The sequence below is a fragment of the Catellatospora chokoriensis genome (assembly GCF_011297315.1).
In the GTDB taxonomy this organism is placed as follows: domain Bacteria; phylum Actinomycetota; class Actinomycetes; order Mycobacteriales; family Micromonosporaceae; genus Catellatospora; species Catellatospora citrea.
This window is the reverse complement of record NZ_JAAOTI010000018.1, coordinates 115,344-172,219: the sequence shown is the minus strand read 5'-3', so window position 1 is coordinate 172,219 and position 56,876 is coordinate 115,344. Positions and strand designations below refer to the sequence as shown.

Sequence of the window (56,876 nt, the reverse complement as noted above, 5' to 3'; positions counted from 1 at the left end):
CGGTCACCTTCGTGCTGCCGGGCAGCCCGCTGGCCGAGCTGGCCACCGAGGGCGAGGCGGAGTTCCGCATGCTCGCCGTGTCGCCGCAGGCGCAGGGCCGGGGCGTGGGGGAGGCGCTGGCCGGCGCCTGCCTGGGCCGGGCCGCCGAGCTGGGCTGCCGCAGCGTCGTCATCTGCGTACGCGACTTCGCCGCCGACGCGCGCCGCCTGTACGCCCGGATGGGTTTCACCCGCGCACCCGAGCTGGACTGGTCGCCGCTGCCCGGCGTCACCCTGCTCGGCCTGCGCTACCCGCTGTCCTAACGGAGCAGGTCGAAGGCGACCTCCATGGCCGCCTCACGCAGGTCCTCGTCGCTGATGTCGGCGTCGCGGAGCAGGAACCAGCTGGTGTTGATGGCGAGCACGGCCATGCCCGCGCGCAGTTTCGCGGTCGGCGTCGACTCGGGCTCGACCAGCAGGCCGATGAGGTCCATCATCGCCTGGCGCATCTTCGCGCCGGCCGGCGCGTTCTTGAAGGCCGGCTGGTTCTGGTGGAAGAACTGCATCACCTTCTTGTACCGGCCGGTGTACAGCTCGTCGGCGTAGCGCTGCAGCAACTCGCGCCGGAACTCCGGCGAGCGGGTGTCCGGCTGCGTGCGGGCCCACTCCACGATCCGGTTGAGCTTGGCGAGCTGATCGGCGCTGAAGCTGTCGACGATCTCCTCTTTGCTCTTGAAGTGGTAGTAGAGCGCGGCCTTGGTGACGCCCAGGCTCTCGGCGATCTCGCGCAGCGAGGTGGCGTCGTAGCCCTGCTCGGTGAACAGGTCGAGGGCGACGGTCTGGATGCGGGCACGGGTGTCGGGCCGGGGCTCGGCACTGCTGGCTGCGGGCTCGTTCATCACTGCTCCGTGTTACGTCGACCACACCGTCATCCGGACGCGCGAACTAACTTGACGGCCGGCAAGTAGGGAACTTACCGTACGGCTAGTAAATATTCTAGCCGGGCGGCAGGTAAGCGTACCGGTGAACGAGTGGAGCCCCCGTGACCACAGTCCAGGACCGGACGTCCTCCCCTGAAATCCCCAAGCCGAATCTCCGGGTAGTGCTGCCCGGTCTGATGCTGGCCATCCTGCTCGCGATGCTCGACAACATGATCGTGGGCACGGCCATGCCCCGCATCGTCGGCGAGCTGGGCGGCCTCGACAAGCTTTCGTGGGTGGTCACAGCCTATGTGCTGGGCACCACGATCTCGACCCCCATCTGGGGCAAGCTGGGCGACCTCTACGGCCGCAAGACCATCTTCCTGGTCTCGATCGTCATCTTCCTCCTCGGCTCGGCGCTGTCCGGCGCGGCCGGCGAGATCATGCCCGAGTCGGGCATGAACCAGCTCATCGCCTTCCGCGCCCTGCAGGGACTGGGCGGCGGCGGTCTGATGGTGGGCGCGATGGCGATCATCGGTGACCTGGTCTCCCCGCGCGAGCGCGGCAAGTACCAGGGCATGATGGCCGCGATCATGGGTGTCGCGATGATCGGCGGCCCGCTCATCGGCGGCGTCATCACCGACCACTTCGACTGGCGCTGGGCCTTCTACGTGAACCTGCCGATCGGCGGCATCGCGCTGTTCGTCCTGGCCACCACGCTGCACCTGCCGAAGTACCGCACCGAGCACCGCATCGACTGGCTGGGCGCGGCGCTGCTGAGCGTCGGCGTCACCGCGCTCGTGCTGATCACGACCTGGGGCGGCAACAAGTACGCCTGGGGCTCGAAGGAGATCATCGGCATGGCCGTCCTGGGCGTGGTCATGGTCGGCCTCTTCCTGTGGACGCAGACCCGGGTCGCCGAGCCGATCCTGCCGCTGGGCATCTTCCGCAACCGCAACTTCAGCCTGGTCTCGGTCATCGGCTTCATGGTCGGCTTCGCGATGTTCGGCGCGATCTCCTTCCTGCCGCTCTACATCCAGACCGTGCAGGGCGCGTCGGCCACCAACAGCGGCCTGCTGCTGCTGCCGATGATGCTGGGCATGATGGTCACCTCGATCGTGGCCGGCCGCACCATCACCAAGACCGGCAAGTACCGGATGTTCCCGATCCTGGGCGGCATCACGCTGGCGGTGTCGATGCTGCTGCTGACCCGCCTCGACGTCGACACCTCCATCACGGAGTCCTCGATCTACATGGTCGTGCTCGGCGTCGGCATGGGCTTCCTGATGCAGACCACCATGCTGATCGCGCAGAACAGCGTGGACCAGAAGGACCTGGGCGTCTCCAGCTCGACCGCGACGTTCGTGCGCTCCATCGGCGGTTCGTTCGGTGTCTCGATCTTCGGTGCCGTCTTCGTCAACCGGCTCAAGGACGACCTGGCCGGCGCGATGCCCGCCGGTGCGCCGGCCGGCGGCATGAAGCTCGACGTGGGCGGGCTGCAGCCGGACAAGCTGGAGCTGCTGCCCCCGCCGATCAAGGAGGCGGTGCTGCACGGCATCGCCTACGCCACCTCGGGCCTGTTCTGGTGGGCGCTCGGCTTCGCGATCCTGGTCCCGGTCGCGGCCTGGTTCATCAAGGAGGTGCCGCTGCGCGGCTCCGAGGCGATGACCGACGCCGAGGGCAACGAGGTGCCCCGCCCGCTGGTGGCCGTCGACTGATCGGCGCACACGTTCGTGGCGAGGCCCCGTCCCGGCTGTATCCGCAGCCGGGACGGGGCCTCCCGCGTTCAGCCGCGGCCGAGCAGGCGGTCCAGCCAGGAGCGCCGGGGACGGGGCAGGGGCGCCGCCGGGCCGGGCGCGTACGTCGCGGACGCCGGCCACTGGCCCTGGGCAAGTTCCCGGGCGAGCGTGCGCACCGCGGCGGGCATGCCCGGAGTGAGGAAGGCGAGCTGGGCCACCGACGCCCCGATGGTGATCGCGCGGGTGCGCCCGGCGTCGAGCAGCGCCCGTAGCCTGGCCGCGACCAGCTCGGCCACGTCGGTCCGGCAGGACGGGTCCACCCAGGCGGCGGTGACCAGCGCGTAGAGGGCGGCCTCGGTGGTCCAGTCCTCGGCGCCGAAGGCGATCTCCACCAGCAGCCGCCGCCGGGTCGAGGTCGCCCACGGTTCGCCGGTGCGGTGGTGCAGCAGGCCGAGGCAGGCCCACACCTGCAGCTGCCGCTCCGGCACGGACACCCGGTCCGGATCCGTCTCGACCGCCGGGGTCGGCGGATGCACCAGCGCCGCCAGCAGCTCGTCGACCGGCACGCCGGACAGCCGCACCGCCATGTCGTACGCCATCGGCGGTGGCGCCCAGCCCAGCGGCAGCATGGCGGCGATCTCCCGGGCGGCGGGCGGGGTCGGCGGCTCCAGTGCGGGCGAGGGCCGGGTGCCGTCGAAGTCCCACAGCCGTATCCCCGGTCGCAGCGCCACCCGCGGGTCCGGCAGGCCGGGATCGCCCGCCGCGACGGCCACGCCCGGCCAGGCCCGCCGCAGCAGGGCGAGCGCGCTGGGCGACTCCATCCTGGACAGGCCCATCTCGCCGGGGTGTGCCCGCTGCTCGTCGGTGGTCGTGCGGAGCACCTTGACGCACGCCTCGACGGCCGCGGGCACGTAGCCCAGCCAGGGCAGCCCGTCGCAGCAGTGCTGCAGGTCGTGGTGCTCGTGGCTGGCGTCGGTGGTGGCGCGCATGAAGTCGGCCAGCGCGACCAGGTGGTCCGGGTCGCCGTCGGACTGGAAGCGCAGCCGGTGCGCGGTGTGCACGGCGCAGTCGTACGACGGGTCCTTGACCAGTGCCTGCTCGATCAGGTCGAGCGCCTCCGCGGTGTGGCCGAGCTCGGTGAGCCACAGCGCGAGATCCGAGGTGACCGACAGGTCGTCGGGGTCGTGCCGCTGCGCCGCGCGCATCGCCCGCACCGCGGCGGCCAGCTGGCCGTCGGCGCGCAGCGCGTTGCCCCACCACATCTCGGTCAGCTTGGTCGACTCCAGTTCGACCCCGCGCTGTGCCCAGCGCAGCGCCAGCGGCACCTCGCGCAGCCGCCGCGCCACCCCGGAGGCCGCCCCGTGCAGCAGCGCGTCCTGCGGATACGCGGCCAGCGCCCGCTCGGCCAGGGCCAGGTACGGCCGGGTGGCGGCGGCGATGGGCGCGGGGGCCGGATCGGGCAGCGCGCCCAGCACCGCGAGCAGCACCCGCACCAGGCGGTCGGCGGGGACGAGCCGCGGGTCCAGGGCCTGCACCCAGCTGACGTCGGCCCACGGCCGTCCCGGGTTGTGCACGGTCGCCTGCGCCAGCAGGCTGAGCGCGTCGGCATACCCGCCGTGCCGGGCCAGCACGTGCGCGAACGCGACGACCCGGCCCACCGGCGCGCGCTCGCCGGGGCGGAACAGGGTCAGCCCGCCGTCGTCGGAGCGCGCCGCCAGCTTCGCCAGCAGTTCGTGCGCCTCGGGCAGGCCGGGCTCGTGGGCCAGCGCCACGGACAGGTGGCTCACCGCGTGGTCCAGGTCGTGCTCGTCGAGCGCGAGGCCGGCCAGGGCGAGCTCGCCCAGCGCCTCCTGATGCGGGTCGTTGACGCCGTCGGCCACGTGATCTCCTCGGTCCGCGGAACACGTGGGGGTCCCCCAGGCGCCACCGTGGGCGGCGCCGATACGGGCCGTGTTCCCGGACAGGCTAGAGCCGGTCGGGCGAGTTGTGTGCCCCTGCTCATTAGTGCGCACTGTGTTGCCGCAGTGGGCATGAACGTGCAAGACTGCGCACCGAACGCGCGATTTCGCGCAGCACTCCAGGGCGAAGTGGTAGGAGAAAGAGATGGCCCAGCGTGGCACCGGAATGGCAGCCGACATCGCCGAGCAGCCGGAGGTGTACGCGACGCTGCTGGAGCCCGCGCACGCCGGCGCCATCGCGCAGGTGGCGAAGGTGATCGCGGAGCGCCGCCCGCAGCACGTCGTGTTCACCGCGCGCGGCACCTCCGACCACGCCGCCCTCTACGCGGCCTACCTCACCGAGATCCGCCTCGGCCTGCCCGCCGGGCTGGCGTCGCCGAGCGCCATCACCGTCTTCGGCGCCCGCCCCGACCTGTCGCACGCCCTGGTCATCGGCGTCTCGCAGAGCGGCGGCTCGCCCGACCTGGCCGAGGTGCTGCGGGTCGCCCGGGAGTCCGGCGCGCTCACCCTCGCCGTCACCAACAACCCCGAGTCGGTGCTGGCGCAGACCGCGGAGCTGTCCGTGGACGTCGCCGCCGGGCACGAGCGCGCGGTCGCGGCCACCAAGACCTACACCGCGGAGCTGATGGCGCTGCTGATGCTGATCGAGGGCGTACGCGCCGGCGACGGCGTGCTGCCCGCCGACGAGCACGCGGCGCTGGCCAAGCTGCCCGAGCTGGCCACCCGCACGCTGGCCGACACCACCGCGTCCGAGCTGGCCGCGCGCTACCGGTTCGCGGCGCGCATGGTCACCACCGGCCGGGGCTACGCCTACCCGTCGGCCCGCGAGGCCGCGCTCAAGCTGATGGAGACCTCGTACCTGCCCGCGCTGGCGTTCTCCGGCGCGGACCTGCTGCACGGCCCGCTCGCGATGACCGACCCGGACGTGCCGGTGCTGGCCATGGTGGGCGCCGGTCTCGGCGGGCAGGCCATGCGCGAGGTGCTGGCGCGCCTCGACGAGCGCCGCGCCGACGTCGTCGCGGTCGGCCCGGAGGCGGTGCCCGGCGCGAAGGCGCTGCTGAACGTGCCCGCCGTGGACGAGCGCTACGCCCCGCTCCTGGAGATCCTCCCGCTGCAGCAGCTCGCGCTGTCGCTGGCGCTGGCCCGCGGCGAGGACCCCGACGCCCCCCGCGGCCTGAAGAAGGTCACCGCCACGCTGTAGCACGCGCCGTGACAAGAAGGTCACCGCCACGTCGCAGTGCACGTCGTGAGAGGCTGACTGCGTGTCAACGCTGCGTGAACTCGTCGAGGAGCACACCTCGCTCGGCCCGGCCGACATCGACCACCTGCACCGGCTCGCCGGCGACTGGCAGATGATCTCCGATCTCTCCTTCGCCGACCTGCTGCTGTGGGTGCCGGTCGAGGGCGACCCGAGCGCCGGCCTGTCCTTCCTCTGCGTCGCGCAGGTGCGGCCGACCACCGCGCCGACGGCATACCAGGACGACCAGGTGGGGCGCATCTCCAGCGGTGCTGAGGTGGCCCACCTGGGCGTGGCGCGCGAGCAGGGCCGCATCTGGCGCGAGGGCGACCCCGTCTGGTACGGCGACACCCCCGCCCGGCACGAGGCCATCCCGGTGCGCCTGCGCGGCGAGGACGGCGAGGCCGGCGCGGTGATAGCCGTCGTCGGCCGCGACACCAACCTGTCCACCGCGCGCACCCCCAGCCAGCTGGAGCTGAACTACCTCACCACGGCCGACGACCTGGCCCAGATGATCGCCGACGGCACCTTCCCGTCGGTGCGCCACCCGGGCGAGACCACGTCCGCGCCGCGGGTCGGCGACGGCCTGATCCGGCTGGACGGCAGCGGCAAGGTCACCTACGCCTCGCCCAACGCGCAGTCCGCCATCCGGCGGCTCGGCTTCTCCGCGCACCTGGTGGGCGAGGACCTCGCCGCGCTGTTCAACCGGCTGGCGGAGGATCCGCTGGAGGGCTCCGAGGCCAGCAACCGCATCCTGGGCGCGCTGCGCGGGGACGCGCCGCCGCGCAAGGAGATCGAGGCGCGCACCGCCACCGTGCTCAGCCGGGCACTGCCGCTGATGCCGGCCGGGGTGCCCATCGGCGCGCTGGTGCTGGTCCGCGACATCACCGAGGTCAAGCGCCGGGACCGCGCGCTGATCACCAAGGACGCCACCATCCGGGAGATCCACCACCGGGTGAAGAACAACCTGCAGACCGTCGCGGCCCTGCTGCGCCTGCAGGCCCGCCGGGTCAACCACCCCGAGGCGCGGGCCGCGCTGGAGGAGTCGGTGCGCCGGGTCGCCTCCATCGCGCTGGTGCACGAGACCCTCGCGATGTCCGCCGACGAGGCGGTCGAGTTCGACGGCATCGTGGACCGGGTCGCCAACGCGGCCGCCGAGGTCGCCTCGCCGGAGTCGCCGGTGCGCACCCGCCGCGAGGGCACCTTCGGCGTGCTGCCCGCCGAGATCGCCACGCCGCTGGTCATGGTGCTCAACGAGCTGCTGCTCAACGCCGTCGAGCACGGCTTCGACTCGCTGGAGGGCAAGGTCGCCGACGGCGCCGAGGTGGTCGTGCACGTCAACCGCGCCAAGCGGGAGCTGCACGTGACCGTCGCCGACAACGGCCGGGGCCTGCCCGAGGACTTCGACCCCACCACGAACAAGCGGCTCGGTCTCCAGATCATCCGCACGCTGACCACCGGTGAGCTGCGCGGCACCATCGAACTGCGCAACCGGGCCGAGGGCGGCACGGAGGCCCTGCTGTTCGTGCCGCTGGCGAAGCGCGACAGGTAGTCCCGTTTTAACAAAGAGCGATCTGCGTCACCCTCCGGTCAGAATGTGGGACGTAGCGCGAACGGTGATTGGCACGGGACTGTCCGCCGTGAGAAAGTGACTGCATGACCGCCGCTGCGAACCGCCGCCTGATGGGGCCCGGGCTCACCGCCCGCCGCCACATCGATTTCGGCCGCGTGCGCAGCGCCATCTGTCCGGCTGGCTGACTGCGCCCGTCCGTTTTTTCGAAACCCGGGCGCGCATACGCGCCGGGAGCATTCATTCTCATGAATCCCCACCGCTGACCACGGTGCTGGCGCATAGGCGCGTCCTCGCTCACTGGACTACAGGAGGACGCTGCGATGGCAGCATCGGCGGCAAGCACGCCAGCCACCACCCCGGGCCGGGCCACGCGCAAACCGCGCGGTGAGGGTCAGTGGGCGCTCGGGCACCGCGAGCCCCTCAACCCGAACGAGCGCACGAAGAAGGACGACAACGGCCTGAACGTGCGCGCCCGGATCGAGAACATCTACGCCCACCGCGGCTTCGCCTCGATCGACCCCGCCGACCTGCGCGGCCGGATGCGCTGGTGGGGCCTCTACACCCAGCGCAAGCCCGGGATCGACGGCGGCCGCACCGCGGTGCTGGAGCCGCACGAGCTCGACGACGAGTACTTCATGCTTCGCATCCGCATCGACGGCGGCCAGCTCGACCTGGCCCAGCTGCGCGCGATCGCGAACGTGTCGGCCAAGTACGGCCGGGACACCGCGGACATCACCGACCGGCAGAACATCCAGCTGCACTGGGTGCGGGTCGAGGACGTGCCGGCGATCTGGCGCGAGATCGAGGCGGTCGGCCTGTCCACCACGGAGGCCTGCGGCGACACCCCGCGCGTGGTGCTCGGCAGCCCGGTCGCCGGGATCAGCGAGCACGAGGTCCTCGACGCGACCCCGGCCATCGACGAGATCGTCGAGAAGTACATCGGCGACCCGGCGCTGTCCAATCTGCCCCGCAAGTTCAAGTCGGTGGTGTCCTGGCTGGCCGACGTGCCGTACGAGGCCAACGACATCGCGTTCCTCGGGGTCGAGCACCCGGAGCACGGGCCCGGCTTCGACCTGTGGGTCGGCGGCGGCCTGTCCACCAACCCGATGCTGGCCCAGCGCCTGGGCGCGTGGGTGCCGCTGGCCGAGGTCGCCGAGGTGTACGCCGCCGTCGCGCGCCTGTTCCGCGACTACGGCTACCGCCGCCTGCGCAACCGGGCGCGCATCAAGTTCCTCGTCGCCGACTGGGGCGTGGCGAAGTTCCGGCAGATCCTGGAGGACGAGTTCCTCGGCCGCAAGCTGGTCGACGGTCCCGCGCCGGAGCTGCCCGAGCACCCCATCGACCACATCGGCGTGCACCGCCAGCGCGACGGGAAGTTCTACGTCGGCGCGGCGGCCGTCGCGGGCCGGGTCAGCGGCACGGTGCTGGCGCAGGTCGCCGACATCGCGCAGGCACACGGCTCGGGCCGGGTGCGGCTCACGCCGTACCAGAAGCTGCTGGTGCTCGACGTGGCCGAGGACCGGGTGGAGTCGCTGATCACCGCGCTGGACGGGATCGGGCTGCAGGCCCGGCCGTCGTCCTGGCGGCGCGACACGATGGCCTGCACCGGCATCGAGTACTGCAAGCTCGCCATCGTCGAGACCAAGGCGACCGCGGCGCGCACCATCGAGCACCTGGAGCGCACCATCGGCCGGATCGACGGCTCGATCTCGATCAACGTCAACGGCTGCCCGAACGCGTGCGCGCGGACCCAGGTCGCCGACATCGGGCTCAAGGGCCAGCTGGTCCCCGGCCCGGACGGCGAGATGGTCGAGGGCTTCCAGGTGCACCTGGGCGGCGGCCTGAGCATGGCGCAGGGCCAGAACCCGAACTTCGGCCGCAAGCTGCGCGGCCTCAAGACCACCGCCGCGGAGCTGCCGGAGTACGCCGAGCGCCTCGCCCGCCGCTACCTGGACGGCCGCAAGGACGCGACCGAGCCCTTCGCGGAATGGGTGCTCCGCGTGGACGAGGAGGAACTCCGGTGAGTTCTGACGGAAGTCAACGTGCGGTGCCGTACTACTGCCCGTTCTGCGGTGAGGAGGCCTTCCTCCGGCCGCACGCGGGTCCCGAGACCGAGGACGGAGAGCCCGCCAGCACACACGGGCAGTGGGAGTGCCGAGCATGCCGCAGGGTTTTCGCGCTGAAGATGATCGGACTGCTGGGGAGGGTGACGCAATGACCGTCGACGTGCGACGTTCCACCGCCGAGCTGATGGAGCTGGCGAGCCGGGCCGGAGCCGAGCTGGAGGGCGCACCGGCCGAGGAGATCATCGGCTGGGCCGCCGAGACGTTCGGCCCCCGCTTCTGTGTCACCAGCTCCATGGCCGACGCGGTGCTGGCCCACGTGGCCGCGCGGGTGGTGCCCGGGGTGGAGGTCGTCTTCCTCGACACCGGCCTGCACTTCCCGGAGACGCTGCGGGTGCGCGACCAGGTCGCCCGCACCATCCCGGTGACCGTGGTGACGGTGCAGCCCGAGATCAGCGTCGCCGAGCAGGACGAGCGCTTCGGCCCGCGGCTCTACTCCCGCGACCCGGACTCGTGCTGCTACCTGCGCAAGGTGAAGCCGCTGGAGGACGCGCTGGCCGGGTACGACGCGTGGGCCGCCGGCCTGCGCCGCGACGAGTCGCCGACCCGCGCCAACACCCCCGTGGTCCACTTCGAGCAGGCCCGCGGCAAGGTGAAGGTCAACCCGCTGGCGGCCTGGACCCAGGCCGAGGTCGACCAGTACATCGCCCGCTACGACATCCCGGTCAACCAGCTGCTGAACCAGGGCTACGGATCGGTCGGCTGCTGGCCGTGCACCCGGCGCATCCAGCCCGGCGAGGACGCCCGCGCCGGCCGCTGGGCCATGTTCGACAAGACCGAGTGCGGTCTGCATGCGGCCTGATCCGTCGGCCCCCGGCAGCACGGCGGCGCCCGTGGTGCTGGTGGCGCACGGCTCTCGCGACCCGCGGGCACAGGCGGCGACCCGGGCCCTGGCCCGCGCGGTCGCCGCCGCCCGCCCCGGGCTGGACGTCCGGGTGGCGTTCCTGGAGCTGGCCGACCCGCGCCCGGCCGACGTGCTGGGCAGGCTGCGGGCGGCGGGCGAGCCCGCGCCCGTGGTGGTGCCGCTGCTGCTGACCCGGGCCTACCACGGTCGGGTGGACCTGCCGGCCCAGGTCGCCGGGTTCGACTGCGTCATCTCCGACACCCTGGGCGAGGTGTCCGAGCCGCTGCTGGCGGGTCTGATCCGCCGGCTGCACGAGTCGGTGACCGGCTACGACGCGGTGGTGCTCGCCGCGGCCGGCACCAGCGTGGCGTCGGGCCGGGCCATGGTCGACGAGGTCGCCGGGGCGCTCACGCTGCGGCTGGGCGTGCCGTGCGGGACGGCGTACGCCAGCGCGGCCGCACCCACCGGCGGCGAGGCCGTCGCGGCGCTCCGGGCCCGCGGGGCGCGCCGGGTGGCGGTGGCGTCGTACTTCCTCGCGCCCGGCCGGCTCTACGAAGCCGTGCTCGCCGACGCCCGTGCCGCGGGCGCGATCGGGGCGGCCGCCCCGCTGGGAGCGTCGAGGGAGCTCGTTCGGCTCGTGCTGCAACGCGTGGACGCCGTCGCGACGCAGCGCGCCCTGCTGGCCGTCTGAGCGGGTTTCCGCAGCTCTTCACGGCGCGTACACCTCGGCTCACAGACCGTTCAGAGCGCTGTCCGCGTCGGGTTCCGGACAACGTAAAAGCCCCGGAGCAGCGGCGCTCGGGGCTTTCTACGTTTTTCGGTGAGGCGTTGCGGTTTCGCGGGTGCTCAGAGCGAGTGTGCGCGGACCCGAAGGCCGCCGCGGCGCTTGACGGCGCGCCGCTCCTCTTCGCTCATCCCACCCCAGACACCCGCGTCCTGCCCGGTCTCCAGCGCCCACTTGAGGCACTCGGTGGAGACGGGGCACCGCCCGCACACCTTCTTGGCCTGCTCGACCTGAAGCAGTGCGGGGCCGGACGTCCCGATCGGGAAGAACAGCTCCGGGTCTTCGTCGCGGCAGACCGAATGGTGGCGCCAGTCCATGGCGGAAACACTCCTTGTGATGGCAGTGGAAATTGCTAACGCTTGGTTTGGTACGTTCGGGCTTCTCTGTATGCGAACGCGCGTGAAGCGATTTGGATGCGATCCACTTGGTTACGGACCGCTACCGAAATCAGCAGCGCGTGTAGGAGCAACAGGTTCAGCGCTCGGTACGCTTGTGAATGCTTTCACGAACTCCCGCGATGTCAAGGGGGGTGCCGGAAATTAGGACAGACGGGTGAGCAAGCTCACGACCGTTTTGTCCGGATCACCGGGCGTTACCCTGACCCCTGCCAACCGACAGTCAGTGATCAATGTAGTACGGGGCGTAATAGGCCGCCAGTATTTCCAGCGTGTGTCACGTGTGCCCATTGACACAGATCTGCGTCGCACTGCCTTTCGACAGCGACTCTTAGCAGATTACGCGCAGTGCCCCGGGCACAGCGGTGAATTTCACCTTTTCGCGTTCACCTAGGTAGTCGCCGTCGAGTTGGAACGCCTGCGGGGTGGCGCAACGGACGACGAACTCCGCCAGATCGTGGCGCACCATGATCTTCTTTCCGGTGACATCGCCCCGTTCGTCGGGGTCGTCCGGCTGGTGGGCCAACATCTGCGTGACCGTATGGAGGGTGCTCGGCAGGTGGAGGGCTTGCAGCGCAAGCACATCGAGCCCGCTGTCGAACGATGCGCGGGGGCTGGCGTGGATCGGCCGGTCCCCGAGATAGGTCCAGGGCGCGGTGTTCTGCACGATCACGTTCGCCAGGCCCTCGGCGGGCTCCGTGCCGCCCTCCTCCAGGGTGATGCCAGGCGCGCGCCGGCCCTCGACGAAGTACTGCCCGAGGGTGGAGCGCAGGTAGAGCCCGGGGGTGGACCGGCGGCCCTTGCGGCGTGCCTGCTCCACCCGGCGCACCACCGCGGCGTCGAGCCCGAGGCCGGCGCAGAAGGTGAAGTAGCGGTCGTCGGCCAGCCCCAGGCTGACCCGGCGGCTGGTGCCGCGGCGGAGCGCCTTGAGGATCACCGAGGTCGCGTCGACGGCGTACCGGGGCAGGCCCAGGGCACGCACGAAGACGTTGGTCGAGCCGCCGGGCACCACGGCCAGCGCCGGCGTCTGCGGACCCCGCTGCGCCGCCATCAGGCCGTTGACGACCTCGTTGACGGTCCCGTCGCCGCCCAGCGCGACGACCACGTCGACGCCCCCCGCGGCCGCGTCGCGGGCGAGGTCGAAGCCGTGGCCGCGGCGGCGGGTGAAGCCGATGGTCAGCTCCATCTCGCTGCGCAGGGCACCGGCCAGCACGTCCCGGGTCCGGGCGGACGTCGTGGTCGCCTTGGGGTTGACGACGAGCAGACCTCGCATGACCGGGAATGTACCGGGTGCGGTGACCTCGTGTTACGTCGCCCGTACGCGGCGAGACGGTGGCCACCGGCGGTTCGCTAGGGTGTCATTCATGTCCGCCGCCGAAACGAGCACCGCCGCCCGCCCGCCCGCCACCCTTTACGGCGCGGTGGCGCTGATGGGGCTGCAGGCGCTGGCGGTCGCCGTGCTGGGCGTGGTGCTGATCTACGCCGACCTGACCGCCGACGCCGCCGACGTCCGGCTGGCGCTCGGGGTGACGGTGTTCGCCCTGGCCATCGCGGGTGGCCTGGGTGGCCTCGCCCGCGCGCTGAGCCGTCGCCGGCCCGGCGCCCGCGGGCCGTCGCTCGCGCTGGAGCTGATGCTCTGCGCCCCCGCCTACTTCATGATCAACGGCGGCATGCCGCAGCTCGGCTGGACCGTCCTGCTCGGCGCGCTGGCCGTGATGGCCCTGATCCTGGCCCCCGCCACCACCCGCTGGCTCGGCTGGAACCCCCGCTGACCGACGCTCGAACCTCGAACCTCGCAAGATCACCCGACTTGCCTGGCAGTCGGGCGAATGCGTGTTCAAGATACGCACATGCGCCCGGCAAATCCGACGATCATGGAGCGGATGCGGCGGGAACGCGGGCGCGGACCGCGACGCGGCGCGCGGGTTCGGCGCGGGCGGGGGTGGGTCAGGCGGTGGGGAGTTCGGTGACCAGGCGGATGGTGGCGCGGCCGTCGGCCTGCTCGGCGTCGACGCGCGAGGTCAGGCCGCTGAGGACCTTCCAGGCGAACGCGGAGTTGTCCGGGAGTTTTCGCGTGCCGTTGACCGGCGCGGAGATCGCCACCGTCAGCTCGGTGTCGCCGATCTCGAAGCGGCAGTGCAGCTGCCCGCCGGGCGGGGCGATGACCAGCAGCATCGCGCAGGCCTCGTCCACGGCGATGCGCAGGTCCTCGATCTTGTCGCCGGCGAAGCGCAGCCGGGCGGCCAGCCCCGCGGTCGCCGTGCGCAGCACACCCAGCCAGCCGCCGTCGGCAGGCACGGTGACAGCGACGACGTTGTCGGTAAGCGCCGTCGCCGCCGGTTGCAGAATCTGACTCACCTGGCCCAACCCCCCGCGCGGAGCCTAGCTCATAGCCGGGCGGTTGTGCGCGCTCGTCGTCCCGGTGATGCCGGGTGGCCGTCCGGGCCACCCGGCATACGTCGGCGCTGACGTCCAGGCTCAGGCCTGCTTGGTCTCCCAGAAGATCTTGGAGATCTCCTCGATCTTGCCCAGCAGCTGCTCGGCCACCGCGGGGTCGGCCTGACCCTTGGTGCCGGCCGCGCCGGACAGCTTGGTGGCCTCGTTGAACAGCTGGTTCAGGTTCGGGTACTTCTCGAAGTGCGGCGCCTTGAAGTAGTCGGTCCACAGCACCCACAGGTGGTGCTTGACCAGCTCGGACCGCTGCTCCTTGATGATCAGAGCCCGGGTGCGGAACTCCGGGTCCGTGTTGGCCTGGTACTTCTCGCAGATGGCCTTGATCGACTCGGCCTCGATCCGGGCCTGGGCCGGGTCGTAGACGCCACACGGCAGGTCGCAGTGAGCACTGACCACCATGCGCGGCTTCAGGCTGCGTCCTTTCAAGAACTGCATCGGGATCCTCCATGAGGTACGTGGTCTGAACGGGACAATGATCCCCTTGCGACCCTACTCCGCCGGGGAGGCTCTGTTGCGCTGGCCGCTGTTTCCCGTACTCGTGCGCGGCCCGTCCATGGCGCCGACCCTGCGCCACGGCGACATGCTGCTGGTGCGCCGCGGCGGCCGGCCGGTGCGGCCGGGCGACGTGGTCGTCGCGCGCTTCCGGTCCCGACCCGACCTGCTGGTGGTCAAGCGGGTCCGGCGGGCGCAGGACGGCGGTTGGTGGCTGATCGGGGACAACGGCCTGGTGGTCGACGACTCCCGGGCGTACGGCGTGGCCGACGTGCTCGGCCGGGTGGTGTGCCGGTACTGGCCGCACCCGGGTCGGCTGAGCCGCCCCGCCGACGCGGGTGATGAATGACCGAAGATGAACCCGACACGGTCCCCACCAGGTGTGAAATGGTCCACGACCGGCAGCCCCGATCGTTGATCAAGTGCGGGCCCGGGTCTAGACTCCTGACCTCGGGAGAACCCCGTGACCTCGCCGCGCCGTGTCAACGCTGACCCGTCGTTGAACCGACCGGCTCGTGTGCGTTGTCATCGTGGGAGTCCAAAGTGGATCATCCAGCTTTCGAGCGGCACCGGGGCGGCAAGATGGCCGTCGTCAGTACGGTGCCCCTCAGTACCCGAGAAGACCTCTCCCTCGCCTACACACCCGGCGTCGCGCTGGTGTGCGAGGCGATCGCGGAGAACCCGGCCCTGATGGACGACTACACCTGGGTCGGGCACACCGTCGCGGTGGTGACCGACGGCTCGGCCGTGCTCGGCCTGGGCAACATCGGGCCGCGCGCGGCGATGCCGGTGATGGAGGGCAAGGCCGTCCTGTTCAAGCAGTTCGGCGGGGTGGACGCGGTGCCGGTGTGCCTGGACACCCAGGACACCGACGAGATCGTGTCGATCGTCAAGGCGCTCGCGCCCAGCTTCGGCGGGATCAACCTGGAGGACATCGCCGCGCCGCGCTGCTTCGAGATCGAGCGGCGGCTGGTCGAGGCGCTGGACATCCCGGTGTTCCACGACGACCAGCACGGCACGGCCGTGGTCGTGTTCGCGGCCCTGCGCAACGCGGCGACGCTGCTCGACCGCAAGCTGTGCGACCTGCGCGTGGTGGTCTCGGGGGCCGGTGCGGCCGGCGTCGCGGTCACGAAGATGCTGATCGCGGGCGGGGTCGAGGCGTCCGCGGTGATCGTGTGCGACTCGCGTGGCGCGATCCACGCGGGACGGGCCGACCTGGTGCCCGGTTCGGCGAAGGCCGAGCTGGCCGAGCGCACCAACGCGGGCGGCGTCAGCGGCGGCATCGAGGCGGCGCTGGACGGCGCGGACGTGCTGATCGGCGTCTCGGGCGGGCAGATTCCGGAGCGAGCGGTGGCCGGCATGGCGCCCGGGGCGATGATCTTCGCGCTGGCCAACCCGACGCCCGAGGTGCACCCGGACGTGGCCGGCCGCTACGCGGCGGTGGTGGCCACCGGGCGCAGCGACTTCCCGAACCAGATCAACAACGTGCTGGCCTTCCCGGGCATCTTCCGTGGCGCGCTCGAGGCCCGCGCGACCCGGATCACCGAGGGTATGAAGCTGGCCGCCGCGACCGCCATCGCCGACGTGGTCGCCGCGGAACTCTCCGCCGACGCCATCGTGCCCAGCGCGCTCGACCCGCGGGTGGCCCCCGCGGTGGCCGCCGCCGTGGCCGACGCCGCGCGCCGCGAGGGCGTGGTACGCGCCTGACCGGCCCTGCGGGGCCGTCGGGCCCCGCTCAGGCCGCCATCGCGGCCAGGCCGGGGCCCGACTCCCGCCCCGCCTGCCCGCGCTGCCTGCGGCCCGCTCGAACCGCTCCTGAACGGACCTTCAGGGCGGTCCGGCGCGGGGGCGGGTCGGCTGTTAGCGTCGGACCATGCGTGCCGTCTATGCCGACTCGATCAATCCGGACAATCCCCTGGCGGGACTCGTGGTGGGCGAGCGGCCCGAGCCGCAGGCCGCCGAGGGCTGGACCACCGTGCGGGTGATGGCCAGCGCGCTCAACCACCACGACCTGTGGTCGCTGCGCGGCGTGGGCCTGTCCGCCGAGCAGCTGCCGATGATCCTGGGCTGCGACGCCGCCGGGGTCGACGAGGACGGCAACGAGGTCGTCGTGCACGCGGTGGTCGGCGACCCGGCGGCCGGGGGCGGCGACGAGACGCTGGATCCGAAGCGCTCGCTGCTCTCCGAGCGCCACCAGGGCACCCTGGCCGACGTGGTGACCGTGCCGCGGCGCAACCTGGTGCCCAAGCCCGAGGGCATGACCTGGACGGACGCGGCGTGCCTGCCGACGGCCTGGCTGACGGCGTACCGCATGCTCACCACCCGCGGGCGGTTGCGCGACGGCGACAGCGTGCTGGTGCAGGGCGCGGGCGGCGGCGTGGCCACCGCGGCCGTGGTGCTGGCCCGGGCGCTCGGCGCGCGGGTCTACGCGACCAGCCGGGACGCCGCCAAGCGGGAGAGCGCCGCCGGGCTGGGCGCGACCGTGCTGGCTCCGGGCGAGCGGCTGCCCGAACGCGTCGACGTGGTCGTGGAGACCGTCGGCGAGGCCACCTTCGACCACTCCGTGAAGAGCACGAAGCCGGGCGGGCGCATCGTGGTGTCCGGTTCGACCTCCGGGCACCTCGCCACGGTCGACCTGCGCCGGATCTTCTTCCTGCAGCAGGAGGTCGTCGGCTCGACCATGGGCACCCGCGACGAGCTGGCGGCGCTGCTGGAGCTGATGGCGGCGCGGAAGATCGCGCCGGTGGTGGACACCGTCTTCGACTTCGCCGACGCGCGCGGGGCCTTCGAACGGCTGGCCGCGGGCGCGGGGTTCGGCAAGATCGTGCTCGACCACCAGGCCTGAGCAGGCTCACACCCGCGGGGTCGGCGCCGGCTCCGCGGTGGTCGCCGTCAGCCCGCCCCACGGGTCGCGGCAGACGTAGCTGAGATCCGCGTGGATCCAGCGAGCGTCGTTGTCGCGCAGGACCGGGCGGGCGCAGTGCAGGCAGGGCGAGACCCGGGGGTACGCCGTCCGGCCGCCTCCGCCCGCACCGTGCTCGGTTCGCTCGCCGCGCTGCCCGGCAGCGCCTGCCCGCGTGGTCGGCTCGTGCACGCATCCTCCTCGGACTCGCTCGTCGACGGCATCATTCATCGACATTGTCGATGATGCTCTGTCCGATCAGGATGTGCAAGCCTTGCTGCTCAGGCGGGTGGCCACTCGTGCGCCAGCACCGACCAGAACTCGCTGTCATACCGCTTGCCGCGGTACGGGTAGGACTCGCGCAGCACGCCCTCCCGGGTCATGCCCAGCCGGGCCGCGACGGCCAGGCTCCGTGCGTTGTCCGGCCGGGTCACCCACTGCACCCGGCTCAGGCCGCGCTCGCGGAACGCCCAGTCGAGCAGCGCCCGGCAGGCCCGGGTGATCAGCCCGCGGCCCTGGGCGGCCGGTTCCAGCCATACCCCGATCTCGCCGTTGCCCGCCTTGGCGTCGACGTCGAACAGCATCGTGCCGCCGACCAGCGTCCCGTCCAGCCAGATGCCGAGGATGCGGCCGGTGCCCGCGGCCTGCAGGTCGGCGTAGCGCTGCAGGGTGGCGCGGGCGGAGTCCAGATCGGTGGAGCGGCTCGCCCACGGGATCCACGGGTCGACGTCGGCCCGCGCGCGGTCCATGTGCGCCAGGAACTCCTCGGCCTGCCACGGCTCCAGCGGCCGCAGCTCTGCGCCGTCGCCGAGGGGGAGTGCGAACATGCTGGCCCTCTCTCACTTCCGAATGATCACGACGCTGGCCATTGTGCCCCATCCGCGGTTCCGGCGAACCAGGCCGAAACGGTTTCAAACGGCGCTAGTCTGGCGTCGGGCATCGTGATCAATCACAGACACGGGGGGACTGATGAGCGAGCCGCAGGACAAAGAGGGGCGCCTGGAGGACCTGGAGCATGAGGCCGCGGGCTTCATGAACCCGTTCAAGTGGGGCAAGAAGAAGAAGGAGGAGGAGGAGGCGAAGAAGGCGCAGGAAGCCCAGGCGCAGGCCCAGGCTCAAGCGCAGGCCGCCCCTGCTCCGGCCGCGCCCCCGCCGGCCGCGCCGTCGATCACCGAACCGGCGGCCGCGCCCAAGCCCGCGGCTCCGGCAGCGGCGGCGCCCAAGCCCGCGGCCCCGACGCCGAAGGCGCCCGCCGAGCGCACCTACAAGGTGAAGTCCGGCGACACGCTGTGGGACATCGCGGCGCAGTACTACGGCGACGGCCGGCAGTACATGAAGATCGCGAAGGCCAACAACATCGCCAACCCGAACCTGATCAACGTCGGCGTGGTCCTGAAGATCCCCGACTGAGCACCACGCGTCGCGCGGCGGCGGGCCGGTCGGCCCGCCGCCGCGCCGTGTCCGGTGACGCGGCCCGCGGCTCAGCGGGCCAGCAGCTCCGCGGTCTGGTTCGCGATCTCGAGCTCCTCGTCGGTGGGCACGACGCAGACCGCCGGGACCGCGCCGTCGGGCGAGATCAGGCGCTCGTCCCGCGCGGCGGACCCGTTGCGCGCGGCGTCCACCACGATGCCCAGCGCGCCGAGCCCCGACAGCGACGCCTCCCGCACCGGGGCGGCGTTCTCGCCCACGCCCGCGGTGAAGGTGATCGCGTCGACCCGGCCCAGCAGTGCGTAGTAGCCGCCGACGTACATCTTGACGCGCTCGCAGTACACGTCGAAGGCCAGCTCGGCCGCGGCGTCGCCGTCGGCGCGCCGCCGCAGCACCTCGCGCATGTCGTTGTCGCCGCACAGGCCCTTCAGCCCGCTGCGCTGGTTCAGCAGGTCGTCGATGGCCTCGAAGGACATCCCGGCGACGCGGTGCAGGTGGAACACCACGGCAGGGTCGATGTTGCCGCTGCGGCTGCCCATCACCAGGCCCTCCAGCGGGCTCAGGCCCATGCTGGTGGCGACGCTGCGCCCGCCGCGCACCGCGCAGGCGCTGGCCCCGTTGCCCAGGTGCAGCGTGATCACGTTGACGTCGGCCGGGTCCCGGCCGAGCAGCTCGGCGGTGCGGCGCGAGACGTACTCGTGGGACGTGCCGTGGAAGCCGTAGCGGGCGATGCCGTTCTCCTGGGCCACCTCGACGTCGATGGCGTACATCGCCTGCGCCGGCGGGATGGTCCGGTGGAACGCCGTGTCGAAGACGGCGACCTGGGGCACCCCGGGCAGCATCTCCCGAGCGATCTTGATGCCCTCCAGGTTCACCGGGTTGTGCAGCGGCGCCAGCGGGACCAGGCGGGTGACCGCCTCCAGCACGGCGTCGTCGATGAGCGTCGGCGTGGTGAAGCGCAGGCCGCCGTGCACCACCCGGTGGCCGATGCCGTCCAGGTCGGACACGTCCGCTGAGAAGATCACCTCGCGCACCGCCTGGGCGCAGTCGGTGACCCGCTCGATCAGCCCCCCGTCGACGGACTTGCCGTCGACGTAGAGGCCCCATTTCACCGAGGCCGAGCCGCAGTTCAGGACCAGGATCTTCATGAGACCACCTGCGACTGGATGGCGGTGATGGCCACCGTGGAGATGATGTCGCGCACCGTCGCGCCCCGGGACAGGTCGTTGACCGGCTTGCGCAGGCCCTGCATGACCGGGCCCACCGCGACCGCGCCCGCCGAGCGCTGCACGGCCTTGTACGTGTTGTTGCCGGTGTTCAGGTCCGGGAAGATCAGCACGGTGGCCCGGCCGGCCACCTCGCTGCCGGGCAGCTTGGTCGCGGCGACGCTCGGGTCGACCGCGGCGTCGTACTGGATCGGGCCCTCCACCGGCAGGTCCGGGCGGCGCTCGCGGACCAGCTTGGTGGCCAGCGCCACCTTGTCCACCTCGGCGCCCTGCCCCGAGCCGCCGGTCGAGTAGGACAGCATGGCCACCCGCGGCTCCACCCCGAACCGGGCCGCCGTCTCCGCCGAGGACAGCGCGATGTCGGCGAGCTGCTCGGGCGTCGGGTCCGGGTTGATCGCGCAGTCGCCGTACACCAGCACATGGTCGGCCAGGCACATGAAGAACACGCTGGAGGCGACGCCCACACCCGGTTGCGTCTTGATGATCTCGAACGCGGGCCGGATGGTGTCCGCGGTCGGGTGCACCGCGCCGGACACCATCGCGTCGGCGCGCCCGGTGTGCACCATCATCGTGCCGAAGTAGTTCACGTTCGTCATCAGGTCGTACGCGATGTCGCGGGTCATGCCCTTGTGGGCGCGCATCCGGGCGTACTCGGCGGCGAACTCCGACCGCCAGCGCGAGTCCGCGGGGTTGACCAGCCGGGTGTCGCCCAGGTCCAGGCCGAGCTCGCGGACTCGCTGCTCGAGCTGGTCGACCGGGCCGAGCAGGGTCAGGTCGCACACGCCGCGGCGGTTGAGCGCCTCGGCGGCGCGCAGGATCCGCTCCTCGACGCCCTCCGGCAGCACCACGTGGCGGCGGTCGGCGCGGGCGCGCTCGATCAGCTCGTACTCGAACATCAGCGGGGTGACCCGGTCGGGCTGGCTCAGGTCCAGCCGCCCGGCCAGCTCGATGGTGTCCACGTGCGACTCGAACAGGCCGAGCGCGGCGTCCACCTTGCGCTGGTTGTCGCCGCGCAGGCGGCCCTCCAGGCCGGTCAGCGCGGCGACGGTGTCGTAGCTGTCGGAGGGCACCGTGAAGATCGGCAACTCCACCCGGAACCGGCTCACCAGCGCCACCACCCGCGGGTCGGGCTCCACGCCCAGCGTCAGCAGCAGGCCGGACACCGCCGCCTGGCCGCCCAGGTGCGCGGCGAACGTGGCCACGATCAGGTCGGCCCGGTCGCCCGGCGTCACCACCAGGCAGTTGTCCCGCAGGTGCTCCAGGAACGTGGGCACCGAGGCCGCCCCGACGACGGCGCTGACCACGTCGCGGGCCAGCGCGCTCGGGGTCGCGCCGTGCACCGGCGTCGCGTGCAGCGCCGCGGCCACCTCGGCCACCGTGGGGGCGGCGATGGCGGGCAACTGGGGGACGGCGTACACCGGCACCGGCAGCAGCGGGAGGCGTCCGGTCGCGGCCGCGGCCACCCGGTTGGCGATGACGGCCAGCACCGGCAGCTCGTCGCAGGCGTAGTAGGCCGCGCGCACCGCGTCGGCGATGTCCCCGGCGTCCCGGCCGTGCCCGTTCACCACCGGCAGCACCGAAGCGCCGAGCTCGCCCGCGATACGCAGGTTGAGCTGCAGTTCCTCGGGCAGCGCCGGTTCGTCCCGCCCCTCGCCGAGGGTGCGGCCGAAGTCGGTGCCCACGATGATCACCGCGTCGCAGCTGCGCTCCAGCTGGTGGTAGTGCTCCAGGATCTCGCCGACCAGGTCGTCGACCCGGTGCGCCCCCAGCAGGGCGGAGGCGTGCTGGTAGCTCGGCCCCGTCGCGCCGATGGTGCCGTATCGGCTGCCCAGCAGGGCCACGACCGGGTCGGCGTCGTCGTCCTCGCGGGTGAGCGGGCGGAACACCCCCAGCCTGCGCACCCGTCGGCTGAGCAGTTCCGCGAGGCCCAGCGCCACCGCGGACTTGCCGCCGCCCGCCTCGACGCCGGTCACATATACGCCACGAGCCACAGCAAACCTCCGCCACCACCCTACGACGTGGTCGGCCGCCCGGTACCGGCACCGCCGGTACCGGGCGGCCACGATGTCGCCGCGGCGCAGTGGGCGGCGTGACCGCCCTAGGCCGCCGGAGCGGGCCCCGCCGTGTCCTGCGCCTGCGCCGTGTCCTGCGCCTGCGCCGTGTCCTGCGCCTGCGCCGTGTTCGGCGCCTGCGCAGTGTCCGGGGTGGCTCGGCGGCTCCAGCGCAGCACCGTCACCTCCACGGCCACGGCGAGCAGGATGATCGCCGCGGTGCGGATGCCGAGCGCCTCCTGCAGCCCGAGCCGACCGAACTCGCTGCCCGCGTACATGAGGCCGGCGACCAGGCTGGCAGCCGAGGTCGCCAGCACGACGGCCGAGGCGAGCAGCAGCCGGTGCCTGCGCCCGCCGAACGCCAGCGCGATGCCGAACAGCAGCACGAAACCGGTGGCCATCAGGGGTAGCACCCGCCCGTTGTCAGGGAAGAAGGCCCGCTCGACCTGGTACGGGACGACGCGCGGGATCTGCCCGTACGTGGTGCTGTTGACGCTGTCGGGCAGCCTGTCCGCGGTCGCCGCCAGGTAGAGCCTCGGCGCGCTGAGAGCGAAGCGGTAGCTGCTGCTGGCCGCGTTCGCCTCGCCCCAGGCCTTGAACTCGGGACACGATCGATAGGCCTTGGCGAACAGGCTCATGGGGCGGTTGGCGTCGGCGATGGCGTCCATCGCCGGGCACGACGGCATGCCCAGGCTCGACTCGTACACCTGCTTGTACGCGGGCTCGGGGAAGATCCGCCGGTGCAGCCGGAACATCAGCGTCTCCTCGTCGAGGGAGAGCGAGGTCACACTCCAGCCCGCGAACGTCCTCGAGACCGTTGGCATGATCGCGCTGCACCAGCCGACCGCCAGTATCAGGACCAGGACGGCCGGCAGGGCCGCCCGGACCCGGCTGCGGTCGCGCCACATCATCCAGGCGAGGCACACGCCGAGCACCACCACGAACACCCGGATCTCCGGCCGGGTGAACGTCCACCACCCGGCGGCGACGGTCATCACGACCAGCGACGTGCGCGTTCGCCGGTCGGCCCAGCGGATGAACATCGCGAGCGTCAGGACGCCGAGGCTGACCGACAGCGACTCGGTGATGATCACGACGTCCCAGTTCGCCACCCTGACCTGCACCCCGAGCAACAGCACCGCGTACGCCGCGATCAACCGCGCCGGGGCCGTCCGCAGGGTGGTGAAGAGCACCCAGGCGAGCGCGATCCACGCCACGGTCGCGATCGTCCACTGCGCCAGGACGCGCGGGGGATCGCTGTCGAACAGCGCATACAGCGCCGGCGCGCCCCACAGCCGCGGCGAGTGCCCGACGAACGAGACGAGTTCGCCCCGGTCGAGCAGCGGATCCCCGCGGTAGGCGTACGTCGAGCTGTCGAAGCAGCACTTCAGCGGGCTGTAGTCCATCACCTGGATCACCCGACCGGTGATGAACAGCACCAGCCCGGGCAGCAGCAGCCACAACGGTCGGTCATGCCGGAAGCGGGCGCGGAGGGAGGAGAGGGCGGTGACCAGCATGGTGTCCCTTGCACAGGCGTCGAGGGGGTGGGCAGATGCGAGGGTATCCCAGAGATCTCGGGCTCAATACGTGTCAGGGCTTTGCCGTGACCGGTGCCGGCGTGGCCCTGTCAGGCCTACTCGTCGTCCTCGTCGAGGCGGGCCAGCCAGGTGGCGAAGCGCTCGACGGGGGTCTCGAACTCGGGGTTCAGGTCGATGAAGTCGCGCAGCCGCTCGGCCAGCCACTCCAGGGTGACCTGCTCGTCGCCCCGACGCTCGACCAGCTCCTCGATGCCGCGGTCGGTGAAGTACATGGAATCCTCCGGAAAGGCCGCCGTCCCCGTCCCGCGCCTGCGGGCCGGGGACGGCGGTCATCACTGTGTTCGATCGCTCGGTGTTCAGGAGCGGGGCAGTGCCGCCTCCAGCAGCGCCGCCTGCTCGACGTCGTGCAGTTTGGTGGAGCCCACGGCCGGGGCCGCGGCGGCCGGGCGGGAGATGCGGCGCATGCGCACCCCGTCCAGGTGCTCCAGCAGGTTCAGGGCGACGAACGACCAGGCGCCCTGGTTGGCCGGCTCCTCCTGCACCCAGCAGAAGTCCTCGGCGCCGGCGTACTTGGCCAGCTCCGCCTTCAGCTCGTCCACCGGCAGCGGGTAGAGCTGCTCCAGGCGGATGATCGCGGTGTCGGTGACGCCGCGCTCCTGCCGCGCCTGGACCAGGTCGTAGTAGACCTTGCCCGAGCACAGCAGCACCCGCTTGACCTGTGCCGGGTCGAGCTGCGCCGTCTCGCCGATGACCGGGGAGAAGGTGCCCTCCGTGAAGTCGGCCACCGACGACACCGCGAGGCGGTGGCGCAGCAGCGACTTCGGCGTGAACACGACCAGCGGCTTGCGCTTGGCCGACAGCGCCTGGCGGCGCAGCAGGTGGAAGTGGCTGGCCGGGGTCGACGGGATGGCCACCCGCATGTTGTCCTCGGCGGCCAGCTGCAGCCAGCGCTCCGGACGGCCCGAGGTGTGGTCGGGGCCCTGGCCCTCGTGGCCGTGCGGCAGCAGCACGACCAGGCTCGACTGCTGGCCCCACTTGACCTCGCCCGAGCTGATGAACTCGTCGATCACCGACTGGGCGCCGTTGACGAAGTCGCCGAACTGCGCCTCCCAGAGCACCAGCGCGTTGGGGTCCTCGACGGAGTAGCCGTACTCGAAGCCGAGCGCGGCGTACTCGCTCAGCAGCGAGTCCTGCACGTGGAAGCGGGCGTCGTCGGCGGCCACCGCGGTGGCGGGCAGGAAGTCCGCGCCGGTCAGCGCGTCGACGATGGCCGCGTGCCGCTGCACGAAGGTGCCGCGGCGCGAGTCCTGGCCGGACAGGCGCACGGTCACGCCCTGGGCCAGCAGCGAGGCGAACGCGATGATCTCGCCGAAGCCCCAGTCGATGTCGCCCTCGGCGGCCATCTTCGCGCGCTTGTCCAGCAACTGCTGGATGCGCTTGTGCGGGGTGAAGCCCTCGGGCAGCGCGGTGTGCGCCTCGCCGATCCGGCGGACCAGGTCGGTCGGGATCGCGGTGGCGACAGCCGGCTCCGGCAGCACCTCGCGGGCCCGGGTGAGCCGGCTGGACACCCCGGCGACCGCGTCGCGGGTGGCCTTGAACACCGTCTCCAGCTGCGTCTGGTAGTCGCGCAGCGCCTCCTCGGCCTGCTCGACGGTGATGTCGCCGCGGCCGATCAGCTCCTCGGTGTAGAGCTTGCGCACCGAGCGCTTGGTGTCGATGATCTGGTACATCAGCGGGTTGGTCATCGAGGGGTCGTCACCCTCGTTGTGACCGCGCCGGCGGTAGCAGACCATGTCGATGACGACGTCCTTGTTGAACTCCTGGCGGTACTCGAACGCCAGCCGCGCCACGCGGACCACCGACTCGGGGTCGTCGCCGTTGACGTGGAAGATCGGCGCCTGGATCATGCGCGCGACGTCGGTGCTGTACAGCGAGGAGCGGCTGTACTCCGGGGCGGTGGTGAAGCCGACCTGGTTGTTGACGACCACGTGCACGGAGCCGCCGGTGCGGTAGCCGCGCAGCTGCGACAGGTTCAGCGTCTCGGCGACCACACCCTGGCCGGCGAACGCGGCGTCGCCGTGCACCAGCAGCGGCAGCACGGTGTAGCCGTGCAGGCCCAGGTCGAGGCGGTCCTGCTTGGCCCGGACGATGCCCTCCAGCACCGGGTCCACGGCCTCCAGGTGCGACGGGTTGGCGGCCAGCGACACGGTGGTCGAGAACTGCCCGTCCGGCGAGGTGAACTTGCCGGTCATGCCCAGGTGGTACTTCACGTCGCCGGAGCCCTGCGCGGTCTTCGGGTCGAGGTGGCCCTCGAACTCACCGAAGATCTTCTCGTACGGCTTGCCGACGATGTTGGCCAGCACGTTGAGCCGGCCGCGGTGCGCCATGCCGATGACGACCTCGTCCAGACCGCCCTCGGCCGACGCCTGCAGGATCTCGTCGAGCAGCGGGATCAGCGACTCGCCGCCCTCCAGCGAGAACCGCTTCTGGCCGACGTACTTGGTCTGCAGGAAGGTCTCGAAGGCCTCGGCGGCGTTGAGCCGGCCCAGGACGTGCTTCTGCTCCTCCGGGCTGGGCTTGGTGTACTTGCGCTCGACTCGCTGCTGGATCCAGCGGCGCTCCTCCGGGTCGGTGATGTGCATGTACTCCACGCCGACGCGGCGGCAGTAGGAGTCGCGCAGCACGCCGAGGATGTCGCGCAGCTTCATCACGTCCTTGCCGGCGAAGCCGCCGACCGGGAACGTGCGGTCCAGGTCCCACAGGGTCAGGTCGTGCTGGCGCACGTCCAGGTCCGGGTGCTTGCGGATCATGAACTCCAGCGGGTCGGTGTCGGCCATCAGGTGGCCCCGGACCCGGTAGGAGTGGATCAGCTCGATGACCCGCGCGGCCTTGTCGATCTGGCCCTCGGAGGTGTGCGCGATGTCGCGCACCCAGCGGACCGGCTCGTACGGGATGCGCAGCGCCGTGAAGATCTCGTCGTAGAAGCCGTGCTCGCCGAGCAGCAGCTCGTGCATGACCTTGAGGAACTCGCCGGACTGCGCGCCCTGGATGACCCGGTGGTCGTAGGTGCTGGTCAGCGAGATGATCTTGCTGACGGCCATGTCGGCCAGCTGCGACTCGCTCATGCCGGAGAACGGCGCCGGGTACTCCATCGCGCCGACGCCGATGATGGCGCTCTGGCCCTGCATCAGGCGCGGGATCGAGTGCACGGTGCCGATGCCGCCGGGGTTGGTCAGCGAGGTCGTGGTGCCGCTGTAGTCGTCCATGGTCAGCTCGTTCTTGCGAGCCCGGCGCACCACGTCCTCGTACGCCTGCCAGAACTGGCGGAAGTCCATCTGCTCGCAGCCCTTGATGGACGGCACCACCAGGTTGCGCGAGCCGTCGGGCTTGGCCAGGTCGATGGCGATGCCGAGGTTCACGTGCTCCGGCTTGACCAGCGACGGCTTGCCGTTGACCACGGCGAAGTGGTTGTTCATCTCGGGGTGCATGCCGATCGCGCGCACCATCGCGTACCCGATGAGGTGGGTGAAGCTGACCTTGCCGCCGCGGCCGCGGGTCAGGTGGTTGTTGATCACGATGCGGTTGTCGGACAGCAGCTTCGCCGGCACGGCGCGCACGCTGGTCGCGGTCGGCACCTCCAGCGAGGCGTCCATGTTCTCGACGATCTTGGCGGCGACGCCGCGCAGCGGCACCACCTGCGCACCGGCGGGTGTCGGCTTCTCGGCGGGCTTGGCCTGCGCGGGGGCCGGCGGCACGGCGGCGACGGGCGCGGGCGCGGCGGCCGGGGCCGCCGGAGCCGGGACGGTGGCAGCCGGGGCCGCGGCGGGCTGCGCGGGGGCGGCCGGCTTGGCGGGAGCGGCGGCCTTGGCCGCGGCAGGGGCACTGTCCGCCGGCTTGTAGTCGGCGAAGAAGTCGTGCCACGCCGGATCGACGCTGGTCGGGTCGGCGAGGTACCGCTGGTACATCTCCTCCACGATCCACTCGTTCGGACCGAAGCTCGCCAGTGGGTTGTCCTGAACTGAGCGTCCAGTCGGGCCGGCGCCCGAGGTGTGCTGGGTCGACACGGGTTTTTTCGCCTCTTCCGCACGTCTTTAACGAGTACTCAGAAAACCGGGTCCCAGGCTACGCGGTGCGATGTGGGGCGGCACTCGCGGCACGGCTCCGTGTCGCATGACACACGCCGTCCTATGCGCGACAGTACGCCGCGGGCGAAACCGCAGCTCGGCCGTGACCCAGGGCACAGCACGCCCGCGCCGACCGGCCGGGCGGGCGCACCCGCGGTGACGCAGCCCGCTCAGCCGGCCACCGCGATCCAGGTCGCCTCGGCCCGGGCCAGCAGGTTCCCGTCCGGGGCGTAGAGCGACGAGCGGACCAGCGCCTTGCGGCCCTCCCGGCGCACCGGCTCGCCGACCACCACGCACTCGTCGTCCGGCTCCGGCAGCGCATCCACCGCCACCGCGTACCGGCCGAGCACGAACGCCTGGTCCCGATCGATGACGGTCCAGCCGCCGGGGCAGTCGAGTGCGGCCCACACCACCGCCGGTGACCGGTCGGTCGGCACGAGGAAGGTGGCCGCGGTCCGGCCGTCGGGCAGTCGCCCGGGGAAGATGCGCAGCCCGTCGGGCCGCTGCGGGCCGCAGACGAAGCAGGTGGGGAACGGGTGGTCGGTGTGCCCGGGGTAGCGGCCGGACGCGGCCAGCGCCTCGGTGCGGCTCACCGGCGGCACCGCCGGGATGTCGTCGGCCCGCCGGGTCACCGAGGCGATCAGCGTCTCCTGCGGGTCGTGCACCGCCCAGCCGTCCGCGGTCGCGGTCACCGCCAGCGCCGTCTCCAGCGGCGGCGGCTTGCGCAAGGTGATCTCGACCAGCCCGTCCACCGCGCCGACAGCCCCTGCGACCAGGCCACTCGTCCAGCCGCCGTTGCCGGAGCCGGGCGGTCCGTTGTGCCGGGCGTCGATCACCAGGGAGGTCATGCCTGCAAGCCTCTCACTCTTCATGTGCCGGTCATCCAGCGCGGGCCCAGGTGTCAAGCAGGGCTTCTACACAGGGCACATGACGACGATGTTGTTGACCGCCGCCCCCACCGGCTACTCCGCGCTGATCGCCGGGGACGCGGCCACGGTCGAGGCGGCACAGCGGCTGCGCTACCGCGTTTTCGCCGAGGAGATGGGCGCCCAGCTTCCCGACACCGGAGGCCTGGACGTCGACGAGTACGACGCGTACTGCGACCACCTCGTGGTGCGGGAGGACCGCACCGGCGAGATCGTCGGCACGTACCGCCTGCTGCCCCCGCAGCGGGCCATCTGGCTGGGCCGCCGGTACGGCGACAGCGAATTCGACCTGACCGCCCTCACCGTCCTGCGCGACCAGCTGGTCGAGGCCGGGCGCAGCTGCGTGCACCCCGACCACCGCACCGGCGCCGTGATCAACCTGATGTGGGCCGGCATCGCGAAGTACCTGGACCGGATGGGCCACCGCTGGCTGAGCGGGTGCGCCTCGGTGCCGCTGGCCGACGGCGGCGTGCAGGCGTCGCAGGTGTGGGACCTGGCGTCCCGCAAGCACCTGTCGCCGCCGCAGCTGCGGGTGCAGCCGCGCAACCCGTGGCAGGCGCTGCCCGTCGAGCGTCCCGCCACGATCGCCGCCGCGCCGCCGCTGCTGCGCGGATACCTGCGGCTGGGCGCCTGGGTGGCCGGTGCGCCCGCGTACGACGCGTCCTTCGGTGTGGCCGACTTCTACGTGCTGCTCGGCGTGGACCGGATCGACCCCCGCTACCTCAAGCACTTCCTGGCCGCGTGAGCGGCTCGCGACAGGGGTGAGCACGGTGCGAGCGATGAGAACCGAGCCGCGGACGGCGATCCCGCCCGCGGCGGGCGCCGCGGTCCGTCCGGCGGCGCCGCCACGGATACCGGCAGACCAGCTCTGGCGGCCGTACGCGGACTGCGGTCGCCAGTGCGGCGGCGACGGCGGGCCGCGGGTCGGCCGGTTGCACCAGGCGCTGCGGGCCGTGGCGGGCGGGCTGGTGCTGCTGCTCGGCGTGCTGCTGCCGTGGCGGCCCGACCTGATGGCCCGGGCCCTGCTGCGGGCGCTGGGCATCCGGCTGCGGGTGACCGGACCCGGCGTCACGCCGGGCGCGCTGCTGGTCGGCAACCACGTCTCCTGGCTGGACATCGTGGTGATGACGGCGCTGAGCCGGCGGGCGGGGCGGCTGCGCATGGTGGCCAAGACCGAGGTCGGCACGTGGCCGGTGATCGGGCGGATCGCCCGGCGCCAGCAGACGATCTTCGTGGACCGGGCCCGGCCCCGGGCGCTGCCGGGCACGGTGGCGCAGGTGGCGGCCGCGTTGCGGGCGGGACAGGCGGTGCAGGTGTTCCCCGAGGGGACGACCACCTGCGGGCCGCACCCGGTGCCGTGGCGGGCGGCGTTTCTGCAGGCCGCGGTCGACACGGGCGCGCCGGTGCAGACCTTCACCATGCGCTACGCGCACCCGGCGGCGGGTTTCGTCGGCGACGACACCCTGCTCGTATCGCTGCGCCGGGTGCTCGCGGCGCGCGGCATGTCCGCGGCCGTGCTGCTCGGCGCGCCGCGTCCGGCCGACGCGCCCCGGCGGGAACTGGCCGCCCGGCTCTCGCACGCCGACCTGCCCGCCGCCTGAGCGTGTCGGCGCGGTCCCGCCCGCGTCGCGCGCCAGCCGGGTGACCCGGTAACCGCGGCGATAGTTCCGAATTCAGCTGATTCGCCGGGTTCTGTCGTCGAATTCACAGGAAGCGTTCAGGGTATCCACAGCGCCGGGCGAGCGATCCGGCGCAGGATGGAGCACATGCCTGAGGCGAATCTGCTCGTGGTGGAGGATGACCCGAACATCCTGGAGCTGCTGTCGGCCAGCCTGCGTTTCGCGGGCTTCGAGGTCAAGGCGGTGGGCGACGGCGCGACCGCGCTCGACGCCGCCGCGAAGGTGCGGCCTGACCTCGTCGTGCTCGACGTGATGCTGCCGGACCTCGACGGCTTCGAGGTGATCAAGCAGCTCCGCCAGGACCGCGGCCGGGTGCCGGTGGTGTTCCTGACCGCGCGCGACGCCACCGACGACAAGATCCGTGGGCTGACGCTCGGCGGCGACGACTACGTCACCAAGCCGTTCAGCCTCGAGGAGCTGACCGCCCGCATCCGCGCCGTGCTGCGCCGCACCAGCGGCGAGACGGGCACGCCCCGGCTCACGTTCGCCGACCTGGAGCTGGACGAGGAGACCCACGAGGTGCGCCGGGCGGGCAACCTGGTGCAGCTGTCGCCGACCGAGTTCAAGCTGCTGCGCTACCTGATGCTCAACCCCAACCGGGTGCTGTCCAAGGCGCAGATCCTCGACCACGTGTGGAACTACGACTTCCGCGGTGACGACAACATCGTCGAGTCCTACATCTCGTACCTGCGCCGCAAGGTCGACAACGTGTCGCCCCGGCTCATCCAGACCCTGCGCGGCGTCGGCTACGTGCTGCGCAAGCCGACGTCGTGAAGCTGCCGAAGCTCACGCGCGACCAGCCGTTGCGGGTGAAGCTGACGGCTTACACGATGCTGCTGCTGGTCCTGGCGATCGTGCTGATCGGTGTGGCCAGCCACCTGGCGATGCGGCGCTACCTGACCGACCGCGTCGACAGCGACCTGTCGGGTGCCCGGCTGCTGCTGGAGGACGAGATGTCCAAGGCGTCCCGCCCCGGCACCAGCACGGAGGTCTTCCTCCCCAGCGACTTCATCATCGGCTGGGAGAAGGCCGCCCCGGTGCCCGCGGGCGACGACCCCTGGGGGTTCGAGAAGCCGCCGAACGTGACCCGGCAGGACCTGCCGCAGCTGCCGCCGCCGAGCGAACTGCGCGGCCGGGCCGGTGACTACTTCACCGTCAAGGCTCGCGACGGCGCGCCGCACTGGCGGGTGATGGTGGGAGAGCTGAAGTTCCGCGGCGAGCCGACCGGCGTGCTCGTCGTCGCCGAGCGCACCACCACCATCGACGCGGCCGTGCACCGGCTGCTGTGGATCAACATCTACGGCGGCGCGGCCGTGCTCATCCTGGCCGCGATGATCGGCACCGAACTGGTCCGGCGCAGCCTGCGGCCACTGGCCGCGATCGAGAAGACGGCGAAGGCCATCGCCGGCGGCGACCTGACCCAGCGCGTGCCCGACCCGGAGGAGGGGTGCACCACGCCCCGCACCGAGGTCGGCTCGCTGGCCCGCGCGCTCAACGCGATGCTGGCGCAGATCGAGACGGCCTTCACGGCCCGTGCCGCGTCCGAGACGTCGGCCCGCGCGGCCGAGTCCATCGCCCGCGACGCCGCCGTGGCCGCGCAGGTCTCCGAGGGACGCGCCCGCCGCTCCGAGGAGCGGATGCGACGGTTCGTCGCCGACGCCTCGCACGAACTGCGTACGCCGCTGACCACCATCCGCGGCTTCGCCGAGCTCTACCGGCAGGGTGCGGCCCGCGCGCCGGAGGAGACCGCCTCCCTGGTCAAGCGGATCGAGGACGAGTCCCGCCGGATGGGCCTGCTCGTCGACGACCTGCTGCTGCTGGCCCGGATGGACCAGGAGCGCCCGCTGCGCCCGGCCCCGGTCGAGCTGCGCGTGCTGGCCGTCGAAGCGGTGCAGGCCGCCCGGGTGATGGACCCGGCCCGGCCGATCGAACTCGTCGTCGCGCCCGACGCCGGCCACCTGGTGGTCGCCGGGGACGACGCCCGGCTGCGACAGGTCATCGGCAACCTCATGAGCAACGCCCTGGCCCACACGCCACCGGGCACCCGCGTGCAGTTGCGGCTGCGTTCCGAGCCGGGGCAGGCTGTGCTGGAGGTGGCCGACGAGGGCCCCGGCCTCGACCCGGCCCAGCGGGACCGGGTGTTCGAGCGCTTCTACCGGGCGGACGCCGCGCGCACCCGCCGCGCCAACGGCCACGTCAGCACCGGGCTGGGCCTGGCCATCGTGGCCGCGCTCGTGGAGGCGCACCAGGGCACGATCGAGGTCGACAGCGAGCCCGGCAAGGGTGCCGTGTTCCGGGTGCGGATGCCGCTCGTGGAGATCGACGACGATGCCGATGATCAGTCCGGCGACCCGTCGCAGCAGGTGGATGCCTGATGAACCGCGCCTTCGACCCCGCTTTCGACCCGTGACCGGCCGCGACTCACAGACATTTTCCAGAACCAACCCAGAACTGACGCAGCGTCGCAAGGAAGACTGAGGACATGAGCGAGTACGACAAGCCCCAGACCGCAGCGCAGCCGACGGAACCGGTCGACACTGCCGCCGTACCCCCGCGTCCGGAGGCGACGGCCGGCACCGTGCCGGGCACTCCTGCTCACGCGGCATCCGACGACACCGCGGTCACCGCCCCTCAGGCGGTGGCCCCGGCAGCCGGCCTGCCGGTCGAGCCCGCCCCGGCGACGTGGCCGCAGCCGGCCGTCGCCGCGCAGCCCGGCCCGCAGCCGCCGGCCCACGCCTACCCGGCCCCGGCCTACCCGCAGTCCGCCCCGCCGTCGGGCTACCCGCAGTCCGCGCAGCCCGGCTCCGCGTACCCGGGGACTCCGGCGGGTTACCCGACGTCCGGCTACCCGGCCGCCGGTTACCCCACGGGCTCGTACCCGACCGCGGGCCAGCCCGCGTGGACCCCGCCCGGCACGCCGGGCAAGAGCGTCGGCGGGACCATCGCGAAGGTGGCCCTGGGCTCGGTCGCCGCGGTCGTGCTCGCGCTGGGCTCCGGCGTGGCCGGAGCGGTGATCGCGACCAACTACGCCGAGGACGGCAAGATCACGGTGTCGTCCGGCAGCACCGCCGCCGCGCCCGTGGTGGACCGCTCGTCGCTGGCCGGCGTGGCCAAGGCGATGCAGCCCAGCGTGGTGAACATCAGCACCGGCTCGGGCGAGGGCTCGGGCATTGTGCTCACCGAGGACGGCTACATCCTCACCAACAACCACGTGGTCGCCGGGGCCCAGAACCAGGACGTCACGGTCACCCTGTCCAGCGGCAAGAAGGTGCCGGCCAAGGTCGTGGGCACCGACCCGCGCACCGACCTCGGCGTGGTGAAGGCGAACACCAACGGCCTGACGCTGGCCCCCTTCGGAAACAGCGACCAGGTGGCCGTCGGCGACACCGTGCTGGCCATCGGCAGCCCGCTGGGCCTGCGCGGCTCGGTGACCGCCGGCATCATCAGCGCCCGCGACCGCACCATCTCGGTCGGCGAGGGCCGCTCGACCTCGCTGTCCGGCCTGCTGCAGACCGACGCCCCGATCAACCCCGGCAACTCCGGCGGCGCGCTGGTCAACACCAAGGGCGAGGTGATCGGCATCAACACCGCCATCGCCACCAACGGCAGCAGCGACGGCAACATCGGCGTCGGGTTCGCCATCCCGAGCAACAAGGCCAAGGGCATCGCCGAGCAGATCATGAACGGCAAGCCGGTGAGCCACCCGTACCTCGGCGTCTCGGTGACCGCCTCGAACGACGGCGGCGCCGCGGTCAGCGCGGTGACCGAGAACAGCCCGGCCAACAAGGCGGGGCTGCAGAAGGGCGACATCATCAGCAAGTTCAACGGGAAAATCATCAACGACAGCGATGACCTGGTGTCTGCCGTCCAATCGGGCACCGTCGGGCAGCAGGTGACCGTCGAGTTCACCCGAAACGGCGAGGCCAAGACGGCAACGGTGACGCTCGGCGAAGCGTCCTAATAGCAGCGCACAGGATCTGTGCCTCCTCCCCACCCGGCGGCGGGCGGGGGTGACCATCGGGGTTGGTCACCACCGCCCGCCGCCACCTTTGTGCCCGGAGTGCGGGCCTGCGCCATCGGCCACCGGCGCGTTCGCCACACCAGCCCGCACCTACGCCTTGGCCGTGCCGCTGCCGTGGTGAACGACGTGCGGCTGGATCCAGGAGGTTTGCCGTCGCCAGAGCGACGGCAAACCTCCTGGATCTGTTCGGTGCCGGCGGGATGATGCGGCGATTTCCCGTAAATGGCGTCCGTCCCGCCTCGACGGCGCGGCGGGGTCAATACAAGATCTGTTTTTGTGGACGCCGGCGGTGGCTATGGCAACGTCCAGCGTCCACAAAAACGGATCAACGAACGTCGGGCGAACCGTTGCCGGGCAACAGGATCGGGGCGGTGCGAGGGGCGGGTGGGGACGAGGAAGGGCGGGCATCCCGGAGGATGCCCGCCCTTCGTCTCGGTATGGCTGCCCGTCCCGGGGAGGCGGCCCCGGGACGGGCAGGGTCTGTGCCCTGGCGTCAGCGAACGGCTTCGGCCAGGTCCTCGTCGGTCAGGTCGGTGCGCGGCTGCTGCGCGACGGGCGCGGCGGTCGGCTCGGCGTGACCCTCGTGGCGCGGGGCGGCGTGCTTGCCCGCGTTGCGCTTGCGCTTGACCCGGGCCTTGAAGCCCTCCACCAGGGAGTAGAGGACCGGCACCAGGACCAGCGTGAGCAGCGTGGAGCTGACCAGACCGCCGATCACCACGACGGCCAGCGGCTGCGAGATGAAGGCGCTCGACTCGGTCAGGCCCAGCGACATCGGCAGCAGCGCGAAGATGGTCGCCACCGCCGTCATCAGGATCGGGCGCAGGCGGCGGCGGCCGCCCTCGATGATCGCGTCACGCGTGGTGTAGCCGTCTGCCCGGTACTGGTTGATCAGGTCGAGCAGCACGATCGCGTTGGTGACCACGATGCCGACGAGCATCAGCAGACCGATCATCGCGGCCAGGCCGAGCGGCTGACCGGTGATGGCCAGCAGACCCAGCGCGCCGGTCGCCGCGAACGGCACGGAGATCAGCAGGATCAGCGGCTGCACCAGCCCGCGGAACGTGGCGATCATGATGATGAAGACCAGCGCGATGGCGACCAGCATGGCCAGCCCCAGGTCGGCGAAGGCGTCCTGCTGGGCCTCGGTGACACCGCCGATGGAGTACGTCGCGCCGTCGGGCAGGTCGAGGGTCTTCAGCTTCTTGTCCAGCTCGGCGTTGATCGTGCCCAGCGCCTCGGCGCTCGGCGTGCCGGTCACCTTGGCCGTGCGGACCTGGTCCACGCGGTTGATCTGGCTCGGGCCGGCCACCGTGTTGACGTCGGCGACGTCGTCGAGGGTGACACCGGGGCCGATCGGCAGGGCGCGCAGCGCGGCGATGTCGGCCGGGGCCGCTCCGCTGCGCAGCACCACCGGCTGCTCGATGCCGTTGAGCACGACGCGGGTCAGCGTGGTGCCGCGGAACGCCTGCCCGACCAGCTGGCCGAGTGCGGCGTCGCTCAGCCCGGCCCGCGCCGCCGCGGCCCGGTCCAGGGTGACCTGCACCTGCGGGGTGTTGGCGGCCAGGTCGCTGTCGACCTCGGTCACGTTGGGCAGCTCGGCGACGGCCGCGCGGATCTGCTCGGCCGCGGCACGCAGCGTGGCGTCGTCGGCCGCCTCGACCGCGACCTCCAGGCCGTTGCCGCCGAAGCCGCCCTGCACCGCGCCGACCACGACCTCGCCGACGGCGCTGTCGTCCAGCGCGTCGATCTTGTCGCGCAGCGAGTCGGTGAGCGTCTTCTGGTCCGTGCCGGTTTCCGAGGTCACCTGGAAGCGGGCCTGGGTGGTGTTGGCGCCGCCGCCACCGCCGAAGATGCCGCCGCCACCGCCGACCGTCACCTGGTACGACTTCACGCCGTCGGTGGAGTCGAGGATCGTCTCGATCCGCTTCGCCGCCTCGTCGGTGGTGGCCAGCGAGGTGCCGATCGGCATGGTCTGCGAGATCGAGAACGAGTTGCCGGAGCTCTCGATGAAGCTGGTCTCGATCCGGGTGGCGAGGAAGCCGGTGCCGGCGATGACGCCGAACGCCAGCAGCAGCGTGACGAACCGGTGGCCCAGCGACCAGCGCAGGATCGGCACGTACGCCCGCTGCAGGGGGCTGCGCAGCTCCTTGGCCTCGGCCTTGGTCCGGATCGCTTCGAGCTCCTCGGCGGTGCCCTGCGGCGACTTGAGGAACCAGTACGCCATGACGGGGACGATGGTCAGCGACACCAGCAGCGAGGCCAGCAGCGCCGCGGTCACGGTCAGGCCGAACGGGCCGAACAGCTGGCCGACCATGCCGCCGACCAGCGCGACGGGCAGGAACACCGCGACAGTGGTCAGCGTCGAGGCGGTCACCGCGCCGGAGACCTCCTTCACCGCGGTGAGGATGGCCTCCTTCTTGGGTTCGCCGTACTCCAGGTGGCGTTTGATGTTCTCCAGCACCACGATCGAGTCGTCGACCACCCGGCCGATCGCGATGGTCAGGCCGCCCAGGGTGAGCAGGTTGAGCGAGTAGTCGCCGGCCCACAGCGCGATCAGCGCGATGACCACGCTGACCGGGATCGACACGGCGGTGACCAGGGTCGAGCGGACCGACAGCAGGAAGATCAGGATCACCAGCACGGCGAAGGCCAGGCCCAGCGCGCCCTCGGTGGTCAGGCTGCTGACCGAGCGCTCGACCTCGGGCGCCTGGTCGAAGATGACCTGCAGCGCGCCGCCCGCGCCGAGCTGTGCGGCGAGCTCGGGGAGCTTGTCGTTGACCTGGTGCGAGATCTCCACGGCGTTCGCGCCCGGCAGGGCGGTGACGCCGACGCCGAGGCTCGGCTTGCCGTTGGTGCGGGTCAGCGTGGTCGCGTCGGCGGGCGCCGAGACGACCGTGGCGACGTCCTTGAGCTGCGTGGGAGCGGCCGGGGCGGCGGGCTTGCCGGCGGTCGGGCGCGCGGCGCCGGCCGAGCCGAGGTACAGGTCGCCGAGCTGCTCGACGGTGGTGAAGCGGCTGCCGACCGCGACCGAGTAGACCAGGCCGCCGTCGGTGATCACGCCGCCGGGCATGCTGACGCCGTTGGCGGTCAGCGCGCCGGTCACCGCCTGCGCGGTGAGGCCCTTGGCGGCCAGCTTGGCCGGGTCCAGGTTGATGGTGACCTGCGGGGTGCGGTCGCCGGACAGGGTCGCCTCGCGTACGCCCTCGATGTTGTTCAGGGCCGGCAGCACGGTGGCGCGCACGCGGCGGGCCAGCTCCTGGTCGTCGCCGCCCGCGCCGCTGGCGGCGAGCTGGATGACCGGGATGTCGTCGGTGGTGCCCGCGAAGACCGTCGGGTCCACGTTCTGCGGCAGGCGCGCGTCGATGCGCGCCAGCGCCTGCTGGATGTCGCCCTCGACCTGGTCGACGTCCGCGCCGAAGTCGAAGGCCACGCTCACGGAGACGGAGCCGTTGCGCGACGTCGAGGTCACGCTGGTCACCCCGCTGACGCCGGCGACCGCCTGCTCGATCGGGATGGCGACCTGCTGCTCGACGATCTCCGGCGTGGCGCCCGGGTATGCGGCGACCACGGAGACCATCGGGAACTGCAGGTCGGGGAACATCTGCTGGCGCAGCTGCGGCAGCACGAAGGCACCCGCACCGAGGATCGCCACGCTGATCAGCGCGACTAGTCCGCGGTTGGCGAGGCTCAGCCTGGCCAGGAATGACATGACGACTCCAGGTGCATCACGGTCGAGCGTTATGGGGGATTGCGACCGCCGCAGTCAACCAGGTCAACGCGCAGGAACTGTGAACCGAACCTGAAAGCCAGCCGAAAGCCGCTTCGAGTTCGTCACAGTCGTTCTTCGCCGGTAGCCGGGTGAGACAGGGGGAACGAGTCCCCAAGGTACAAGCCGCCGACCGACGAATCGTTTGAAATCGGGCGTGAGCTCGGTGACTTTCAGCATTTATTCGGCTTCTCTGCAGGGGGCATGCGGGCGGGCTCGGGCACACTGGCCACGCCCGATGATGCGCGCACCTGGTGGGAGTGGTCGATGAAACCGGAGAAGGGCGAGCAGCGCCGCCTGCTCGTGGTGGACGACGAGCCGACCATCGTGTCGCTGCTCTCGGCCAGCCTGCGATTCGTCGGCTTCGAAGTGCGCACCGCGGCCACCGGCGCGCAGGCACTGGCCGTGGCCGCCGAGTTCAAGCCCGAGCTGCTGGTGCTCGACGTGATGCTGCCCGACTGCGACGGCTTCGAGGTGGTCCGCCGGCTGCGGGCGGGCGGCGCGCACGTGCCCGTGCTGTTCTTGACCGCCCGCGACGGCGTGCAGGACAAGATCACTGGCCTGACGGTGGGCGGCGACGACTACGTCACCAAGCCGTTCAGCCTGGAGGAGGTCGTCGCCCGGATCCGGGCCGTGCTGCGCCGCACCTACACCGGCGCGGCCGCGCCCACCGACGACACCACGCTGCGCTTCGCCGACCTCGAACTCGACGAGGAGACCCACGACGTGCGCCGGGCCGGCAAGCTGGTGCGGCTCAGCCCGACCGAGTTCAAGCTGCTGCACTACCTGCTGGTCAACGCCGATCGGGTGGTCAGCAAGGCGCAGATCCTCGACCACGTCTGGCGCTACGACTTCGGCGGCGACGCCCGGATCGTCGAGTCCTACATCTCGCTGCTACGCCGCAAGGTCGACACGGTCGACCCGCCGCTGATCCACACGCTGCGCGGCTTCGGCTACTCCCTGCGGCTGCCGAGATCGTGAGACGGCTGATGCGCGGGCCGAAGCGCTGGTCACTGCGAGCCCGGCTGCTGGCCGGCGTGCTCGCGCTGGTCTGCGCCGGGTTCGTCGTCGCCGACACCGCCAGCGTCTCGCTGCTGCGGATGTACATGATCCAGCAGATCGACGACCAGCTCGACCTCGCCATGCACGACCTCACCAAGCGCGACCCGGCCGAGTTCACGCCCGCCGAGGTCGAGCAGTTCTCCAAGGAGCAGACCGAGGGCAAGACCTTCTTCGACGCGTACATCCTGGAGTTCCGCGACAAGGACGGCCGCGTCGAGAAGCGGTTCCCCGGCGACGGCGGCGGGGAGCGGCGCGGCTCGCCGGCCCTGCCGTCGCTGGACCTGGCCTCGGTGCGGCGGCTGGCCGACAAGCCGTTCTTCGTGCCCAACGAGGTGTCCTACCACCGGCACCCCGGCTACCAGGTGCTGGTGGGGGAGCGGGCCGACGGGCAGGGCAGCGTCGTCATCGCGTACGACCTCACCGGGGTGGCCAAGACCATGGCCCGGCTCGGCGCGATCGAGATCGCGGTGACGCTGGCGGTGCTCGGGCTGGCCACCGCGCTCGGCGTCTGGGTGATCAAGATGGGCCTGCGGCCGCTGACCGAGGTCGAGCAGACCGCCGAGGACATCATCGCGGGCGGTGACCTGTCCCGCCGGGTGCCCGAACAGGTCGGCCCGCGCACCGAGATGGGGCGGCTGTCGCGCACCCTCAACACGATGCTGGCGCAGATCGAGGGCTCGTTCGCCGAACGCACCGAGTCGGAGGCGCGGCTGCGGCGCTTCGTCGCCGACGCCTCACACGAGCTGCGCACTCCGCTGGCCGGCATCCGCGGCCTGGCCGAGCTGCACCGCCAGGGCGTGGTCACCGACCCGGCCGAGGTCTCCGTGCTGCTGGCCCGGATCGAGACCGAGGCGACCCGGATGGGCCTGCTCGTCGAGGACCTGCTGATGCTGGCCCGGCTCGACGAGCAGCGCCCACTGCGCAGCGAGCCCGTCGACCTGGTGCCGATCGCCGCCGACGCCATCGAGTCCGCGCAGCTGCGCGAGCTGGACCGGCCGCTGCGGCTGGAACTGCTCGACGGCGACCCGCCCGTGGTGCTCGGCGACGAGGACCGGCTGCGCCAGGTCGTCACCAACCTGCTCGGCAACGCCCTCACCCACACCCCGGCGGGCACGCCGGTGACGGTGCGGGTCGGCGTGGAAGGCGACCGGGCCGTGCTGCAGGTCATCGACAGCGGCCCCGGCCTGTCGCCGGCGCAGGCCGAGCGCGTCTTCGAACGCTTCTACCGCGCCGACCCGGCACGTGCCCGCGACCACGAGCGCTCACCCGCCGCCGGGTCCGGCCTCGGACTGTCCATCGTGGCCGCCCTGATCGCCGCGCACGGCGGCGAGGTCTGCCACCGCCCCACCCCCGGCGGCGGCGCCACCTTCCGCATCACCCTCCCCCTCTGCCCCGCGTGATCTCGTCACCTTAAGCGCGGGTTAAAGATCGGCAGTCACCTCTTGTGTGGCAGGGGTCACCGGATTAACTTTTAGCAAACTTAACTAACGGTTTCTTCGAGCTGCCTTTCGCCCCCAGGAGGGTGATCATGCAACGTAAACCGCTCCTCAACCTGTTCGTCGCCACCGCGACGGCGCTGGTCGGGACCGCTGTGGCCGTCGCGGTCGCGGGCACCGCCGGTGGCGCCGCCGTCGACCACAACGCCTGCCGGCCCGACGGTCTGTATCAGACCCCCGGCGTGACCGTGCCCTACTGCGACGTCTACGACACCAACGGCCGCGAGTCGATGGGGGCGGGTCACCCGCGCCGCATCATCGGCTACTTCACCAACTGGCGCACCGGCAAGAACGGCGCCCCGGCCTACCTGGCCAACCAGATCCCGTGGTCGAAGATCACCCACATCAACTACGCGTTCGCGCACGTGGACGGCACCAACAAGATCTCGATCGGCAACCCGGCCGAGGCGAACAACGCCTCCACCAACATGACCTGGCCGGGGGTGGCGGGCGCGGAGATGGACCCGGCGTTCCCGTACACCGGGCACTTCAACCTGCTGAACAAGTTCAAGAAGCAGTACCCGGACGTCAAGACGCTGGTCAGCGTCGGCGGCTGGGCGGAGACCGGCGCGTACTTCGACGGCAGCGGCGCGCGGATCGACTCCGGCGGCTTCTACCGGATGACCACCAACGCCGACGGCTCGGTCAACACGTCCGGCATCAACGCCTTCGCCGACTCCGTGGTGACGTTCCTGCGCACGTACGGCTTCGACGGCGTGGACATCGACTACGAGTACCCGACGTCCAACAAGGACGCCGGCCACCCGCTCGACTTCGCGCAGTCCAACGCGCGCCGGGCCGGCCTGAACGCCTCCTACCAGGTGCTGATGAAGGCGCTGCGGGAGAAGTTGGACACCGCCGCCGCGTCCGACGGCAAGTACTACATGGTCACCGTCGCGGCCCCGGCCTCCGGCTGGCTGCTGCGCGGCATGGAGTCCTACCAGGCCACGCAGTACCTCGACTACATCAACATCATGTCGTACGACCTGCACGGCGCGTGGAACCAGTACGTCGGCCCGAACGCCGCCCTGTACGACGACGGCCAGGACAACGAGCTGACCGCCGGCGGCGTGTACAACGCCTACGCCGGCATCGGCTCGCTGAACACCGACTGGGCCTACCACTACTACCGCGGCGCGGTGCAGAGCGGGCGGATCAACGTCGGGGTGCCGTACTACACGCGTGGCCACCAGAACGTCACCGGCGGCACCAACGGCCTGTGGGGCACCGCGGCCAAGACCGCGAACTGCCCCATCGGCACGCAGAGCCCCTGCGGCAACGGCGCGATCGGCATCGACAACCTGTGGCACGACCTGGACACCGCGGGCAACGAGGAGCCGGCCGGGTCCAACCCGATGTGGCACGCCAAGAACCTGGAGAACGGCATCGCCGGCTCCTACCGGGCGGCGTACGGCCTCACCCCCGCGACCGACCCGGCCGACACCCTGACCGGCACCTACGTGCGCAACTACTCCTCGACGCTGGTCGCGCCGTGGCTGTGGAACGCGCAGAAGAAGGTCTTCCTGTCCACCGAGGACGAGCAGTCCATCGGGGCCAAGGCCGACTACGTGGTGAACAAGGGCATCGGCGGCATCATGATCTGGGAGCTGGCCGGCGACTACGCGTTCGACGCGGCGGCCGGTGAGTACCGGATGGGCAACACGCTCACCAACACCATCGCCGCGAAGTTCGCCACCGCCTCGGCGTACGGCGCGAGCCGGTCCAACACGGCGCTGCCCACCCAGACCATCAACGTGGACGTGCAGCTCGGCGGGTTCGCCCTCGGCGACTCGAACTACCCGATCAACCCGAAGCTGAAGCTGGTCAACAACACGACCACCACCATCCCCGGCGGGGCGGTGCTGGACTTCGACTACGGCACCTCCGCCCCGGGCAACATGAGCCAGCAGTCCGGCTGGACGATGGCGGTCACCCCGGGCCACACCGGCAACAACGTCGGCGGCCTCAAGGGCGACTTCCACCACGTCAAGCTGACCCTGCCGAGCTGGCAGACGGTGGCCCCGGGCGCGTCGATCGAGCTGACGCTCAACTACGTGCTGCCGATCGCCTCGCCGTCCAACTACACGCTCACCTTCGGCGGGCAGACCTACAACCTGGCCGTCAACCGCACCCGGGGCGGGGTGGCCCCGACGGCCTCGCCGAGCACCCCGGTGTCGCCCAGCGCGTCGGCGTCCGCGTCGCCGAGCACCCCGCCCGGCACCTGCACCGACCCGGTGTGGAGCCCGACGCAGATCTACACCGGCGGCAACCGGGTGTCGTACAACGGCCGCGCCTACCGCGCCCAGTGGTGGACGCAGAACGAGACCCCGGGCGTCGCGTCGGTGTGGGTCGACCTCGGCCCGTGCACGGGCGGCAGCGCGTCGCCGTCGGCTTCGCCGTCGCCCAGCGTGTCACCGTCGTCGTCACCGCGGCCCTCGCCGAGCGTGTCGCCCAGCGCCAGCCCGTCCCCGTCGGCCAGCCCGTCGACCTCGCCGGGGGCCTACCCGGCGTGGGCGCCGAACACCGCGTACGCGGTCGGCGCGCGGGTGACCTATGGCGGTCGCTCGTACCAGTGCCGCCAGGCGCACACCTCCATCACCGGCTGGGAGCCGCCGAACGTCGGCGCGCTCTGGCTGGCCCTGTAACCGGTCCGTCCCGGCGCGCCGCCCCTTCCAACCGGCGCGCCGGGCCGGCCCTCCCGCCGTGAAATGTGATGCCGGTCATCGTCTGAGCAGGTCTGACAGCTCGGAGGGGGCCGGCATCCGGCATGATGGCGGCGTGGGGACTACCGCGTTCGTGCTCGGCGGCGGTGGCGTGCTGGGCGCCGTCGAGGTCGGCATGCTGCGCGCGCTGTTCCGCGCGGGCATCCGGCCGGACCTGGTGGTCGGGCTGTCCATCGGCGCGATCAACGCCGCGCTGGTCGCCGCCGACCCGGAACCCGAGGTCACCGACAAGCTGGTCCGGCTGTGGGCCACCCCCGAGATCAGCGAGGTGTACGGCGACTCGGTGCCGCGCCAGCTGCGCCGCCTGGCCACCCGTGCCCACCTGCACTCGCCCGCCCCGCTGCAGCGGGTGCTGGAGCGCTCGATGCGGGCCGGGGTCACCTTCGACGACATGCGCGTGCCGCTGCACCTGTGCGCGGCGAACATCGAGCGCGCCGAGGCGCACTGGTTCAGCGCCGGCCGGGTCGTGGACGCGGTGCTGGCCGCGGCGGCCCTGCCCGGCGTGCTGCCCCCGGTGGAGATCGGCGGCGAGCACTACCTCGACGGCAATCTGGTGGCGTACCCGATCAATCACGCCGTCGAGCTGGGCGCGGACGAGGTGTTCATGCTCCAGGTCGGCCGGCTGGAGCGGCCGTTGCAGCCGCCGCAGCGGCCGTGGGAGGCGACCAACGTCGCCATGGAGATCGCCCGCCGGGTCCGGTTCACCCGCGAACTGGCCGCCATCCCCGACGGCGTACGCGTACACGTGCTGCCCGGCGGGGCCGGCGCCGACGAGAGCCCCTGGGCGTACCGCGACGTCGCGGCCGTCGGCCGCCGCGTCAGCGCCGCCTACGCCGCCTCCCGCGACTACCTCTCCGCCGTCGGCCACTGACCCTGGCCCGTCGCGGCTCGCCGCGACGCGGCGCAAGGTCATCCGACTTGCCTGGCAATCGTGCGTATCTTGGACGGCCGTTCGCCCATGTGCCAGGCAAGTCGAGCGATCATCCACGGGCCGGGCTGGGTGGTCAGGCGACGCCGGGGGTGGAGTTGTGGGCGGCGCGTTTGGCGGCCCGGCCGGCGGTGAAGCCGAGGACCAGCTGGATGATGCCGAGCGCGATGAGCCACAAGCCGGTGATCCAGACCAGCACGGTGAGCGTGATGCCGGGCCAGAAGAACAGGACCAGGCCGGCGGCGATGCTGAGCAGGCCCAGCAGCACGGTGCCGATCTTCGGCCAGGTGCCGTGGGTGCGTGCGAAGCCGGTGACCACCTCGGCCACCCCGCCGACGATCCAGACCAGGCCCAGCACCACCGCGAGTACCTTGATCGAGTCGACCAGGTGCCGCAGGCAGATGATGCCGACGACGATGTAGAGCAGGCCCATCACGGCGATCAGGGCCCGGTGCCCGCCGCTGACGCCTTTGGCGGTCAGGCCCTCGACGACCCGGAAGATCCCGACGATGACGAGCCATACGCCGATCAGCGCCACGATCAGCACGAGCGTCTTCTCCGGCCAGAAGGTGAGCGCGAGACCCGCGGCGATGGAGATCAACCCGCCGATGATCGACATGCGCTTGAACGAACGCAACGCGTCGGCCTCGAGTGCCGCGTCTCCGTACGGATCAATCATGGTGCGAAGATAACTCGCAATATCTGTGATTTCTCCCTTTTCGGATGAGTAGCCTCAGGCTGAGATGAAAGGGGCAGTGATGAAGAGGGGTCCGCTCGAGTTCGTGGTCGTGGAGTTCGCCGGCCGCGTCCCCGGGCGTCACCTTGCACCTGAGCTGCATCGCCTGACCGATCAGGAGATCGTCCGCATCATCGACACGGTGGTGGTGGACAAGGCGGCCGACGGCGCCGTCACCTTGCACGAGCTGCGCGAATACCAGGGTGACGAGGACTTCGAGGCGATGGACCCGGCGATCCAGGCGGTCGACGGGCTCATCTCCGAACAGGACGTGCACGACCTGGCCGAGGCGATCACCCCCGGCGCGCAGGCGCTGGTGCTGCTGTTCGAACATCTGTGGCTGGCCGACGTCCGTGCCGTGGTCGCGGAGGCCGGCGGCGAGATCGTGGTCGCGGAACGCATCCCCGCCCCGGTGGCCGACGCGATCGAGGCAGCGGTGCACGCCGCGCCGGTGGGAGGCTGACATGCTGCTACGACGTCCGGTGGCGGGCCGGCGCGGGCCGGGCCTGCTCGGCTCGGTGGCGCGCACCGCGGTGGTGGCGGGCACGGCCACCGCCACCGCGGGCACCGTGCACCGCTGGTCCGAGCGCAGGCAGGCGGAGACGGCCCAGGAACAGGCCGCCCAGCAGGCTGTGCACGACCAGCAGCAGCTCGCGCAACTCCAGGCCCAGCTCGACGCGGAGCAGCCGCAGCCCGCGGCTTCACCGGTCCAAGGCGGTAGCGGGCAGTCGCAGCCCGCGGTTTCACCGGTCCACGGCGGTAGCGGGCAGTCGCAGCCCGCGGCTTCACCGGTTCAGGGCGGTAGCGGGCCGGCGCATCGCGTGGTTACACCGGTTCAGGACGGCACCGGGCAAGCGCAGCCCGCGGTTTCCCCGGCCCCGCCGGACGGCAGGCGGCAGCAGCCCGCGGCTACAGCTGTCGCGGCGTCGGGCGCGGCGGCTCCGACTTCCGCGGCGGTGGATCTGATGTCGCAGCTCAAGCAACTGGCCGACCTGAAGGCCTCGGGCGTGCTGACGGACGCGGAGTTCAGCGCCGCCAAGGCGAAGCTGCTGGGCACCTGATGACGGAGCCCGAGGACCCTGCCCTGTCGCCGTGGGAGCGGCGCCTCGCCGGCGCCACGCACGACCTACCCGAGCCGGCCCCGCCTGCCCTGCGGCGGACCGGCGGGGGACCGGCCCGCACGCTGCGCTGGATCGGCGCGTTCGTGCTCGCGCTGCTCGCGGCGGTGTTGGTGCTGGCCTCGGTGACCGCGCGCTACGCCCGCGCCGAGCTGCTCGACACCGACCACTACGTGGAGACCGTCGCCCCGCTCGCCACCGATCCGCAGGTGCAGGCGGCGATCACCGACCGCGTCACGCACGAGATCATGGCGCGGCTGCCCCTGGAGAAGCTCGCGGGCGACCTGGCCAGCGCGGTCAACCTGCCGCGCGTACAAGCGGTCATCGATCTGGTGCTGCCCGCCGTGACCTCCTGGCTGCAGGGCCAGATCCACAAGGTGGTGAACGAGCTGGTCACCTCGCCACGCTTCCCCGCGGTGTGGAACCAGGTCAACCGCACCGCCCACCAGAACATCGAGGGGTTGCTCACCGGCCAGGGCACGCCCATGCTGCACAGTTCGGGCACCGACGTCGTGGTGGACCTGGGTCCGGTGCTGGCCGCCGCGCGGCAGGAACTGGTCGATCGCGGCTTCGGCCTCGCGGCCCGGATCCCCGACATGTCCATCCCGTACACCGTCGCGCAGGTGGACCAGCTGCCGGAGATCCAGCGCTACGTGCGCCTGCTCGACGTCAGCGCGACCTGGCTGCCGCCGCTGGCACTGCTGCTGCTGGGGCTGGCCGTGTGGACCGCCCCGAACCGGCGGCGCGGGCTGATCCTCGGCCTGACGCTCAGCGCGCTGATGCTGGTCGTCGGCCTGGTCGCCAACCAGATGGTCCGCGACCGGGCGGCGCAGCGGGCCACCGAGCGGGGCCTGAATCGGGCGGTGACGCTGGACGTCTACGACACGGTGCTGCGGTTCCTGGTCACCGCGCTGGTCACGGTGCTGGTGGCGGCGCTGCTCGCGGTGCTGTGGGCGCTGCTGGCGGGTCCGTCGCGGCCCGCGGTGCTGCTGCGCAGCGGAGTGAACGCCGTGCTCGACCGGATCGCGCGGCCGCTGGCGCGCGAGACGTGGGCGGTGCGTACGGGCGCGTTCGTACGCCGTCACTTCCGCTGGTTCGCGATCGTGCTCGGCGTGCTGGCCGGCTGGTGGCTGCTGGCCCGGCCGTCGGTGGCGACGGCGGTGTGGGCGTTCGTGCTGGCAGCGCTCGCCACGCTGGTGCTGACGCTGGGTCGCCGGATGCCCGCCACGGTCCTCGAAGTCGCGACCACGACGGACGCCGCCGGGTCCGCGCCCGGCACTGCCACCGAGCCGGGGGCAGCGGCCACGGCGGGCGCGTCGGCGGTCGTCTCGTCCGGTGACGAGGCCGCCGAGCAGGACCTCACGGACGAGCCGACCCCCTGGGAGCTGTCGGAACCGCTGCCGACGGCGCAGGCCGCCCGGGCCGGCGCCGAGCAACCGGACACCACCGCGGACGAGCCGGGAAAGCCGCGCGAACGAGGCCCGGCCGGTCCGCCCTCGCCTTCGGACGGATCGCCGACCGACCCCACCGACCGAGCGGTCGATCCGTAACTGGCGCGGTTACGGCATGCTGACCCGCATGACCGAGCACGCGTCGTACCCCTGCCCGCTGTGCAGAGCCACTGCCACGCTGGACGGCCCCTGCCCCGGTTGCGGCCGTGCGCCGGACCCCGACGCGGCCGCGGTGCTGGCCTACGACGCGCAGATCACCGCGCTCGCGCCGCAGGTGGAGCAGGCGCGCAGCGCGTACGAGTCGCTGGCGGGACAGCTGACGCGACTGCGCCAGGACCGTGAGGTGTACGCGTCGCGGGTCCGCATGGCGGTGGCCCGGGAACACCCGGCGCACCAGCCCACCCTGCTCACGCTGCCGCCGACCACCAGCAGCCGGCCGCCGGCCGCCGGCACCGTCCCGCCGACGGCCGGCACCCTGCCGCCCGTCGGCCGGCAGCCGGAGTCCTCGCCGCGCACCGTGCAGAACCTGCTGTTCGTCCTGGGCGGGCTGCTGCTCGGCATCGCCGCGATCGTGTTCACCGCCGTGGCCTGGGCGACGTTCGACGTGGTCGGCCGGGCGCTGATCCTGGGCGTGCTCACGATCGGCGTGCTGGCCGTGCCGCCGCTGGTGCGCCGCCGCGCGCTGACCGCGACCGCGGAGACCTTCGCCGCGCTCGGCCTGCTGCTGGTCGTGCTCGACGGGTACGCCGTCTGGTACGTCAACCTCGGCGGCGTCGCCGACCACTGGGACCCGGGCTTCTACGCGGGCGCGGTGGCCACGTTCACCGCCCTGCTCGGCTACGGCTACGCGCGGGTCGTCGGGACGAGTGCGACCCGGTTCGGCGCGCTGCTGGCGGCGCAGCCCGCACTGCCCCTGTTCTTCCTCGAGTCGTCCGCCGACGTGGCGGGCTGGTCCGTCGTCTTCACCGCCGTGGCTCTCGGCGACCTCCTGCTCTACCAGGTGCTGACGGGGCCCGCCACCGCTCCGACGGCCACCGGCGAGCCGGCAGCCGGCGCGTCGGCACCGGACACGGCCAGGCCAGTCGCCGCGGACGATCCGCAGCGGGACATGGCCGCGGAGGCGGTGCCCGTAGATGAGCCGTCGTCTGACGAGCCGTCGGTCGCGGCGGCGGCCGTGCCGAGGCAGCCCGCGCAGGAACCGGTCACGGCCGGTTCGGTCCTGCCATCCGGCGCGGCTCCGGCGCAGCCTGTCGGGGATCTGCCGGGCCGGGCCGGGCTCCGGGTGCTGGCGGTGCTGGCATACCTGGCGATGCTCGGGGTCGGCGGCCTGCTGGCGCTGATCGCGTGGCTGCTCGGGACCGATCCGGACACCGCGGTCACCGGCTCGCTGGCGCTGCTCGCGGCGGCCGGGGTGCTGGCGGCCGGGCTCTGGCAGGCCGGCAAGGGCGCTTCCGGCGGGTTCGCCCTGCCCACGGCCGGTGGCGTGGTGACCGTGGCGCTCGCCGCGGCGCTGGCGCGGCCGGCGCTCGTGCAGTGGCCGAACCATTGGCTGCTGGTGATGGCGGGTGCCGCAGCGCTGGTGGCGATGCTGGTGGTGGTGCTCGGCGGACCGCTGGCGGCCCGGTGGTCCGGGGTCCGGGCCGGGCTGGCCGGTGGCGCGGCGCTGGCGCTGAGCGTGCCCGCGCTGTGCGCCGCGGGCTGGGCGCTGGGCGCGGGCTGGCAGTCGGTGCTGGACGCGACGCCGTGGTGGGCCGCCGAACCGGCGCGCTTCGACGGGTCGTACGGCTGGCTGCTGCCGGTGAGCCTGGCCCTGGTGGCCGTCGCGGCCTGGCTGCTCGCCGGTCCGCCGGGGCCGGCGGCGGTGCGGGCCTACGTCGCCGCCGGGGCCGTGCTGCTGCTCCCGCTGACGATGCCGGGCCACCCGGCGCTGACGCCGTGGGCGGCGCTCGCCTGCGATCTGGTCGCGGCCGCCGTCGCGCTGGCCGTGGCGCTGCTGCTGCGCCGCCACATCGTGCTCTGGGGCGTGGTGGCCGGGCTGCTGGCCGGCCACGCGCTGCTGGCCGGTGCGGGCAGCCCTGTGCTGTCGGCCTGGGCGCTGGGCGGCGTGGTGCTGCTCGGCCTGGCCGCGGCCGGGATCGGCTGGCGCAGTGCCCTGGTGCCGGACGGCGGAACCCGGACGGCCGCCGGGTCCGGCACGGTGAGCACCGCGAGCGCGCTGCACGGGGTGCGGGTGCTGGGCGGGGTGAGCGGCGCGGTGGCGCTGGCGCTGCTGCCGCCCGCGGTGCACAGCGTGGTGGCCGCGGCCGGCGTCGACGAACCGTGGTCGCGCCGCGCGCTGCTGATCGCCGCCGTCCTGACGCCGCTGTGGGTGTTCCTGTCACCCGCCCGGTTGCGGGACTACGCCGTGATCGGCGGCTTGGCGGGGGCGTTGTGGGCGCTGCCCGGCGGCCTGCCCGCGCAGGATTCCGCGGCGGTGTACGCGGCGCTGTGCACGCTGGCCCTGGCTCTGGTCGCGATGCAGGCCCGATGGGTGCGGGCGGAGACCCCGGCGCAGATCGTGCTGGCGCTGACCCTGCTGATGTGCGCCGAGGCGCTGCACCTGATCTTCATCGCGCCGCTGAGCTGGCTGGACCGGATCTGGGCGGGCGATCCCGTCGGCACCGGCCTGAGCGCCTACCCGAGCGACCGGCTGCCCTGGGCGTACGCCGTGGCGCTGCTGCTGCTCGCCCCTGCCGTCGCGGCGTGGTTCCGGCGGGGCGGCGGGCGGCTGATGGCCGTGTCCGGCGGGGTCGTCGCCGGGGTCGCCGGACTCGCGGCGCTGGCCGCCGCACAGGCGCCGTGGCCGACTGTCAGCGCGGTGCAGTTGGTGCTCGGCGCGGGCCTGCTGGTGCTGGTCGCGCTGCGGCCGTACGGTGCGCTCACGCTGGCGGGCGGTCTGTTCGGGACGCTGCTGACGGTGGCCGGGCTGGCCGGAACGCTGGCCGAGAAGTGGTCGACGATCACCGGGCTGGCGCTGGTGTCCGTGACGCTGGCCGCGATCGCGGTGGGCGGCCGGACCCGGCCGGCGCGCACCGCCGGCTGGCTGGCCGGGGCGGCGGCCAAGGTGCTGCTGGCGGTCGCGATCGGCGAGGCGGCCGAGCTGAGTTTCGAGGTCATCGCGTACCTGGTGCTCGGGGTCGCGGCGATCGTGCTGGGTCTGGCGTACGCGCCGTTCGCCCGGGAGCAGCGGGCCGCGGCGGAGGCGGCGGCGCACGCCGCGGCGCTGGTCGCGCTGTCGCTGTGCCATGGGGACGTGCGGTCGATCGCCCTGGTGCTGGCGCTGTGGGGGGTCGCGGTCGGACTGACCGTGCTCGCCGCGCCGCGCCCGCAACGGGTGCCGCGGGCCGCCGCGGCGGCGCTGGCGGAGGCGATCGCCTGGTGCGCGATCCTCGGCGCGAACGGCGTCGGCCTGCTGGAGGCGTACACCCTGCCGGTGGCTCTGCTCGCGCTGGCCGTGGGCTGGTATGCGGCACGGGCCCGGCCGGACCTGTCCAGCTGGCTGTACGCCGGTCCGGCGCTGGTCGCGGCGCTGCTGCCCAGCCTGGCGGGTGCGCTGACCGACGAGTCGGGCACCCCGCTGCGCCGGCTGCTGCTGGGCCTGGGCGCGCTCGCGGTCACCGTGTTCGGCTCGGTGCGCCGGCTGCAGGCGCCGGTGGTGCTGGGTGGTGGCGTGCTGCTGGTGCTCGCGCTGCACGAGCTGGTGCTGGTCCTGGCGTCGGGGCTGCTGCCGACGTGGGTGCCGATCGCGGTCGGCGGGGCGGTGCTGCTGGCGCTGGCCATCACGTACGAGCGGAGCCGCCGGGACGTGGCCCGGCTGCGGGGTGCCATCGGCCGGATGCGGTAACTCTCTCCCGCAGGGGCGTTCTGCCCGCAAGAATGGGGAGAGTGCCACATTAGGGGGGAAGATGGACTTCTGGGACGTCTTCTGGCTGTTGCTGATCTTCATTCCGCTGCTGCTCATCTGGGGCTTCGCGATCGTGGACATCTTCCGCCGCGACGACCTCTCCGGCTGGCTCAAGGCGCTGTGGATCGTGGTCGTCGTCCTGCTGCCGTTCCTCGGCACGCTGATTTACCTGATCTTCCGGCAGCCCGGAGCCACCCCGCAGGAGCGCCGGGCGATGGATCAGGCCAGTCGCGAGTTCGTGGAGAAGTACTCGCCGAACGACTCGGCGCAGCAGCTCAAACTGCTGTCCGACCTGCACGACCGGGGCAAGCTGACCGACGCGGAGTTCGCCGAGGAGAAGTCCAGGGTGCTCGACGCCGCCCGCGCGCAAGACGCACCGGCGGGCCCCGCGGGAACCCCGCCCACCCGGCCGGACCAGGGGCCGGCCTCCGGTCCGGGTGCGCGCCAGACCGGTCCCGGCGCGCCGCCCGCGGGACCCGGCGACCTCGGCGGACCCGCCGCGCCGTCCGCGAGCGCGGGCGGGGTCGAGCCGCCGCGCCGCCCGCGGGGCTTCGGCGCATAGACGGCGGGCTGTGACGCTGGACGTTTGCGGGTTGCGGCAGGTCGCGCACCGAACCTAGGGTCTTGCACTATGAGGTTCGAGGTCAGTCATGTGCTGGATGCGATCGAGCGGCGGCTGGGCACCGACCCGGCTCTCGCCGCCGGGGTGCTCGACGTGGCTGAATTGATCTATTGCGCCGACCTGGACGGCGGTCGCCCCGCCAACCTGGTCCGGCTCGGCATGGTGGTCGACGGGCTCGCGCGCCAGGTCGGCGAGGAGCACGTCTCGGCATACTGCGTCGTCGACAAGTCCCTGCTTTCCAACCAGGACCTGACCTCCAACGAGCGGATGGTGATGCGCCGCTGGGGCGACGACGGCGTCGTCGAGGTCGTGGTCGGCGCGGCCGCGCGGGTCGTGGAGGTCTCCGAGCTGACCGGCCTGCCGATCGTCTCGCGGGTGCTGCCCGCGGTGTGGTCGCCGCTGCCCGGCGCGGGTGGCGTCGTGCTGCAGCCGCGCGGACCGGTGCCGACCGGCCCGTCGCCGGTCGGCCGCCAGCTCACCGCGCGCTGGTGGCACTGCCCCGACCCGGACTGCGCCAACTTCGGCCCGGCCCGCCGCGGCAGCGGCCAGCCCGTGCCGCGCCTGCGCAACGGCCAGCCCATCTGCCCCCGGCACGACGCCCCGCTGGGCGACTCCGGGCCGCGCCCGCCGCAGCAGGTGCTGGCGGTGCGCGTGGACGGCGTGATCCGGACCCGCTTCGTGGTGACCGCCGCCGGACCCGTGGTCGTCGGCCGCGCCCCCGACGGCGGGCAGGGCCAGGTCGGCATCCAGCTCGGCCCGTGGCTGAGCGAGGACGCCCGAGCCAAGGTCAGCCGCGCGCACGTGTCGGTCGCCCTGTCTCCGCAGGGCATCTCGGTCACCGATCTGAGCATGAACGGCACCCTGGTCCGCCTGGGTGGCGCCGCCGACGGGGAGCTGCAGCTCAGCCGGGGTGCGACGCGCCAGCTCGGCGTGTCGGACATCGTCGAGCTGTTCCCCGGTGTCGAGATCGGGCGCATCGGGGCGCTGGCCAGCAGCCGGCCCCTCGACTCCGCCTCGGTCATGTCCGACGCCCCCACGATGACCTTCCGCCCCGGTTACTGACCCCGCCGGCCCGCCTCCCGCACGGCCCGGCCCGCCCACCGACTCAACTCTTAAAGACTTGCGGCCTCCGAGTGCATCGGAGGCAGCAAGTCTTTAAGAGTTGCCGCAGGAAGGGGCGGCGGGGTGGGCGGGTCAGGCCGCGCCGATGACCTCGGCGAGCTGGCGAACGGCCCAGGTGATCTCGTCTTCTTCGATGACCAGGGGCGGGGCCAGACGGATCGTGGTGCCGTGGGTGTCCTTGGCGAGCATGCCGCGGGCCATCAGCTTCTCGGACGCCTGGCGTCCGGTCATCACGCCCGGGTCGATGTCGACACCGGCCCACAGGCCGCGGCCGCGCACCGCGGTGACGCCCCGGCCCATCAGCGCGCGGAGCTGCTCGTGCAGCATCGCGCCCAGCTCGGCGGAGCGGCGCTGGTACTCGCCGGTCTCCAGCAGCTTGATGACCTCGATGCCGACCGCGCAGGACAGCGGGTTGCCGCCGAAGGTGGAGCCGTGCTGGCCGGGCTTGAGCACGCCGAGCACCTCGCGGCTGGCGGCGACGGCGGAGACGGGCACGATGCCGCCGCCCAGCGCCTTGCCCATGATGTGCATGTCCGGCTTGACGTCCTCGTGGTCCACGGCGAACGTGCGCCCGGTGCGGGCCAGCCCGCTCTGGATCTCGTCGGCCAGGAACAGCACGTTGCGGCTGCTGCACAGGGCGCGTACGCCGGAGAGGTAGCCGTCCGGCGGGACCAGCACGCCGGCCTCGCCCTGGATCGGCTCCAGCAGCACCGCGACGGTGTAGTCGTCGATGGCCTCGGACAGCGCCTCCAGGTCGCCGTACGCGACGATCTCGAAGCCCGGGGTGTACGGCCCGAAGTCGGCCCGCGCGTCCTCGTCGGTGGAGAAGCTGATGATCGTGGTGGTGCGGCCGTGGAAGTTGTCCGCCGCCACGATGATCTTCGCCTGGCCGTCCGGCACGCCCTTGACCTGATAGCCCCACTTGCGGGCCACCTTGATCGCCGTCTCCACGGCCTCCGCGCCGGTGTTCATCGGCAGCACCAGGTCCTGGCCGGTCAGCTCGGACAGCCGGTGGCAGAACTCGGCGAACTGGTCGTGGATGAACGCGCGGCTGGTCAGCGTGAGCCGGTCCAGCTGGGCGTGCGCGGCGGCGATCAGCGCCGGGTGGCGGTGGCCGAAGTTCAGCGCCGAGTATCCGGACAGGAAGTCCAGGTAGCGTCGTCCGTCCACGTCGGTGACCCAGCAGCCCTCGGCCTCGGTGATGACGACCGGCAGCGGATGGTAGTTGTGCGCGGTGTACCGCTCCGCCTCGTCTACCGCAGACGGCGTACGGCTGTCGACGATCGAGTTCATGACCGTAGCTCCAGGGTGCAGCACTTGGGTCCACCACCGGCCAGTCGCAGCTCGGAGACGTCGACTCCGATCGGCTCGTAGCCGGCCTTGCGCAACTCCTCCGCGAGGTGGGTGGCCTGGACCGGCAGCACGACGTTCTCGCCGTCGCTGACCGCGTTGAGTCCCAGCACCTCCGCATCCTCGATGTTAGCGATGACGGCGTTCGGGAACAGCTGACGCAGCACATTCTGGCTGCCCGGCGAGAACGCCTCGGGCAGGTACGCGATGTTGGCGGGCTTGCCGTCGGCGCCCGTCGACAGCACCGCGAGCGCGGTGTCGAGGTGGTAGAAGCGCGGGTCGACCAGCTGCAGGGTGATCACGGGGCGGCCGAAGATCTCCTGCACCTCGGCGTGCGAGGCGTGCGCGGTGCGGAAACCGGTGCCCGCCAGCACGTAGTCGCCGGCCAGCAGGATGTCGCCCTCGCCCTCGTTGACGTGCTTGGCGTCGTGCACCTCGTAGCCGGCGCGCTCGGCCCAGTCGCGGTAGGCCGGACCCTCGTCGGCGCGCTCGGCGTGCCGGAACTGCGCCGTGAACATCTTGCCGTCGATCACCGTGCCGCCGTTGGCGGCGAAGACCATGTCGGGCAGGCCCGCGATGGGGTCGATGAGCTCGATCTGATGTCCCAGGTTCTCGTACGTGGCCTTGAGGCTCTCCCACTGGCTGATGGCCAGAGTGGTGTCGTACGGCGCGGCCGGGTCCATCCAGGGGTTGATCTTGTAGGTGACGGCGAAGTGGGTGGGCCGGCACATCAGAAAGCGCTTCTGCATGGCACTAACGCTAGAGGGGAAGATCGCAGCATAACCATCATTCGGCCGTGCTTATGACCTTGGTTTCTTGCGTAATTGACCGTGTCGACCAACGATCTGTTGCGTCGACCCCGGGAGGCGCTTTCCGCGGCGTACGGCCGCCCGCTCCCGCCTCCGACCGTAGCGCGCCGCCCGGCGGCCGCCCGTCCGCGCGGGGCGGTTCCGCGCGGCGCTGAACTGTCGTTAAAGTGCGGCGCATGACTGACAGCCAGAGAGTAGCGATCGTCACCGGCGCGGCCCGGGGCATCGGCGCGGCCACCGCCCAGCGGCTCGCCGCCGACGGGTTCGCCGTCGCCGCCGTCGACCTCACCGAGGACAACTGCGCCGACACCGTCGCCGCGATCACCGAGGCCGGCGGCCGGGCCATCGCGGTCGGCGCGGACGTCTCCGACTCCGCCGCCGTGGACGCCGCCGTGGCGCACGTCGCGGCCACCCTCGGCGCACCGTCGGCGCTGGTCAACAACGCGGGCGTGCTGCGCGACAACCTGCTGTTCAAGATGAGCGACAGCGACTGGGACACCGTCATGTCGGTGCACCTGCGCGGCGCGTTCCTGTGCAGCCGGGCCGTGCAGAAGCACATGGTCGAGCAGAAGTACGGCCGGATCGTGTCCCTGTCGAGCACCTCGGCGCTGGGCAACCGGGGCCAGGCCAACTACGCCGCGGCCAAGGCCGGCCTGCAGGGCTTCACCAAGACGCTGGCCATCGAGCTGGGCCCGTTCGGCATCACCGCGAACGCGGTCGCGCCGGGCTTCATCGTCACCGAGATGACGGCCGCCACAGCGGCGCGCGTCGGCGTCGACTTCGAGGCGTTCCAGGCCGCGCGGGCGGCGGAGACCCCGGTGCGCCGGGTCGGCACCCCCGCCGACGTCGCGCACGCGATCTCGTACCTGGTCAGCGAGGGCGCCGGCTTCGTCACCGGCCAGGTCGTCTACGTCGCGGGCGGCCCCCGCGGCTGACCCGCCCGGCGGCCCGCGCGCCACGCCCCGATTCACATAAACGTTGGCCTATCTGATCGAGTTTTCGAAGATCGAACTCGATCAGATAGGCCAACGTCCATAAAAAGCTACTCGCGGGTATTGTGATCTAGCTCACGGCGTGGTTACCTCTCGGTAACTTTTTCGAAGCAAGGCCGACACCCCCGTGAGGTCCGCCGTGAGGAGATCCCTATCCCTCCTGACGGTGGTCGTGCTGGCGCTCGTCACCTGGCCCGCTCCCGCCCAGGCCGCCGCCCCGACCACCGGCTTCCGCTTCATCGACATCACCGTCCCCGACGGGACGGTGCTCAAGGCCAACGTCATCGAGCCGACCAGCCCCGGCCGGCACCCGGCGGTCGTCTTCCCGGCCAGCTGGTCGCTCAACGACCTGGAGTACATCGCCCA

Annotated in this window: 47 protein-coding genes (2 of these 47 cut by a window edge); 29 read left to right on the top strand and 18 right to left on the bottom strand. The window is 72.1% G+C overall.

Translation table 11 applies throughout. The features are described 5' to 3' along the window. Window positions 1–302, top strand: the 3' portion of a protein-coding gene (locus tag HAV39_RS26085) for a GNAT family N-acetyltransferase (protein ID WP_191841789.1). It extends 199 nt beyond the left edge of the window; the window shows 302 of its 501 coding nt (coding positions 200–501); its start codon lies beyond the left edge, outside the window; its stop codon occupies window positions 300–302. On the opposite strand, the gene HAV39_RS26080 is transcribed toward HAV39_RS26085, so the two are convergent. Continuing rightward, a complete protein-coding gene (locus HAV39_RS26080; RefSeq protein ID WP_120318201.1) occupies window positions 299–877 on the bottom strand; it encodes a TetR/AcrR family transcriptional regulator in 579 nt (192 codons plus the stop codon). The genes HAV39_RS26085 and HAV39_RS26080 overlap by 4 nt on opposite strands. A 218-nt stretch (window positions 878–1,095) precedes the next feature. Here HAV39_RS26080 and HAV39_RS26075 point away from each other — a divergent pair, with 218 nt between their 5' ends. Continuing rightward, window positions 1,096–2,616 (top strand): MDR family MFS transporter, encoded by a 1,521-nt coding sequence (locus tag HAV39_RS26075; RefSeq protein WP_191841810.1) that lies wholly within the window; start codon window positions 1,096–1,098, stop codon window positions 2,614–2,616. Between the two features lie 68 nt (window positions 2,617–2,684). Here HAV39_RS26075 and HAV39_RS26070 read toward each other — a convergent pair whose 3' ends face one another. Further along, window positions 2,685–4,517 (bottom strand): tetratricopeptide repeat protein, encoded by a 1,833-nt coding sequence (locus tag HAV39_RS26070; RefSeq protein WP_191841788.1) that lies wholly within the window; start codon window positions 4,515–4,517, stop codon window positions 2,685–2,687. Between the two features lie 244 nt (window positions 4,518–4,761). On the opposite strand from HAV39_RS26070, the gene HAV39_RS26065 reads away from it, so the two are divergent. The 5 genes from HAV39_RS26065 to HAV39_RS26045 all read left to right on the top strand — a co-directional run bounded on the left by HAV39_RS26065 (window position 4,762) and on the right by HAV39_RS26045 (window position 11,063). Next, a complete protein-coding gene (locus HAV39_RS26065) occupies window positions 4,762–5,796 on the top strand; it encodes an SIS domain-containing protein (protein ID WP_191841809.1) in 1,035 nt (344 codons plus the stop codon). A 61-nt stretch (window positions 5,797–5,857) separates the two neighbouring features. After that, complete coding sequence (locus tag HAV39_RS26060) at window positions 5,858–7,384, top strand: sensor histidine kinase (protein WP_191841787.1); 1,527 nt, start codon at window positions 5,858–5,860, stop codon at window positions 7,382–7,384. Window positions 7,385–7,725: 341 nt separating this feature from the next. After that, the gene (locus HAV39_RS26055; RefSeq protein WP_191841786.1) at window positions 7,726–9,429 is read left to right on the top strand and encodes a nitrite/sulfite reductase; all 1,704 of its coding nucleotides are present in this window, start codon (window positions 7,726–7,728) and stop codon (window positions 9,427–9,429) included. A gap of 190 nt (window positions 9,430–9,619) precedes the next feature. After that, window positions 9,620–10,330 carry a phosphoadenylyl-sulfate reductase gene (locus HAV39_RS26050; protein WP_239120209.1) on the top strand — a complete coding sequence of 237 codons (711 nt, stop codon included), beginning with the start codon at window positions 9,620–9,622 and terminating at the stop codon, window positions 10,328–10,330. After that, the gene (locus HAV39_RS26045) at window positions 10,320–11,063 is read left to right on the top strand and encodes a sirohydrochlorin chelatase (protein WP_191841784.1); all 744 of its coding nucleotides are present in this window, start codon (window positions 10,320–10,322) and stop codon (window positions 11,061–11,063) included. The genes HAV39_RS26050 and HAV39_RS26045 overlap by 11 nt, the downstream gene beginning before the upstream one ends. A gap of 155 nt (window positions 11,064–11,218) precedes the next feature. Here HAV39_RS26045 and HAV39_RS26040 read toward each other — a convergent pair whose 3' ends face one another. Further along, window positions 11,219–11,473: a WhiB family transcriptional regulator gene (locus HAV39_RS26040; RefSeq protein WP_120318209.1), complete on the bottom strand. Its 255-nt coding sequence runs from the start codon at window positions 11,471–11,473 to the stop codon at window positions 11,219–11,221. A gap of 409 nt (window positions 11,474–11,882) precedes the next feature. Then, entirely contained in the window at window positions 11,883–12,824 is a 942-nt protein-coding gene (locus HAV39_RS26035; RefSeq protein WP_191841783.1) for a diacylglycerol/lipid kinase family protein, read from the bottom strand. 91 nt (window positions 12,825–12,915) lie between these two features. Between HAV39_RS26035 and HAV39_RS26030 the strand changes: the two genes are divergently transcribed. Continuing rightward, complete coding sequence (locus HAV39_RS26030) at window positions 12,916–13,323, top strand: hypothetical protein (RefSeq protein ID WP_191841782.1); 408 nt, start codon at window positions 12,916–12,918, stop codon at window positions 13,321–13,323. A gap of 175 nt (window positions 13,324–13,498) precedes the next feature. Here the strand turns inward: HAV39_RS26030 and HAV39_RS26025 are convergent, their stop codons facing one another. Together HAV39_RS26025 and sodN are read right to left on the bottom strand one after the other, a co-directional pair. Further along, window positions 13,499–13,909, bottom strand: a complete 411-nt coding sequence (locus HAV39_RS26025; RefSeq protein ID WP_373311595.1) for an ATP-binding protein — start codon at window positions 13,907–13,909, stop codon at window positions 13,499–13,501. Window positions 13,910–14,029: 120 nt separating this feature from the next. After that, a complete protein-coding gene (sodN, locus tag HAV39_RS26020) occupies window positions 14,030–14,404 on the bottom strand; it encodes a superoxide dismutase, Ni (protein WP_191841807.1) in 375 nt (124 codons plus the stop codon). A 73-nt stretch (window positions 14,405–14,477) separates the two neighbouring features. Between sodN and HAV39_RS26015 the strand changes: the two genes are divergently transcribed. The 3 genes from HAV39_RS26015 to HAV39_RS26005 all read left to right on the top strand — a co-directional run bounded on the left by HAV39_RS26015 (window position 14,478) and on the right by HAV39_RS26005 (window position 17,342). Further along, entirely contained in the window at window positions 14,478–14,846 is a 369-nt protein-coding gene (locus tag HAV39_RS26015; RefSeq protein ID WP_191841781.1) for a S24/S26 family peptidase, read from the top strand. Between the two features lie 233 nt (window positions 14,847–15,079). Continuing rightward, the gene (locus HAV39_RS26010) at window positions 15,080–16,204 is read left to right on the top strand and encodes an NAD(P)-dependent malic enzyme (protein WP_191841806.1); all 1,125 of its coding nucleotides are present in this window, start codon (window positions 15,080–15,082) and stop codon (window positions 16,202–16,204) included. Between the two features lie 166 nt (window positions 16,205–16,370). Continuing rightward, window positions 16,371–17,342, top strand: coding sequence for a zinc-binding dehydrogenase (locus tag HAV39_RS26005; protein ID WP_191841780.1), 972 nt, complete (start codon window positions 16,371–16,373; stop codon window positions 17,340–17,342). Between the two features lie 6 nt (window positions 17,343–17,348). Here HAV39_RS26005 and HAV39_RS26000 read toward each other — a convergent pair whose 3' ends face one another. Together HAV39_RS26000 and HAV39_RS25995 are read right to left on the bottom strand one after the other, a co-directional pair. After that, a complete protein-coding gene (locus HAV39_RS26000) occupies window positions 17,349–17,591 on the bottom strand; it encodes a hypothetical protein (RefSeq protein WP_191841815.1) in 243 nt (80 codons plus the stop codon). Between the two features lie 89 nt (window positions 17,592–17,680). Further along, entirely contained in the window at window positions 17,681–18,226 is a 546-nt protein-coding gene (locus HAV39_RS25995; protein WP_191841779.1) for a GNAT family N-acetyltransferase, read from the bottom strand. A gap of 142 nt (window positions 18,227–18,368) precedes the next feature. On the opposite strand from HAV39_RS25995, the gene HAV39_RS25990 reads away from it, so the two are divergent. After that, window positions 18,369–18,809 (top strand): LysM peptidoglycan-binding domain-containing protein, encoded by a 441-nt coding sequence (locus tag HAV39_RS25990; protein WP_191841778.1) that lies wholly within the window; start codon window positions 18,369–18,371, stop codon window positions 18,807–18,809. Window positions 18,810–18,880: 71 nt separating this feature from the next. Here HAV39_RS25990 and HAV39_RS25985 read toward each other — a convergent pair whose 3' ends face one another. The 6 genes from HAV39_RS25985 to HAV39_RS25960 form a co-directional block, all read right to left on the bottom strand. Further along, complete coding sequence (locus HAV39_RS25985) at window positions 18,881–19,975, bottom strand: acetate kinase (protein WP_191841777.1); 1,095 nt, start codon at window positions 19,973–19,975, stop codon at window positions 18,881–18,883. Further along, window positions 19,972–22,044 (bottom strand): phosphate acetyltransferase, encoded by a 2,073-nt coding sequence (gene pta / locus HAV39_RS25980; protein WP_191841776.1) that lies wholly within the window; start codon window positions 22,042–22,044, stop codon window positions 19,972–19,974. The genes HAV39_RS25985 and pta overlap by 4 nt, the downstream gene beginning before the upstream one ends. Window positions 22,045–22,151: 107 nt before the next feature. Continuing rightward, entirely contained in the window at window positions 22,152–23,621 is a 1,470-nt protein-coding gene (locus tag HAV39_RS25975; RefSeq protein ID WP_191841775.1) for a hypothetical protein, read from the bottom strand. Window positions 23,622–23,737: 116 nt separating this feature from the next. Further along, window positions 23,738–23,914: a DUF6104 family protein gene (locus HAV39_RS25970; protein ID WP_170213164.1), complete on the bottom strand. Its 177-nt coding sequence runs from the start codon at window positions 23,912–23,914 to the stop codon at window positions 23,738–23,740. An 84-nt stretch (window positions 23,915–23,998) separates the two neighbouring features. Further along, on the bottom strand, window positions 23,999–27,706 hold the full coding sequence (locus HAV39_RS25965; RefSeq protein WP_191841774.1) for a multifunctional oxoglutarate decarboxylase/oxoglutarate dehydrogenase thiamine pyrophosphate-binding subunit/dihydrolipoyllysine-residue succinyltransferase subunit: 3,708 nt from the start codon (window positions 27,704–27,706) through the stop codon (window positions 23,999–24,001). A 230-nt stretch (window positions 27,707–27,936) separates the two neighbouring features. Beyond that, window positions 27,937–28,614 carry a hotdog family protein gene (locus HAV39_RS25960; RefSeq protein WP_308440852.1) on the bottom strand — a complete coding sequence of 226 codons (678 nt, stop codon included), beginning with the start codon at window positions 28,612–28,614 and terminating at the stop codon, window positions 27,937–27,939. A 79-nt stretch (window positions 28,615–28,693) separates the two neighbouring features. On the opposite strand from HAV39_RS25960, the gene HAV39_RS25955 reads away from it, so the two are divergent. The 5 genes from HAV39_RS25955 (at window position 28,694) to HAV39_RS25935 (ending at window position 34,332) form a co-directional block, all read left to right on the top strand. Further along, a complete protein-coding gene (locus tag HAV39_RS25955) occupies window positions 28,694–29,437 on the top strand; it encodes a GNAT family N-acetyltransferase (RefSeq protein ID WP_191841773.1) in 744 nt (247 codons plus the stop codon). Window positions 29,438–29,471: 34 nt separating this feature from the next. Further along, window positions 29,472–30,293: a lysophospholipid acyltransferase family protein gene (locus tag HAV39_RS25950; protein ID WP_191841772.1), complete on the top strand. Its 822-nt coding sequence runs from the start codon at window positions 29,472–29,474 to the stop codon at window positions 30,291–30,293. Window positions 30,294–30,458: 165 nt separating this feature from the next. Next, the gene (locus tag HAV39_RS25945; RefSeq protein ID WP_373311598.1) at window positions 30,459–31,145 is read left to right on the top strand and encodes a response regulator transcription factor; all 687 of its coding nucleotides are present in this window, start codon (window positions 30,459–30,461) and stop codon (window positions 31,143–31,145) included. Between the two features lie 56 nt (window positions 31,146–31,201). Beyond that, window positions 31,202–32,746, top strand: coding sequence for a sensor histidine kinase (locus HAV39_RS25940; protein WP_191841804.1), 1,545 nt, complete (start codon window positions 31,202–31,204; stop codon window positions 32,744–32,746). Between the two features lie 107 nt (window positions 32,747–32,853). Further along, complete coding sequence (locus tag HAV39_RS25935; RefSeq protein ID WP_191841771.1) at window positions 32,854–34,332, top strand: S1C family serine protease; 1,479 nt, start codon at window positions 32,854–32,856, stop codon at window positions 34,330–34,332. Between the two features lie 553 nt (window positions 34,333–34,885). Here HAV39_RS25935 and HAV39_RS25930 read toward each other — a convergent pair. Further along, complete coding sequence (locus tag HAV39_RS25930) at window positions 34,886–38,101, bottom strand: efflux RND transporter permease subunit (RefSeq protein ID WP_191841770.1); 3,216 nt, start codon at window positions 38,099–38,101, stop codon at window positions 34,886–34,888. Between the two features lie 324 nt (window positions 38,102–38,425). Between HAV39_RS25930 and HAV39_RS25925 the strand changes: the two genes are divergently transcribed. The 4 genes from HAV39_RS25925 to HAV39_RS25910 all read left to right on the top strand — a co-directional run bounded on the left by HAV39_RS25925 (window position 38,426) and on the right by HAV39_RS25910 (window position 44,310). Continuing rightward, the gene (locus HAV39_RS25925) at window positions 38,426–39,139 is read left to right on the top strand and encodes a response regulator transcription factor (RefSeq protein WP_120321700.1); all 714 of its coding nucleotides are present in this window, start codon (window positions 38,426–38,428) and stop codon (window positions 39,137–39,139) included. Window positions 39,140–39,147: 8 nt separating this feature from the next. After that, a complete protein-coding gene (locus HAV39_RS43340; RefSeq protein WP_191841769.1) occupies window positions 39,148–40,620 on the top strand; it encodes a sensor histidine kinase in 1,473 nt (490 codons plus the stop codon). A 128-nt stretch (window positions 40,621–40,748) separates the two neighbouring features. Continuing rightward, window positions 40,749–43,361 (top strand): chitinase C-terminal domain-containing protein, encoded by a 2,613-nt coding sequence (locus HAV39_RS25915; RefSeq protein ID WP_191841768.1) that lies wholly within the window; start codon window positions 40,749–40,751, stop codon window positions 43,359–43,361. Window positions 43,362–43,494: 133 nt separating this feature from the next. Then, window positions 43,495–44,310, top strand: a complete 816-nt coding sequence (locus tag HAV39_RS25910) for a patatin-like phospholipase family protein (RefSeq protein WP_275413902.1) — start codon at window positions 43,495–43,497, stop codon at window positions 44,308–44,310. Window positions 44,311–44,443: 133 nt separating this feature from the next. On the opposite strand, the gene HAV39_RS25905 is transcribed toward HAV39_RS25910, so the two are convergent. Continuing rightward, complete coding sequence (locus HAV39_RS25905) at window positions 44,444–45,046, bottom strand: HdeD family acid-resistance protein (protein ID WP_191841766.1); 603 nt, start codon at window positions 45,044–45,046, stop codon at window positions 44,444–44,446. A 79-nt stretch (window positions 45,047–45,125) separates the two neighbouring features. Between HAV39_RS25905 and HAV39_RS25900 the strand changes: the two genes are divergently transcribed. From HAV39_RS25900 to HAV39_RS25875, 6 genes are all read left to right on the top strand, one after another. After that, on the top strand, window positions 45,126–45,566 hold the full coding sequence (locus HAV39_RS25900; protein WP_191841765.1) for a DUF6325 family protein: 441 nt from the start codon (window positions 45,126–45,128) through the stop codon (window positions 45,564–45,566). A 1-nt stretch (window position 45,567) separates the two neighbouring features. Further along, the gene (locus HAV39_RS42845) at window positions 45,568–46,164 is read left to right on the top strand and encodes an SHOCT domain-containing protein (protein ID WP_239120212.1); all 597 of its coding nucleotides are present in this window, start codon (window positions 45,568–45,570) and stop codon (window positions 46,162–46,164) included. Continuing rightward, window positions 46,164–47,771 (top strand): hypothetical protein, encoded by a 1,608-nt coding sequence (locus HAV39_RS25890; protein ID WP_191841764.1) that lies wholly within the window; start codon window positions 46,164–46,166, stop codon window positions 47,769–47,771. Before HAV39_RS42845 ends, HAV39_RS25890 begins: the two co-directional genes overlap by 1 nt. Window positions 47,772–47,799: 28 nt before the next feature. Beyond that, a complete protein-coding gene (locus HAV39_RS25885) occupies window positions 47,800–51,555 on the top strand; it encodes an SCO7613 C-terminal domain-containing membrane protein (protein WP_191841763.1) in 3,756 nt (1,251 codons plus the stop codon). A 61-nt stretch (window positions 51,556–51,616) separates the two neighbouring features. Continuing rightward, complete coding sequence (locus HAV39_RS25880) at window positions 51,617–52,177, top strand: SHOCT domain-containing protein (protein ID WP_191841762.1); 561 nt, start codon at window positions 51,617–51,619, stop codon at window positions 52,175–52,177. A 69-nt stretch (window positions 52,178–52,246) separates the two neighbouring features. Beyond that, window positions 52,247–53,299, top strand: coding sequence for an FHA domain-containing protein (locus tag HAV39_RS25875; RefSeq protein ID WP_191841761.1), 1,053 nt, complete (start codon window positions 52,247–52,249; stop codon window positions 53,297–53,299). 132 nt (window positions 53,300–53,431) lie between these two features. On the opposite strand, the gene rocD is transcribed toward HAV39_RS25875, so the two are convergent. Next, the gene (rocD, locus tag HAV39_RS25870; RefSeq protein WP_191841760.1) at window positions 53,432–54,652 is read right to left on the bottom strand and encodes an ornithine--oxo-acid transaminase; all 1,221 of its coding nucleotides are present in this window, start codon (window positions 54,650–54,652) and stop codon (window positions 53,432–53,434) included. Beyond that, window positions 54,649–55,458 (bottom strand): dimethylargininase, encoded by an 810-nt coding sequence (gene ddaH / locus HAV39_RS25865; RefSeq protein WP_191841759.1) that lies wholly within the window; start codon window positions 55,456–55,458, stop codon window positions 54,649–54,651. The genes rocD and ddaH overlap by 4 nt, the downstream gene beginning before the upstream one ends. 236 nt (window positions 55,459–55,694) lie before the next feature. Between ddaH and HAV39_RS25860 the strand changes: the two genes are divergently transcribed. Further along, on the top strand, window positions 55,695–56,453 hold the full coding sequence (locus HAV39_RS25860) for an SDR family oxidoreductase (RefSeq protein WP_191841758.1): 759 nt from the start codon (window positions 55,695–55,697) through the stop codon (window positions 56,451–56,453). 196 nt (window positions 56,454–56,649) lie between these two features. Further along, window positions 56,650–56,876 carry the beginning of a CocE/NonD family hydrolase gene (locus HAV39_RS25855; protein WP_191841757.1) on the top strand. It continues 1,339 nt past the right edge of the window, so the window shows 227 of its 1,566 coding nt (coding positions 1–227); the start codon lies at window positions 56,650–56,652; its stop codon lies beyond the right edge, outside the window.

Bases quoted from the DNA above. Each gene is read 5' to 3' on its own strand.
- HAV39_RS26080 (WP_120318201.1), bottom strand. From the start codon at position 877: ATGAACGAGCCCGCAGCCAGCAGTGCCGAGCCCCGGCCCGACACCCGT.
- HAV39_RS26075 (WP_191841810.1), top strand. From the start codon at position 1,096: ATGCTGGCCATCCTGCTCGCGATGCTCGACAACATGATCGTGGGCACG.
- HAV39_RS26065 (WP_191841809.1), top strand. From the start codon at position 4,762: ATGGCAGCCGACATCGCCGAGCAGCCGGAGGTGTACGCGACGCTGCTG.
- HAV39_RS26055 (WP_191841786.1), top strand. From the start codon at position 7,726: ATGGCAGCATCGGCGGCAAGCACGCCAGCCACCACCCCGGGCCGGGCC.
- HAV39_RS26050 (WP_239120209.1), top strand. From the start codon at position 9,620: ATGACCGTCGACGTGCGACGTTCCACCGCCGAGCTGATGGAGCTGGCG.
- HAV39_RS26045 (WP_191841784.1), top strand. From the start codon at position 10,320: ATGCGGCCTGATCCGTCGGCCCCCGGCAGCACGGCGGCGCCCGTGGTG.
- HAV39_RS26040 (WP_120318209.1), bottom strand. From the start codon at position 11,473: ATGGACTGGCGCCACCATTCGGTCTGCCGCGACGAAGACCCGGAGCTG.
- HAV39_RS26035 (WP_191841783.1), bottom strand. From the start codon at position 12,824: ATGCGAGGTCTGCTCGTCGTCAACCCCAAGGCGACCACGACGTCCGCC.
- HAV39_RS26030 (WP_191841782.1), top strand. From the start codon at position 12,916: ATGTCCGCCGCCGAAACGAGCACCGCCGCCCGCCCGCCCGCCACCCTT.
- sodN (WP_191841807.1), bottom strand. From the start codon at position 14,404: ATGGTGGTCAGTGCTCACTGCGACCTGCCGTGTGGCGTCTACGACCCG.
- HAV39_RS26015 (WP_191841781.1), top strand. From the start codon at position 14,478: ATGATCCCCTTGCGACCCTACTCCGCCGGGGAGGCTCTGTTGCGCTGG.
- HAV39_RS26010 (WP_191841806.1), top strand. From the start codon at position 15,080: ATGGCCGTCGTCAGTACGGTGCCCCTCAGTACCCGAGAAGACCTCTCC.
- HAV39_RS26005 (WP_191841780.1), top strand. From the start codon at position 16,371: ATGCGTGCCGTCTATGCCGACTCGATCAATCCGGACAATCCCCTGGCG.
- HAV39_RS25995 (WP_191841779.1), bottom strand. From the start codon at position 18,226: ATGTTCGCACTCCCCCTCGGCGACGGCGCAGAGCTGCGGCCGCTGGAG.
- HAV39_RS25990 (WP_191841778.1), top strand. From the start codon at position 18,369: ATGAGCGAGCCGCAGGACAAAGAGGGGCGCCTGGAGGACCTGGAGCAT.
- HAV39_RS25985 (WP_191841777.1), bottom strand. From the start codon at position 19,975: ATGAAGATCCTGGTCCTGAACTGCGGCTCGGCCTCGGTGAAATGGGGC.
- HAV39_RS25975 (WP_191841775.1), bottom strand. From the start codon at position 23,621: ATGCTGGTCACCGCCCTCTCCTCCCTCCGCGCCCGCTTCCGGCATGAC.
- HAV39_RS25970 (WP_170213164.1), bottom strand. From the start codon at position 23,914: ATGTACTTCACCGACCGCGGCATCGAGGAGCTGGTCGAGCGTCGGGGC.
- HAV39_RS25960 (WP_308440852.1), bottom strand. From the start codon at position 28,614: ATGACCTCCCTGGTGATCGACGCCCGGCACAACGGACCGCCCGGCTCC.
- HAV39_RS25955 (WP_191841773.1), top strand. From the start codon at position 28,694: ATGACGACGATGTTGTTGACCGCCGCCCCCACCGGCTACTCCGCGCTG.
- HAV39_RS25950 (WP_191841772.1), top strand. From the start codon at position 29,472: ATGAGAACCGAGCCGCGGACGGCGATCCCGCCCGCGGCGGGCGCCGCG.
- HAV39_RS25945 (WP_373311598.1), top strand. From the start codon at position 30,459: ATGCCTGAGGCGAATCTGCTCGTGGTGGAGGATGACCCGAACATCCTG.
- HAV39_RS25940 (WP_191841804.1), top strand. From the start codon at position 31,202: ATGCTGCTGCTGGTCCTGGCGATCGTGCTGATCGGTGTGGCCAGCCAC.
- HAV39_RS25935 (WP_191841771.1), top strand. From the start codon at position 32,854: ATGAGCGAGTACGACAAGCCCCAGACCGCAGCGCAGCCGACGGAACCG.
- HAV39_RS25930 (WP_191841770.1), bottom strand. From the start codon at position 38,101: ATGTCATTCCTGGCCAGGCTGAGCCTCGCCAACCGCGGACTAGTCGCG.
- HAV39_RS25925 (WP_120321700.1), top strand. From the start codon at position 38,426: ATGAAACCGGAGAAGGGCGAGCAGCGCCGCCTGCTCGTGGTGGACGAC.
- HAV39_RS43340 (WP_191841769.1), top strand. From the start codon at position 39,148: ATGCGCGGGCCGAAGCGCTGGTCACTGCGAGCCCGGCTGCTGGCCGGC.
- HAV39_RS25915 (WP_191841768.1), top strand. From the start codon at position 40,749: ATGCAACGTAAACCGCTCCTCAACCTGTTCGTCGCCACCGCGACGGCG.
- HAV39_RS25905 (WP_191841766.1), bottom strand. From the start codon at position 45,046: ATGATTGATCCGTACGGAGACGCGGCACTCGAGGCCGACGCGTTGCGT.
- HAV39_RS25900 (WP_191841765.1), top strand. From the start codon at position 45,126: ATGAAGAGGGGTCCGCTCGAGTTCGTGGTCGTGGAGTTCGCCGGCCGC.
- HAV39_RS42845 (WP_239120212.1), top strand. From the start codon at position 45,568: ATGCTGCTACGACGTCCGGTGGCGGGCCGGCGCGGGCCGGGCCTGCTC.
- HAV39_RS25890 (WP_191841764.1), top strand. From the start codon at position 46,164: ATGACGGAGCCCGAGGACCCTGCCCTGTCGCCGTGGGAGCGGCGCCTC.
- HAV39_RS25885 (WP_191841763.1), top strand. From the start codon at position 47,800: ATGACCGAGCACGCGTCGTACCCCTGCCCGCTGTGCAGAGCCACTGCC.
- HAV39_RS25880 (WP_191841762.1), top strand. From the start codon at position 51,617: ATGGACTTCTGGGACGTCTTCTGGCTGTTGCTGATCTTCATTCCGCTG.
- HAV39_RS25875 (WP_191841761.1), top strand. From the start codon at position 52,247: ATGAGGTTCGAGGTCAGTCATGTGCTGGATGCGATCGAGCGGCGGCTG.
- rocD (WP_191841760.1), bottom strand. From the start codon at position 54,652: ATGAACTCGATCGTCGACAGCCGTACGCCGTCTGCGGTAGACGAGGCG.
- ddaH (WP_191841759.1), bottom strand. From the start codon at position 55,458: ATGCAGAAGCGCTTTCTGATGTGCCGGCCCACCCACTTCGCCGTCACC.
- HAV39_RS25860 (WP_191841758.1), top strand. From the start codon at position 55,695: ATGACTGACAGCCAGAGAGTAGCGATCGTCACCGGCGCGGCCCGGGGC.